The organism is Xenorhabdus lircayensis (assembly GCF_016306625.1).
In the GTDB taxonomy this organism is placed as follows: domain Bacteria; phylum Pseudomonadota; class Gammaproteobacteria; order Enterobacterales; family Enterobacteriaceae; genus Xenorhabdus; species Xenorhabdus lircayensis.
Window position 1 is genome coordinate 115,343 of the sequence record NZ_JACOII010000022.1, and the last position, 57,671, is coordinate 173,013.

A 57,671-nucleotide genomic window follows, 5' to 3' on the forward strand; every position below is an offset into this window, starting at 1 on the left:
AAATCGGCTTGTCTGTTTCCTTAGCCAGAATGGTTTTCACGTAAGACAACATATCCTGTGTCGAAATCGTCCATAGATTTTCATTCATGCTGGCTGGATAGCCCAGATCCTGCGGCTGGATAATCCGGTCAACACCTAATGTCTTGTAAGCATGCCCCGCATGATAGGCCGATTTATTAAATGGCGTCAGTACTACAGTGTAATAACCATTGTCTTTCATCGCACGGAACAGGCTGTTTTGCAGATGATCAACGACAGAGTAAAACACCGCATTTTTGCGTGAGCCGAAATCATCCGTATTCAATCCCGTCAAAACAGAGAATTCAGATAGCCATGTTCCACCACCAAAAGTTTGTACCCTGAGCGGGCTCTGGGCGATGACATCGGCATCACGCTGGAACATATAAAGATCCGGCAACTTAACATTAGCGGGTAATGAGTAAATATGGGGATTGACGGTGGATTCTTGCAATAATACAACCACATCGGGTTTCACGTCTGGCTGCGGTTCAGGCAAAGTCACTTTTTTCGTCTGTTGCAAGAAATAGTCAGCAGATGAACCAAATTTCGGGGGCTGATATTGCGCGCCCGCGCCTGACATCACCATATTGGTCATCGTCCCCCGCCCCTTCGGCAATTCATCCTGCCATTCAATGTGGTAGGCTTTGACCGTCAGATGAATACCCCAAACACTGGCAGCCATCAAAACAATACAGGCAAGTCGCCACTTGATCCCACGTGCAGAGGATGCGGCCCTCCAACTCAGTATCATGTTGAATATCAACCAGATAATCATCGCCACGACCGCGATGCCGGCCAGCCAATAATGGAGCAGGGTTTCCTGATTTGAGGGATCCAACATGACATTCAAATCAGAAAACATCAGTTGATCTTTGTAGTAATGGACTTTTATCTGGTTGAGGAATTTGAGGATGATAAATAAGGTTCCGGTCAACACCGCCGAAAATAGCCAGCGTGTTGAAACTAAAAACACCAGACCAAAGATGACACCAAATACGCCGACAGAAATCAGTGCAGGATAAATATCACCGCCCTTTTCAAACACCAATATCAAGGAAGCAACCAACAGCAATCCAAGATAAATCCTCGAGATTATCTTTTTCTTCATACTTTATTGAATTCCACACATGAGTTCAGTTTGACACCGCAGGATGAAAATAGCATAGGTTGTCAAGTATACAGTAAAATAAAATGCAGCAAATTCGCTCAATGAAGACAGCGTGGATTCAAAGGAGTTCAACTACCATTATCCTAAAATCGGTGGCTAAAACACACCCTCATCCCGCAAAACGTGAAAATCCGCCTTCCTGCGGGTAAATCCTGTGCGATCAAAGTATTCCAGAATTTGGATCGCTAATTTCCGACCGATACCTAATTCATCACGAAAATTGACCGCCGCTATTCCGCCGTTATCCCGATAATATTTGCGGATCAAATCAGCAAATTGCTGAATGCGCTGACGATGGTAATAACGATCAGGCACAATGGCGATAATAAGCCCCAGCTGTGCTGCTGTTCGCAAAAGACGACGTACGATTTCTTCATCTTCCCCCATTTCAGTTGCTAAATCGCGTACCCACCACACTTCGGCGTTGAAATATGGTTCCGCTTTTAACCACAGGCCCGCCTGTTCTGCGGTAAACGCCAATCCATGATCTGGTAAATGCAACCCGCCATGAGTTTGTTTCAGCGTTTTCTGTTCTAGTAAGCGATTGGTCAAAGTATAAACCAACGTTTCATCCAGTGTTGGCAGCGCCATTCGTTTCAGGCGGGCTTTGCCCACCCCTAATTGATCAGGATGTTTTTCATGGTATTCCGCCAAAACCTGCAATAATTTTTGTTCTGCCAACACCGAATTATCCTGTGACAGCACCCAATCATCCGCAATAATGACCTTCATCTCTGTCAGCAGGCTGTTGAGTTGACTTTCTGTCAACTGGCGTGCCCATGCAAATTGGCTGAGTGACAACGCCCCACGTGGTAAATGCAAAGTGAGATTTTCCGCATGACTGGCTGCTCGCGCCAATTGGGATGACCAAGCAAGAAATTCAGGCTGACGTTTTCCCCTGCGCGGGGAAACTAAGTTAATGACCCGCGCCCCCGCCAGCGTTCTCTTGGCACTGATATCACGCAGTATCAGGCGATCATTTTCCACCAGCCACAAAGGGCGATCTAACACCAACTCAGCCAATATTGGTGTATCTACAAGTGAATTCAGTAATGCAATTCGTCCGGTGATATGGCTGGCGGCATGATGGATATGGAGAGATTGCCAATTTTGCAGCGGCGCATCGGTTTCAATTTCCACCAACACTTTTTCAGCCGGAAACACTGGTTTTTGAGACAACGGTTTTTGCGGTAATAGCCAATCACCACGGGAAATGTGTTCTTTGCTGATATCACCAACGATATTCAATGCGATACGCTGCCCTACCTGAGCGCGCTCGGCAGGTTGATTCTGGGCATGCAGACCACGAACTCTAACGGTTTGATCACTGCCCGTCAGCCACAAGGTATCACCAACATTGACGCTCCCCGCCAACGCCGTTCCCGTGACCACCAACCCCACGCCTTTAACGGTAAAAACGCGATCGATAGCCAAACGAAAGCGCTGATTCAATTTTTCGTGCTGCGGGTTTTGAGGAGAATTAAGGGTTTGATGGATAGACAGTAAATGCTCTCTAAGTGAAGCAATGCCATCACCCGTTGTTGTTGCCGTTACAAACACAGATGCTGATTGCCAGCCTTGTGATGACAATAATTGTGCCACCTGATGTCGGACTTCCTCGATCCGTGCTTGTCCGACTCCATCCGCTTTGGTCAACGCAACAGTGATATCAGGCCGCCCGATTAAACGTAAAATCGCCAGATGTTCCCGCGTCTGCGCCATCACACCATCATCGCAGGCCACGGCCAGCAGGATGTGATCAATCCCCCCCATCCCCGCCAACATGTTAGACAGAAATTTCTCATGTCCTGGCACATCGACAAAGCCCACCGAGGAACCATCCGATTGCGGCCAATAGGCATAACCGAGGTCGATGGTCATGCCCCGTTTTTTCTCTTCCGGTAAATGGGTCGTATCAACGCCTGTGATTGCTTGAATTAACGTGGTCTTACCGTGATCAACATGTCCCGCTGTGGCAAAAATCATGGTCATCAAGCCTATTTTTCTTGGATTTACATAATAAGTGCAACATAAAAAATGTGATTTAATTCATTTTCTATTTGTAATTTTAATGCAGCTTGCACTCATATAACAATGCCGGCAATAATGCGTTTCCATCCTCAAGGCAGCGTAAATCCAGCCATAACCGCCCATCATACAGACGTCCAATCACGGGTTTGTTCAAATTGCGCCATTGGTGAGCCAGTTTTTCCAATGTGCTGCCACGCCCATCAATGGCCGTAAAAGTCAGCGCCCAACTGGGCAAACGATCGATAGGTAAGGAGCCGCTGCCAATCTGGGAATAGCAAGGTTCGTCACGAACAATGAATTTTTCGCTGTAATATGCCCGAATTTGAGGAAGTAACTGTTGCGCCATGTCATGGATTTCATCTTGCGGACGCGTCAGCAGACGCAAAGTCGGTAATTTTTGATGGAGCTGGTCAGGATGTTGATAGAGACGTAATGTAGCTTCCAATGCAGCCAGCGTCATTTTGTCTGCCCGCAGTGCGCGTTTCAGGGGGTGGCGCTGGATAGCATCAATCCACTGCTTCTTACCAACAATAATCCCAGCTTGCGGGCCGCCCAGTAATTTATCGCCGGAGAAGGTCACCAAATCAATACCGTGGTTCAGATAATCCCGAGGCATCGGTTCCGCTGGCAAGCCATATTGCGTCATGTCTATCATGGAACCACTGCCAAGATCGATGGCGGTTGGGATTTGGGATGCCATACCTAGCTGCGCCAACTCTTTTCCCGGAACGTCAGCGGTAAAGCCTTCGATGCTGTAATTACTGGTGTGTACCTTCATCAACAAGCCAGTTTCTGGATTGATTGCCTGCTGGTAATCTTTCAGATGCGTTCGGTTAGTCGTCCCCACTTCCACCAAACGACAGCCTGCTTGCACCATAACATCAGGAACACGAAACGCACCGCCAATTTCCACCAACTCACCACGGGAAACGACCACCTCTTTTCCCTGTGCCACCGTTGCCAGCACCAGCAAAACCGCAGCGGCATTATTGTTGACGATGCAGGCATCTTCCGCGCCCGTCAGCGTACACAATAAATCAGCCAGTGCGCGATCACGATGCCCCCGACCTGCACCATCAAGGGAGTATTCCAGCGTAATCGGCGAACGCATCGCCTGTGTCACCGCATCAATCGCCGGTTCCGCCAACAATGCGCGCCCCAAATTGGTGTGTAATACCGTTCCACTCAGGTTAAATACGGGCTTCAAGGCTGAGGTTTGATCTTGTTCCAATCTTTGATGCAATGATGCTGCCCAGTTATCACGCCATTCCGGCAAAATTTGATGTTCCCGAATATGTAACCGTGCCTGTTCCTGCATTTCCCGCAACATTTCCACCACTCGCGCCTGCCCATGCAATTCAATCAGCGAGATAATTTCTGGCTCCCGAAGCACTTTGTCAATGGATGGTAACTGACGGTACAGCGAGTTTATTGCTTGTGTCATCGCTTCTCCCACCACCGTTTATTCGTTGGGAAACAGAAAAGGATTCAGGCTGCTGCGGACAAAACCCTCTTCTTCCATTTTGGCATCCAGAATCAGTGACGCCAGATCATCCGCGACCGCATCCACATTCGGATCTTTTTCCTGATAAAGAATTTTCAGATAGCTGCCACAATCACCGCAACTCTCCGCCTTGATTGCCGCTTGCTCGCTATCCAATGACCAATAATTCAGGTCGCGAGCCTGCTCACAGTTACTGCATTTGACCCGCACAACATGCCACTCGCTTTCACACAGATTACAATGCAAGTAACGCAAACCTTGGCTGGTACCGATTTGCACAACACTGGCAACAGGAATACTGCCGCAAACTGGACAAAACTGGCGGTGTTCGCCATATTCCGCCCGTGCCTTACCGGGGATCAAACTGGCCATCTGCGCCCAATAAACAGACAGTGCGGCCCAGACAAACACCGACTGATCGGCACTGACTTTGCTGAATTCGCTATTGAGCAGCGCTCCCGCCATCTCTTCCAACTCTTGTTCTGAGTTTTTTGCCAGATTTTCAAGGGCAGGTTTCACATGTTCGGGCACGATAGGCAGCAATTCCGCAATCAGGGAGTGCAGGATATTTTGCCAGTGCTGAGTGCGGGGTAAGGTTTTACAATCCAACAGGGCGAGATTTTCTTGTTGGGAATGACAGAGGATCTCATCCAATTCCACATTCAGTGGATTGTCATACAGTGCCTTTTGCTGTGCCTGTACGATTTCAGCCGCAAAATTCAGATAATTTGAAAATGGATTGCTCTCTGTTGCCAACGTTTTCAGGCGTTCGGTACGACGTTGATACAGGTTTTTCAGGTTGGCAAACAGCAATGGGGGAATAAAACCGGCCCCTCGGTCATTCATGCGCTCTTTGCCTAGCTGCTCTTTAGGAACAATGCGAATACTCATTACCTTAACCTTTCTGTTATGTTGATACGTAAATATCCAGCCATCTTACCTCGCCAAACAGCGGAATGGCATTACCGTGAATTCCAATACCTGTTTACTGACACCACATTTACAATTAAGGTTAAGCTGTTAGTGTTTATGAAAGAGGAAGGGTGAATTTAGCAGTACAATTATGGGCACTCTTCTTGGTTAGAATATCGATAATTGAAGAGATTGATGATGAAACTAACAGCTGAAAAATTATTCGCTGCAATAGAAGAATACGCCGATAAGCCTGAGAAGACTCGACGCTTAACCCAGCAGCAAATACAGTGGTTTGCCAAACCAGAAAACGCCTTTTTGATGATAACCCTCGTGTTAACTCTGCCTAAGGAGACCATGGAAGAGATAGGGGACAGCGTTAACAATTGGGTTGAAATTGCCATCGCGGAACTCGCGTTGACCGTAACCAAGTGGCCTGTAGAAACCAAACAACAATTTGAAGAGACTATTGAACAGATTCTGGTTTATGCCAGAGAAAACTTAGAACTCAATAGTGAGGGAGTATTATTATGTTTATCCGTATTGAAGAGAAATCAGTTTCACATCGAAGCTGACATTTCCCATCTGCTGGACACCCCAAAACACGCTGATAACACGAATGTAGCGAACTTTCCCCAAAAACAGCCCAAATTAAGTCAACTGCTTGATCAGTTTGAGCTTCAGTCCGGCATCGAATTCATTGAGTTTTTTGAAAGCGGTTTTTCCGTTGCTCCTCATGAAGCGTTACCCCATTTACTGTCGGAAGTGACTCATTATTCATGGGGTATCGATGCGCTGCTTCTGCTGACCCAATACTTTGAGGAGCCGATTGCACTTGCCAGTGCGCAAGTGTTAGATGAATGCCCTTCCTCAGCATGGGCAAATTTATCCCATCTACAGCTTATAAACCTGTGTGCCCGATTCAACCGCCATCACTCTGTTAAGACCTATATGAAGAGATGGAAAAAACGCGCGATGGCACACAATAAGGCTCGGGCGACAGCAGAAATACATGAATTATACGCCACCCATGTTGATGGCAATGATTGCGCCAGTATGATGATAAAAGCCACACTGGATGGCCGGGAATCCCAGCTGAATATGATGTTGGATTTTAAATCTGGTATCCGGGAGACTTTACTGAATCTTGATCCTGACCAATCAATCACCGAGCTGATTGCGCAATTAGACGCTGATGTTGACTTTACGCCGGTCTCTTCAGACTGGCTGCAACAAATCTTACCGTGGATACTTTCGGTTCAGCTAAATAAAAACACACCACTCGATCTCTATTCACTTTATTGGTTGTCACAACTGCCTTTCGAATGGACACAACCAGAAGCGTTTGAAATTGAGCATTGGAACCAAAAGCTCGGCTATCAGGTAGATCTACAACGACAAGAACTGAATCGCCTCAGCCTCGCGATGAATTATTCACCATTAATAATGAGTTGGCTGGCACCAGAAGAATGCTTATTGAAAGCGAAAAAGCCCAGAGACTTATTGAAGCTCTATTACTATGCAAACCGCGACCTGTTTGCTGAACGCCTGACTTATTCAGCCGCAGTCGAGCGATATAAACTGCCACCACGAGCACGACATCTGACAAATGAGTATTTAGATTGGGCTCATACACTCAGCGACCCCGCGTTAAATCGCAAGAAATTTGCTTTATTTGACACCTTGGCGGAGCTCAGTTTCCAATATTTCTCCGTGGCTATGAACTCCCTCACGGCTGAGATACCACCGCAAGGATTGGTTATCAAAGTGAGCTTACCAGAGGCGAGTCCTGCCGTGTGGCGTCGGATTCGTGTGAGTAACCAACTGACATTGAATGAATTTCATGACGTGATACAAAATGCTATGGGCTGGGAAAATGCCCACCTGTTCAGTTTTGACATTGCGGGAGCAGAAATCCCAGAAGAACATTATGACCAAGTGCGTATCGGTGTATTTCTGCGTGATACCGGGAATGAACTCAACTACCAGTATGACTTTGGTGATGATTGGTTCCATCTAGTGACAGTAGAGAAGGTCCTTGAAAAAGATATGACTCAGCCTGACGTCACCGCAGGTAATGGCGTATGCCCGGCTGAAGATTCTGGCGGCATTTGGAACTGGAATCATTTACTCAAGTTGAGAAAAAAGAAAATGCTGACGGAAGATGAAGCAGAGCAATTGGAGTGGGCGGGGCTATCCCCGAGTGAACCGCTCGAGCCTTTTGATAAACAACAGGCTAATGATAGGCTCAAAGCACTATTTAATCACTAACACCTTACAAAACCGGAGGAAGAACAACAACCTCCGGTTTCCTTAGCCTCCCGGTACAGTTTCAATTCATTGCTGACAATTACGATATCCGCTTTCAAAGCCAGTCAGAGAAGGGTTATTTGTGCTACGGATCAGGCAAAGATATGGCGAGAACATTGCATGTTTTCCAGCATAACCGAGAAATTTTCTTATTAATCAGAGAGGTGAAGTTCGCGTTACTACGATTAGAGGAAATGACTAAAGAAAAAGCAGGGCATATCAAATACCCTGCCCCAAACTCACTCTTTCTCTTTTTGCTGCTCTTGTTTCACGATTTCACGATACCAGCGTGGGTGATGTTTTTTCGCCCAACCGCGTGTAACCCAACCTTCTACCATCGCCCGAGCAGATCCCTTCACCCAAAACGCCGCGTAAGCATGGACGATAATGGTCAGGATCAGGCTAATCGCCGCCAGTGAGTGAACCAGCAAGGCAATTCGGATCAATGGGATAGGGAAATACTCCGCAAAGTAAGGACGCCAGATAATGATGCCACTGACCAACAGCAGGAACAGGCAGGCACTCACTGACCAGTAAATGCCTTTCTGACCGAGATTGTACTGGCCGATATCCCCCGCTTCCTCATTACGCAGCACCTTGTGAACATTCTTCGCCCATTCGATATCATCCCTGTCGATCATGTTATGTTTGAAATATCTGAAAAACATAAAGACAAACAGGAAAAACATCACCGAACCCGCAAACGGATGCAGTATCCGCGACAACTGCGGTGTACCGAAAATATTCATCATCCAGTTAAGGGAAGGGAAAAAAAATCCCAACCCACTGATGGCGGTAAACAGGAAGCAGATGACAACCGCCCAGTGATTGATTCGTTCAAGCGGAGAATGACGAATAATGACATCGTTACGCTTTTTCATTTTTTCGCCCCCTTATGATTTGAATTGTTCGAATCAATATCCTCAAGTGCGCTCTCTTCCTCTTCTTTGGAGACTCGGTTCGGGCCAATGCCCACGTAATGGAAAATAGAAGCTGCAAAGGTCGCGGCAAAACCTATTGCGGCCAATGGCTTCCAGATACCTTTCCAAAACGTAACAGTCGGGCTGATAGTCGGATTATCCGGCAGGCCGTGATAAAGCTGGGGCTTGTTGGCATGGTGCAGCACATACATGACATGCGTTCCGCCCACGCCTTCCGGATCGTACAGGCCAGCATTGTCATAACCACGCCCGTTAAGTTCCTCAACCCGCTCTGCCGCCAGTGCTTTCATATCCTGCTTGCTGCCGAAATGAATCGCACCAGTTGGGCAGGTTTTCACACACGCTGGCTCCTGCCCTACACCGACACGGTCAACACACAGGGTACATTTGTAAGCACGATTATCTTCTTTGTTGATGCGCGGCACATCGAATGGACAGCCTGCAATGCAATAGCCACAGCCAATGCAGTGCTCTGACTGAAAATCGACAATACCGTTGGCATACTGAATAATCGCCCCTTCCGCTGGGCAGGCTTTCAAACAGCCCGGATCGGCACAGTGCATACAGCCATCTTTACGGATCAGCCATTCCAGCTTGCCATTCTCCTCAACTTCGGAAAATCGCATCACTGTCCATGACTTCGCCGTCAGATCGGCCGGATTATCATAAACACCGACGTTGTGCCCGATTTCATCCCGAATATCGTTCCACTCGGAGCACGCGACCTGACACGCTTTACAGCCGATACAGGTCGTCACGTCGATCAGTTTTGCCACTTCTTGCTGGTACTCCCGCACACGAGGTGCGGGAGTCAGAGAGTTGGTGGCAGAGCGACGAATAATGTCTTGAGATTGCAATGACATAATTTTTCTCCCTTACACCTTTTCCACATTGACCAGAAATGCTTTGAATTCCGGTGTCTGCGTATTGGCATCACCGACAAACGGCGTCAGGATATTCGCAAGGAATCCTTTTTTCGCCGCCCCCTCAAAGCCCCAGTGAATCGGAATGCCGATGGTATCCACTTCACGCCCGTGAACATTCAAAGTACGAATACGCTTCGTCACCACCGCTTTGGCCTTGATATAGCCACGATTGGAGCTGACTTTGACGGTATCGCCCTGTTTAATGCCTTTCTTCGCTGCCAACCGTTCGCCGATTTCCACAAACTGCTCTGGCTGGGCAATCGCGTTGAGCAACGCATGTTTTGTCCAGAAATGGAAGTGTTCGGTCAGGCGGTAGGTGGTGCCCACGTAAGGGAATTTATCGGCCTTACCCATCGCTTCAAAATCGCTCTTGAATACACGGGCCGCCGGATTGGAAACCACATTCGGATGCAGCGGATTAGTTCCCAACGGCGTTTCAAACGGCTCGTAATGCTCAGGGAATGGCCCTTCTGCCATTTTGTCGATGGCAAACAGACGCCCCATGCCTTCTGGCTGCATGATAAATGGCCCGACATCGGTTCCCGGTGCCGCATTGCTGTAGTCTGGAATATCCACACCGTCCCATTTATCGCCATTCCACGCGATCAGCTGGCGTTTAGGATCCCACGGATTGCCCTGTGGATCGGCAGACGCCCGGTTATACAAAATGCGGCGGTTCAGTGGCCACGCCCATGCCCAACCCAATGTATTGCCGATACCGGAGGGATCCGCGTTGTCACGGAGCGCCATCTGGTTGCCTTCCGGCGTCCAGCTTCCGGCGAAAATCCAGCAACCACTGGTGGTTGTACCGTCATCACGTAATTGCGCGAAAGATGATAATTGCTGACCTTTTTTCACCAGCACATGACCATTGGCGTCCAACAAATCAGCCAGAGCGCGACCATTATTTTCCTGCGCCACTTCTTCTGGTGTTGGGTTATCAGGGTCGAGGTAGCCCCATGCCATACTCAAAACTTGTTCTGGTGCCGCACCGCCTTCTTCGCGATACAGATCACGCAGACGCTTGAAGATACCCGACAGGATTTCTCCATCCCCAATCGCTTCCCCTGGCGCATCCGCCCCTTTCCAGTGCCATTGCAGCCAACGGGCGGAGTTGACTATCGAACCATTCTCTTCCGCAAAACAGCAGCAGGGCAGACGGAACACTTCAGTCTGAATGGAGGCAGGATCAACGTCGTTGAACTCGCCATGATTTTGCCAGAATGAAGCCGTTTCGGTACTGAGAGGATCGACGATGACCAAGAACTTCAGTTTCGACAAAGCGGCGACGATTTTGTTCTTGTTCGGGAATGAAGCCATCGGGTTAAAGCCCTGACAGATATAACCGTTGACTTCCCCTTTCGACATCATTTCGAAATATTGCAGGACGTCGTAAGGCTTATCCCACTTCGGTAGTAAATCAAAGCCCCAGTCATTCTCTTTGCGGGCATTATCACCATAGAAACTCTTCATCAGGCTGACAAAGAATTTCGGATAATTACCCCAATAGTTGACCTGCCCCGGCACTGTGGCTTTGGGCGTATTGGCCTGCAAATAGGTTTGCAGATCGGTCTGTTTCTCCGATGGCAGGGAGAGATAACCCGGCAAGCTCTGCGATAGCAGCCCCAAATCCGTCAGACCTTGAATATTGGAGTGACCCCGCAGCGCATTAATCCCGCCGCCCGCCATGCCCATATTGCCGAGCAGCAATTGGATCATCGCCATAGTACGGATGTTTTGTGCGCCAGTAGAGTGCTGCGTCCAACCGAGTGCATACAGGAACGAAGTGGTTTTGTCTTTCACGCTGGTTTCGGCCAGATATTCACACACCTTAAGGAAATCTTCCTTCGGCGTACCGCAGATATCGGTCACAACATCCGGCGTATAACGGCTGACGTGGGTTTTCAGCAGATTCCAGATACAACGAGGATGGGTCAGGGTTTTATCACGTTTGGCGAAACCACCTTCATCCAGCTCGTAGTTCCATGTCGTTTTGTCGTACTTGCGATTTTCCGCATCATAGCCGCTGAACAGGCCATCATCGAACGAAAAATCTTCTCGCACAATCAAACTCGCGTTGGTGTAGGCCTCGACATATTCACGGTTAATCTTTTCATTGGTCATCAGGTATAAAATCACACCTGACAGGAAGGTAATATCCGTACCAGAACGGATAGGCGTGTAGAAATCCGCCACGGAGGCCGTACGGGTAAAGCGTGGATCGATAACAATCAGTTTGGCGTTGTTGTGAATTTTGGCTTCCATCGCCCAGCGGAAACCGACAGGATGTGCCTCAGCAGCATTCCCACCCATCACGACAATCAGGTTCGCGTTCTTAATATCCACCCAGTGGTTGGTCATCGCACCGCGACCAAATGTTGGAGCAAGACTTGCTACCGTTGGTCCGTGTCAGACACGCGCCTGGTTGTCTACGGCAAGCATGCCGAGAGCGCGACTAAATTTTTGCGATAAATAACCGGTTTCGTTACTGGCAGCGGAGGCACACAACATGCCCGTTGTCAGCCAGCGGTTAACCGTAACGCCATCTTGGTTGGTTTTAATGAAATTGGCATCGCGGTCTTGTTTCATCAATTTCGCGATACGATCGAAGGCGTCATCCCAGCTTATGCGCTGCCATTGATTGGAGCCTGGGGCGCGATATTCAGGATAGTGCAGGCGATTTTTACTGTGAATAAAATCAACCAGCCCAGCCCCTTTAGGACACAGAGCACCGCGGTTTACAGGATGATCCGGGTCCCCTTCAATATGAAAAATAGTAGATTTGGCATTTTTGGCGCCATCGCCGAGGCTGTACATCAACAATCCACAGCCGACAGAGCAGTATGTGCAGGTATTTCGGGTTTCACGCGCACGCAGCAATTTGTAGTTACGTGTTTGTGCAATCGCGGCGGTTGGGGCAAACCCCAGCGCGGCTGCCGTCGTACCCGCCATACCGCCAGCGCAGATCTTAAAGAACTGCCTTCTGCTGACTTGCATGGGGATCTCCTCACTCACATTGCTCATTAACACACCGTCTAACAGGAATCCCGCAGGTGCGTTCGCTTTTTATCAAGACATCATGTGGTAATAACTTGATGAATGTTTTTTTGATTTTGGGCACTGTCTGTTATAAACATTGTCCATTGTATGGTTGGGGGGTTTCTTACCTTATATATCCACACAAATAGTATTATGAATCAATCTATCGGGGAATTCACTAATGGATGATGCAAGGTCAGAAAATGTGTTAACCATGGAAGGAATCTGCGGCGCCTTTCGCATCAATGTGCAACAAAAAAATGCGAAACAAAGCAACCAATTGAGCAGCCCAAAGCTGGATTGGGTAGCAGAGGAAGTGCCTATCGCATTAGTCTATAACGGCATATCCCATGTCGTGATGATGGCCAGCCCGAAGGATCTTGACCATTTTGCCATCGGTTTTTCATTGTCAGAAGGGATAATCACTTCTCCGCAGGAAATTCGTGGTATTGATTCGATAGTGAGTTGTCACGGTGGCATTGAGCTGCACATTGAACTATCGGGCCGCCGTTTTGCGGAATTGAAAGAGCGCCGACGCAGTATGGCGGGAAGAACAGGCTGCGGCATCTGCGGCACCGAGCAACTGACAGAAATCTTTCGCCCAATTGCGCCCCTGCTTTTCACCCAGACGTTTTCACTTTCTTGCCTTGATGCAGCACTTGCCGAATTACCGCGTGTTCAGGAAATCGGTGCACTCACTGGCTGTACCCATGCGGCGGGTTGGATTGACCCTGAAGGAAAATTGCTTGGCGGTTGTGAAGATGTTGGTCGCCATGTAGCGCTGGATAAATTGCTGGGAATGCGGTCAAAAACGGGCTGGCAACAAGGCGCTATATTAGTTTCCAGCCGTGCCAGTTATGAAATGGTGCAAAAATCGGCCCATTGTGGGGTGGAAATTTTGTTTGCCGTTTCTGCCGCAACCTCGCTCGCCATCGAAGTCGCGCAGAAATGTGACCTGACATTGATCGGATTTAGCAAACCGGGACGGGCGACGGTGTATACCCATCCGCAGCGAATCGTGGATTAATGATCTCAGCTTTGTTGAGCGCAACTTAAAATTCATTGAATATAATGCATATATCCTTATATCAAGCATAAAAAAAATTTCACTTAATAAGTAAATTTTAAATTAATGGACACTCATAAAAATTCATAGATAATCATAATGACAAATTATATTACAACTCTATCAAATTATATTTAAGTTAACTCTTCAATACACACCACTTTATATAACCAAAAATTCAACAAGAGAAAAAATACATATAAAATTAGATTATTTTGCATTCAAAATAAAATAAAGAATTTCATAGAGTAATAAACAATATACTAATTAATAAAAACTACCAAATGGAAAAATGGAAGGAGATAGACAATCACAAATATAGACTACCACGGATAACAACAAAAATAAATCAAAAACCACCTCCATTGACTCGAAAAAACAATAAGTGTACGGTAATTGAACCCTCCACTAAAAACCTTACATAAAACCATAAAATAATTAAACAGAGAGAAAAACAAAACTCTAAATTATATTTTTTGTTTTAATCGATTATAAAAAATATAATGAAATATAGGAGATAATTATTCATGAAGTGGTATACTAAAGAAGCATTAGATATAAACAGCTCCATACCCGATGGAGAGCAAATTAACATTGGTGCTGGATTTGGGCCAACAGGGATACCTCACATAGGAACACTTTGTGAAATCATTCGAACTAATCTAGTTAAAAAAGAACTAACCAGACTAGGCAGAAAAGTAAACTTTTATCTAATTTCAGACGATTTAGACCCCTTCAGAAAGATTCCATCCAATATCCCCAATCCAGAAAGATTAAACAAGTACTTAGGCTTACCTGTAAATCAAGTTCCAGACCCTTTTGGAATCTACCCTTCATTTTCAGAGATGGCTGAAAACCGATTACTGGAGCTAGCTAAAGAGTACGATATAACGTGTACTCTAGTAAGGAATTCCCTCGCCTATAAAAATGGGGACTATAATGACTCCATTAAGCTATTCCTACAAAACTTCTCTAGCATAAACAAAATATGTAAAGACTCCACAGGTCTTTTAAGGCAAAGAACCTATAATATCATAATGCCTATATCTGAAATAACGGAAAAAGTACTTGAGCATATTATTATAACAGACATAAATTCTGAAAATGGCGAAATAACTTATTATATCCCCTCAGATGAAATAGTGAATAAGCCGGGTCATGAATATGGTGTAGAACTGAGAGAACTTTATCAGGGCGAAATACTGGATCAAGAACAAACCATTTCAGTACTTAACGGAAAAGCTAAACTTCAGTGGAAAGCTGACTGGAGTATGCGCTTGCTATATAGAAATATTCACTTTGAAATGCACGGTGAAGATTTGATAGTTTCAGCCTCTGTTGCCCGACAGATTTCCGTCGCATTACAGAAACCGATTCCACACCTTTATAAATATGGACTTTTTCTTGATGCATCAGGAAAAAAAATATCTAAATCAAAAGGTAATGGATTTTCTCTGGATGATGCCAAAAATCTTCTCACAAAAGAAGCAATCCAAATTCACTTATCAAAAGATCCCCAAAAATCCACTAAGTTCTATATAGAACAATCCCCCAGATTGAACGATCAAATCAACATTTCCAATAGAAATAAAAAAAGACTATCTTTTATCAAAATATCCAGAATATTGAAAGCTTCAAAACCTACCAGTATTTCTTCCGCAAAAAAATTCCTTGACTTATATAAGAGGGACGGAGAGGTTATATCGTTAAGTGAACTTAATATTAGCTATAATTATTATTTAAAAACTAATAAACACAATAATAAAGGAATAACAACAAGTAAAGAATCGAGTTACTTCTCATTTATCGCCAGCGCCATAAAGCAAAAAGAAAACTTATCCAAAGAATACATTTTAAAAGTCATATTTGACACTTTCCAAGAAAGTTTCCCTGAAAAAAACAAATCACAAATATGGGTTTTACTTTACAGAGGATTATTTGGTGACGTCTGTGGCCCAAGAATAAAAACATGGATAGAAATAAATGAAACAAAAAATATAATTGAATATTTTGAAAACCCGTACAAAGTAAAAACAGAAGATAAAAATCCAAATGAAGAGATAAAAAAAACAGAACCGTCCACAGTACCCAATAAAACCGAGGATAATAAAATACATATGACAAAGTTATTTGGAAAAATTGATTTTAATCAAATAAAAAACAAATGTGACGCTCTAACTTTTGAGTTAAAAAAACATTGCGATTCTCTGATTGATGCATTATCAGAATATCAATGTAAGATAGTCACTGAGGATGAAATTAACCGTTCAATTGATTTACTTAACAACATTGAAAAAAACAAAGAATATTTTAAACAAAATATTTATGGTGTAACTTCGTTCCTACCGCTTAACCAACCCATATATGCATCTGTATGTTTTGGCTTCATTCCTTCTCTCATGGCAAAAAATGTTTGTATCCGCCCACCGACAGCAATGCATCCTCATTATAAAAAATTTGAGAACGTGATTGATCTATCAAAAATATCTAACTCACTATCTATTTCCTATGAAGATAAAGAGTTATTTTTAAGTAAAAGAGTTAAAATAACTGATGCAGTTATATTTACAGGAACACCAGAAAATGCCATTAAAGTTCGCAAACACTTTAGAAAAAACACGTTATTTATCTTAAACGGTGCTGGGCATAATCCACTTGTTATATCAAAGGACACAGATATAAACATGGCTATTGAAAGTGCCAAGCGGGTTGTTCTCTATAACCAGGGACAAGATTGTGCTGGCCCTAATGCGATATTAGTACACAATGATATATATGATGTATTCAGAGATAATTTAATCTCCAGCTTAAAAAAAATTGAAGATAGAGTAGGCGATTATGCTGACTACTATAATATAGTGGGCCCTAATAGCGATATAGATCATAGTATAAAAATAGCATCAATATTTAAAATAAACCGGGATTATTGTACTTATGGCGGAGAAATAAACCCCATAAACGGTATGATAAAACCCACAATTTTTGAAAAACCACTTTCTCTAGGTGGAAACTACAAAGAATTCTTTGCTCCTGTTTTCTTTTTGCAGAGATATCAACAAGATAAAAATTTAACTGACTATTTCTCCAATCCAAATTATCCTGCCAATGCGATGTACATTTCTTTATTTGGTACAAGCGACTATATCAATAATAAATTAAATAAAAAGTTACACTTACCGGAAAGTATACTACATAATACTGATTTACATTGGGAAGAGCATGGTTATCTTCCATATGGTGGACAAGGGCCTTCTGCATCGTGCCTTTGGTATAATGGTGATAGGATTAACGGGAGTACATTACCACAAAGGGATATATATCAATATCTAGTCGAACCACACAACAGGTAAAGAGATAAAAATGACAGCCAGCTTTAATAAATCATATATGGTGTCCATTATATTGGGAGCATCTCTCGTAGGATTAGCGATGGGATATACATTACCAATGGTCAGTTTAAAGCTGGCGGGACAAAAACAGACCTCAACACTACTGGGGATAATGTCAGCATTACCTGCAGTAGGAATGCTTATTTCTTCTATTGTGATCCCCACACTTACACGTTTATATAATTTAAATAAGTTATTAAGCTTTAGCTTACTGTTACTTACAGTCTCTACTTTATTTTCTGCTTATTTAAATAATATATATTATCTTGTTCTTCCTCGATTCCTGATGGGATTTGCCTGTGGCGTCATAGTCGTTGTTGGTGAATCCTGGGTCAGCGGCAATACCAGCGACAAACACAAAGGAACACTAATGGGGCTGTACACTTCAGCATTCACTGGGTGTCAATTGCTAGGGCCACTATTAATTTCTATATTTGGCATAATCTCACTGATTCCAGCAATATTACTGGCCGTATTTTCCCTCCTTTGCGTTGTTCTTATACTGATAAATCCTTCTGCATCAATATCACCACAACAAAGAGAAGAAGAAAAAAGCAGGTTTCCTGTCTTCCCATTAATAATGTCTGCTCCCTGCCTGATTATTGGTGTTCTTTGCTTTTCTTCTTTTGATGCAGTGGCACTCTCCATGTTTCCGCTGTATGGGCTGTCAGTGGGGATACCGGAGACAATCACTATCACTATAATAACGTTGATCTTTTTGGGTGATGCGATTTTTCAGGTTCCTATCGGGTGGTTTGCAGACAGGACGAGCCTGAAACGGATGCATATCATTTGTGGTGTGATTTTCACTCTTTCCTTATTAGCATTACCATTTACAGTAAATTCCATTTTTTTATGGGTTGATGTCATCATTATGGGGGCATTTGGCGGCGGGATTTATACCTTATCTTTAGTGAGAGCAGGAAAAAAATATTCTGGTCAGATGCTCATTGCCATCAATTCTCTATTTGGTGTCGTTTGGGGAGTTGGCAGTCTTACTGGCCCCTTAGTGACAGGTGTAGCAATGGATATTTTTAACGAAAAAGGATTTATTATCACTCTTGTTTCCGTTGGGTTATTATTTATATTTTCACACTGGTTTCCTGAAAAGCCTATATCCGATGGTTAGTTCTGTTTGGCAGTTGGATCTATCGAAACAATCAACAGCCAGCGGCTTGCTATCAGCAATGGGAGTGAGTGCGGGAATAGCCGGTCTATCCCCGCATTAATGGCTCACTGCTTGTCACTCTGGGAAAACAACGCTTCGGCACCTACAGCGAATTATTGGGAGCCAAACGTCAAGATGATGAACAGCTCTATACTGCTGCCATTAAATTTCCGGCCGCTAAAATATTTGGTATGACGCCATCCTTCACTTTCCGCCACCGACGCAATCACAGCAATGTGAATTGGTTGTACAGTTATGACAAAAACGAGATACAGATACAGCTAGAGAAATATTTTTAGCCAAGGCTATGAAACATCCACAAATTAGGCTCAATGTAATAAGCCATCTGTTTTTCAGCATCCACCACCAGCGGTACTAATCCGCCGGGAATGATATATTCCCCACTTTGCGGAAACTTCATGCCTGTCCACTCCTCCCACTGTTCCAGAGTGCCGTAAATATCCATGGAGCGAAGGGCAGGTTTGATGATTTTTGCCCCCAAACGACAATGAGTGCGGATCCACGGGTCAAACGGCTCACCTTTTTCATTTTTCCAGCCACAATACTCGACAAAATCTTGCAGGGGATATCGAATTTTCAAACTGGGCCTTACTGGAACCACAATACCTTGCAACCCAGCTTCACGAGCGGTCTGTTTCAGGCTATTGATCAATAAAGCAGGAATGTTTTGGCCTCGGAATTCGGGATCAACCGTCACGCCCAATGCTGACACTATGTTGGCCCGCTGCTTTCCCTTCGCTTCCCCGCCGGCATGTAATACGGCGTCCCAGCCCTCATCAGGCAATTGCTCCAGTGAATGATGTTCCCAAGGAAAAGGAATTGAATTCAGCAAACCAATAAGACGTTCTGCTTTCCCCTGTTGCAGAATTGCAAATTTTTGAAAACGGCTGAAACCAGGTTCATATAATTTATGCCAATGTTGTTCTGCTACAGCATCGTTATTTATAAATATAGGCCAATTAGGTTCGATGAGATTACAGATTGCCTCTTCTAAATCTGTTCTCTCTTCAGCAGATTGAATAATAATTTTTACTTCCATAATGAGTCACCTATTAAACCTTTTTCAGCCAGATAGATATACGAACACTCATAGAATATATACGATTAAATTTCTAATGATTTAGATATTCGAACATAACAATATAATCTTTATTATTTTTCACACCATAGTTAATTATTTTCTACAAGGAAGATGTAAATTTTTCTTAACAGAAAAAATGAGTAAATTAAATTTAGTAATAGAAATTTATATAATTAAATTTACCAAATAACATATGAAACTTTTTTATTGCTAATAATATTATGAATAACACAATAATATCAGGTAATTAAATCTACCTACATCACACTTTTAGCAAAAAAACAGATTTCTTCACCTACCCTAAAAACAGCAAAAATCACCAAAATTTAATAAGTTAAGCCTAAAATTCAGGCGAAAATCCCTATCAAAACAAGAACAAATAGTAATAATTATCATTTACATTGTTATTTGAACGGTGTACGTTTTCCCCGCGCAATAAATACAGGCCGTTTTTATGACTGGGTAACGAGGGATCCCCCCATTCCAAACGAGGATAATAATGAAAAAGATAAACGTATTAGTTGCCGCTTTAGGGGCATTGGGATTTATGGCACAGGCTCAGGCAGCAGTAGGATTTGGCCAGAGCCAGGAAGAAACAACACCACGCATTAAGGTTGGCGCAACCCAGCCAGGTTCAGGCCCACACGGTGGTAAAGGTGGTGAGCCGGGCATCGGTGTCAGTTCCGTTTATGGCGGTCAAATCACTGGGTTTGCTGGCTTGACTAGTATGGCTCCTGCGGACAGTAATGGTATCCATAATATCTCAATGGCAGGTGCGCCAGGATCTCACGGCGGCATGGGGGTATTCCATTTCAGCAAGGTCGCCAATGCGGACGTTTACTTTGGTGAATGGTCACAGACCGGTCAAGCATCGGATAACACCCGCACCGTTTATTATGCAGGCAAGGATATAACCACCAATATACCAACCGACGGTACAGCGACTTATACGGTGACAGGCATTAACCAATACAGCGATGACAATGCCCTGTCCGGTACATTTACCGCAGACTTCGGCGAGAAAACTCTGATCGGTTCAATGGCAAATACCGCGATGACAATCGATATTGATGCCAGTATCGGCGCTGATGCTGAATTTGATGGCGCTGCCATAACTGATGATTTAGTTGGGAAAACCAGTGGTCACTTCTTTGGTGACAGTGCTTCCAGCCTGGCCGGATATGCCACATTTGAAGGTGACAGATCCAAGGATACCGCTTTCGGTGGTGATAAACAGTAATCATTAATTTTTCAGAGAACAGTGCCATTTTTGGCGCTGTTCTCTGTTTTTATTTCTAATAACGTGGGCTTTGTGATCTGGTTTCCCGATGTCTGACAATAGAACAATACCAATATTATCAGCGGCACTGATGGCTCTATGCCTTTCCCTGCCCGTTTATGCCGATGAAGATACTTCCCGCAAAATCTGGCAGGAAGCACAACATAACCAACAGGAAAAAGAAACCAGTCTGATTACGCCATATCCTGTTTTCATTGAAGATAACGCTTCATTGATTGTGATTAATGGACAGAAATTTCAGGTCGAAAACAATCTTAACGATATCGGTCAGGCACTATTTCTTGCCACCAACCACAGACAGTGGCCGGACGTCAGGCGTTTTCTCGCGGCTTACCAAAAATTGCCGGGGCATGATGTTATGCTGGTGAATTTTGCCCAAGGCGGGCTAACGCGTCTTGACGGAGATTTAGATCTCGCCGCCTATCATTATCAACAAATCCTGAATCAACAACCCGACTTCCCCCGTATCAAACTGGAACTGGCTCGTGTCTATTTTGACGATCATAAAAATCGAGAAGCCGAACAACTGTTTTCAGGATTGAGTGAAGGGCAACAGTTACCAGAAGCTGTCTTAAAGAACATTAACAGCTATCTGGAAGCGATAGACCTGAGAAATGGCTGGCGTGGCTCTTTCTCGGCTGGTTACGCTTATAACGATAACGTCAATATGTCTCCTGATCAGGGGTCAATCTGCCAGTACCTCTCAAGCGATAAATGTATCAAACGACAAATACCCAAAGCCATCAAAGCGTGGGGCATGTCTTATGACGCAACATTAAGCCGACGTTACCAAGTTGCTGGCCATCACGGCATTTTTGGCCGTGGCCTGATTTATGGCGAAAACTACCGCGATTACCACGATGGGAACGAAAATACTTTTCTGCTAGTCGGTGGTTACAATTATAAAAGCAAGAGTCATGATTTCTCCTTTGGTCCCTTGTTTGAATATAAACAACGTGCGGATGACACCGGTTACCGTGCCACAGGTGCCAAAACAGAGTGGAGATGGGCATTTACCACTCAAACAGCCCTTAATGTTGAACTTGAGCACAAGCAACTGCGTCATCAGCAACGTTACCGCCGGAAAGATGGCGAATTCTCTTCAACTTACCTCACCCTATCCCATGCCATTAACAAAGACTTCGTCCTGTTTGGCGGTGGTGATTGGGTTTATCGAAACAATGACCAACACCCCATGGATCGCTATCAGCAATGGGGTGTTCGGGCTGGTGTCGCCGGACAACTCTATCCCGGCATTAATGGCTCACTGTTTGCCACGCTGAAAACACGGCGCTTTGGTGCTTACAGCCCGATGTTGAATGCCAGACGTCAGGATAATGAGCAGATTTATACGGCTGTCATTAAAGTACCTGCCGCTGAAATATGGGGTATGACACCTTCTTTCACTTTCCGCCATAGACGCAATCACAGCAATGTGGATTGGCTATACAGCTATAACAAAAATGAAGTGCTGATAAGGCTGGAGAAGTATTTTTAATCAAAATCTTATGTTTTTTATTTGTGTGATGATAATCGACAAATCGAGGCAAAGGACAACATGATATACCGAGTTAAAACACAACTAACCCCCATCACAATTGCATTGTCACTGGCATTTTCACTGGCGGCCCCTCCTCTGTTTGCCGAATCCAAACCTACCGTGACCGCCTCAAGCAGCAAGACCGACTTAGGTAAAATTCGTGTCACGGATACCAGTGATGATAAAGACAAAGCCGGTTATGATGCGGTCTATGACAAAGATATTTCCAATATTTATATCGGCAAAAAGGAGATAGAACGCTACAAAGGCTCATCTCCCGCCGATTTAGTTAAAGGTGCCGTTGGCGTATACAGCGGTGACGCCCGCAATGGTGGCGCCTTGGATATCAATATCCGGGGTGTTCAGGGCCAGGGGCGCATTCCTGTCACCATTGATGGTACAGAACAGGCTATTACCGTAGGGCGTGGTTATCATGGTGCCAATAACCGCAACTACATAGACCCAAACTTAATCAGTAACATTGAAATTGAAAAAGGTCCTTCTCTGAGCCGTGGAATCAAAAGTTCCGTCGGCGGTGCTGTAGCTATCAAAACCTTAGGCATTGATGATGTGGTGCCGAAGGGGGAAACCTTCGGCATCAATACAAAACTGGAAACTAGCAGTAATTCAGTGAGAGAACGCACTCCTTCCCTATCATTAGGACAGGATTACCGTGATATCCCAAATTTTACCCAAAATGGTATCGAGACTGATCCTGCTTTACAAATCACCCCCCATTCATCAAGAGACAATAAACTATTTGGCTTCAAAGATAATGCCTTCCGTATCGCAGTAGGAACACGGCAAGAATATTTTGACCTAATGCTGGCTTATGCATACCGCCGTCAGGGTAACTATTTTGCCGGTAAAGGTGGTGCCCATCGTTATGATGAATACATTACAGAATCGGACAGGGAGCTAATGAAAGGTGCCCGAACAGCACTGGATCCTTATCTGCCATTTGCCGCCCGTATCTATCGTCCCGGCAACGAAGTCCCCAATACCTCCAGTGAAATGCGTTCCGTATTAATCAAAAACACGTGGCGTTTTACCGACGAACAGACACTGCTGTTGGGTCTTCGCAATACCCGCATGGAATTTGGTGATATTATGCCTTCACGCTTGGGCTGGATTAAGCCCGAAGAGAATAAGGTTCCCCAATGGCCACTGGCTAATGTCCACCAGCAAGCGGCCAACCTGCGCTACAAATGGCAGCCTACAGATAACCCTTATGTTGATTTCGACATGAACCTGTGGACAACCCGCACCACCAGCAATACTAACACCGCAGGGGGATACCCACGCACCCCCGTCGATAGGGACTGGTATTGGGAAAATGGTACCAAAGACAGGAACCCCAATATTGATGGTACATTGATCAATTCCTCAATTACCCATACCCAAAACAACCGCTGGGGTGTCGATCTCTCCAATAAATTTACCCTACACCCCAGTCTGGATCTGACTTTGATGGGAAATTTCCAACGGGAACGCCTTGACTCCAATGATGACTACAATTCCACAAGTATGTACTTTTTCCAGTCCCCCTCACGGAAAGGACAGCGTCAGGAAATCAATCTCGCCTTTAACTTTGACTGGCGGCCAACTTCATGGCTGGAGCTAAAAGCCGGTGCCAAACGTGTCTCCTATTGGTCTCAAGATGATTTGCTTAATGAACGACGTGCTGCAAAGGATTGGCGTTATCAAAAACAACGGGAAACCCTCGGACATAAAATGAGTTATTTTCGGACAGTGACCGAGAAAGAAGCTGATATAGTACAAAAAAGGGAAGAATTTATAAGATCAAATAAAACCGCGCAAATGAGTACAGCAGAGAGGATAGCGTTCCTTAAGAAGCTCAGAACTGAATATCCAACTATCAAGACAACAAGTATCACTTCACGTGATGGCCTGAAGCGTAATATGGTTAGTGAAGAATTCGAATGGCTTTACGATTCCAACAATGGCAAGCTCAATAAAAGCAAGAACCCCTATTTCAATGGTCAGTTGGATATGAATAAAAGGGTTCTCGATCCAATAAGCGGCAAGGAAGTCTATAAATATGAATACGGCTCAAGCATTGACGCAAATGGTATATCAGGCCCTAATGTTGACGATCCTTGGGAACCCGCCGCTAAACGTAAAGATCATGCCTGGGCACCTGCTTTTTCAGCCACGGCTTATGTCACAGACGATTTCCGTCTCTATGCCCGCTATGTCGAAGCGGTAAGAATGCCCAGTATTTTTGCCGACACAATCGGTTTTTCAGGTACCCAAGATAACCGAATCGGTCAACAATTTAAGCCTGAGCGTGCCAAAACCACTGAAGTCGGCTTTGTTTATGATTTCAGCCAATTAGTTAATGCTGAACGCCATGCCGATATCAAACTCGCTTACTACGACACAGTCATTGAAAATGTATTCGACAGGGACAACACTTATCATTTCTCTCAATTGGACAAACAAAAACTGGCTGGACTGGAACTACAGGCACGTTATGACAACGGCAGTTTCTTTACCGATATGGGGCTAACCTACAACATGAAAAACAAGGTGTGTGACAATAATTCTGTCTCAAGAATGGATTCCCAAAATCGCTATGGTATCCCTGAATGTATTGATGGCGGTTTTCCGGGCGGTTATCTGCGTACCTCTATCCAGCCCCAATACTCTGCTAACCTGACCGTCGGCGGACGCCTGTTTGATGAAAAACTGGAACTGGGCAGCCGAATGATCTATCACAGCAAGGCAGAAAATAAAGATGAAAAATGGCTGATGGGAGCACTACCTGATGTTTATAAAGGCCAGTCCAACAATCCGATGCGCTGGAATCCGGTGTTTACGGTTGATGCCTATGTTAGCTACCAAATCACCCCAGACTTATCAGTGGAGCTGACCGGCACGAATTTAACCAATCGCTACTATCTCGACCCTCTGACACGTTCGATGATGCCAGCGCCGGGCAGAACCTTTAAGCTCAGTCTTACCAGCCAGTTTTAGGGGATGATATGACCAACACAGCCATATTGGATAATCCAGTCGCCCATTCTCCGCTTACGTCCCCAAAGGGCTTGCTGGTAGGTATTCTGATTGCCATTTTATTGCATATCAGTCTGATATGGCTGTTTAACCGACATGCTTCATATGATGATGACACTGCCCATCATATCAACAACAACGCTCCTGCTACGGGGCTATCCATTACGATGGTCGCTGCCTCATCATGGGAGAGTGAACCGGAGCCGGTCTCTCCACCACCACCGCTTTTGACGGCACCTGAATCACCGACAACACCCGAAATCGTGCTGGATAAAACGGTTCACCCTGAAAACAGAGTGGAAAAGCCGCTGGAATCCAACAACCCCAAAAAACGTAAAAAGCAGCAGAAAGAAAAACCGCAGGAGATGGCAGAAAAGAAACCCGCCCCATCATCGCAGGTACAGAAAGACAGTCATACAGAACAGGAAACCAACGGTAGCAATCAGATTAATTCACAAGGCAGTATGAGCCGAGCAGCAACTTCACAGCCTTTGGTGGGACAAGGAAATAGTGAAGTGGATAATTACCGAGCAAGATTGCGGCAGGAAATCGAACGCCATAAAGACTATCCCCGCAAGGCAAAAAGAATGAAACAACAGGGTACAGTCACTGTCAACTTTACCTTGCTGAGTGACGGTACATTGACCACTGCCAAAGTGGTTAATTCCTCCGGTAACAGCACATTGGATAATGCCGCGCTCAATGCCATCAACCGCACCAGTTCGGTTGGCCCCATACCTGCAGATATCCCATCCGATGTAACGCTTCAGCTTGATTTTAAGTTAGATTGACCGATGACCTCGCCCACAATTGGGCGAGATGTGTCGAAGATTATCAATATTGGCTAAATAACAATGGATTCCAGCAGGGCTTTTCTTTCTTCATCACTGATCTTGGGAATGGCATAGAAAGGCACAACTTTAGTAGGATAGATGCCCACCAACCCCAACGTTCCCAGTGTCATATCACGCATGAAGTTATCTAACTCCATGTCATTTTGAACCAGAACCTGTTCTGCAGTACCTAAAGTGATAAATACGGTTGCTGATTTTCCCGTCAGATGAGGGGTAAAAACCTTTTCATCTTCATAATAAGCAAAGCCATTGGAGAATACCCGGTCAATCCATCCTTTAAGAATAGCGGGCTGACCAAACCACCAGATAGGATAAATAAAAATAAGATGATCGGCTTCTTTAACCATAGCCTGACTTTTCGCAACATCGGGTAATACCTCCCCTCTGTGCAAGGCCTCAAAATCTGGGCTGGCAAGTACGGGGTTAAATTTCTCATCATAGAGAGAAATAAAACTATATTCGTCACCTTTATTAACTATCTCATCAATAATCCTTTCCTTAATGGCATAATTAAAACTTTTAGGATTAGGGTGAGCATAAATAATCATATGTTTCATTTTCTGATATTTCCTTTGAGAAATAAAAACTATATTGCTTGGCAACATCATAAAGATGAATCTGCCCAATAAAAAGTTGACCCATCTAAATAGACTCATCAATAGCATTGATTAAATATAGAATGAAATAACAAATATAATTTACGCTCCCCCTCTCTCTCCACCATCAATAGTCAACCCCTGAGCTGTGATCATAGCAGCCTCAGGAGAAATGAAAAACATGACCGTATTAGCAACATCTTCCGGATTGACTAAACGTCCCAATGGGATCCTTTTTTCTATCCGCCTGAGTAAAGCTAATGTTGAACATCCGATTAATTTTACCTGTGGTTCTAAACCCTTAACAAGCATTGGTGTATTGACCCAGGCAGGCAATACGGCATTGACGGTAATTTGTCTCTCTGCCAGATCCATAGCCAGTGATTTGGTTAACCCAAGCAAAGCATGTTTTGAGGTACAATAAGCCGTATTCTGTTTTGTTCCCATTCTGCCAAGAATAGATGAAATGATGACTATTCTACCACCAGAAAGAATATCCGGCACAACATGCGATAATAAGCGCTGGGTTGCATACAAATTGGTTGCCAATACCACATCCCAAATATCGTTCTGGTCAATATCGTTCTCATTCGCTCTACCATGACTAACGATAATTCCCTGTAATTTACACTCTTTCACCACAGGTATTAATGCATTAATCATAGTTTTTTCATCAACCATATCAAGCTGAAGTGGCCGAATATGTTCCGGTGATTGCTCTGCCAATATATTTAACCCTTCTTGGATAATGTCAATGGCAATAACATCGTATCCTGCCGCAACAAGTTTTTGGCACACAGTAAATCCAATACCACTGGCTGCGCCTGTGACAATATATGTTAACATTATCTTTTCCTTAATTAGCTTAATGCGATACCACCATTGACGTTAATTATTTCACCCGTCATATAGTTATTTTCTATTAGAAAACATATTGCACTGGTAATTTCGCTGACATGACCCACTCGCTTAAGTAATACTTTATTATTGATGATATCCTTATTTACCTTTAATAAAGACTCCGTCATCTCAGTCTGAATAATGCCAGGTGCCACAGCATTAACCCGGATCTTTTTAGGTGCCACTTCAACTGCAAGTGCCCGAGTCAATGACTCTATCCCGCCTTTGGTTGCTGCATAAATTGACTGGCCTTTATTGGGTCTTGTGGCTGAAATCGACGAGATGTTGATAATATGACCACTGCGCTGCGGTATCATCACTTTCAACACTTCACGGCTACACAGGATATAGCTCAATAAATTGTTGTTGATCAGCAGCTCAATATCTTTGGTCTCCATCGTGGCCAGTAATCCATCTCTAGTGATCCCCACGTTATTGACCAGAAGATCAATACGGCCAAATGCCTCGTTGACAGTATTAATAAATGTGCTGACACCTTCTGCCTTGGCAAGATCAACCTTGACAGGCAGTATGTCAGGGTAATCATGCGCTACCTGGGCAATAAAATCGGCGGTTTGAGGCGTTTCATTTCGATAACAAAAAGCGACCCGATATCCCTTCTCCAGCAGGTTTAATACAATCGCCCGACCGATTCCTTTGCTCCCCCCTGTCACAATGGCGCATTTTTTTAAGTCGTCTGAGGTTAACTCTATATTCTTACTCATAAACTTGAATTCTCTTTGATATCAGACAGGGTGAAGTTGTGCTTCTTGGCGATCGCCATAATGTCGAGAACTTGATCAGTCGAGATATTCCCGTATGAGAAATTTCTCTTGTATTGTTCCAGTGCCAACAAAATGGTTTCTGCCATGCAGGCATAAACCTGCCCTTCTTTCAAATAGGCTCTGACTCGAGGATCTAAACTGTCATTATGTGGTGTCTGAACAATACCTCCCCGTAGTATTTTGATATCCGGCCGACTCAGCAAATCTTCATCAGAAAGGTTATGCGGCACCGAAATATCACAGACGATAGCCCCTTGTTTAATTTTTTCGACCGATATAAATGCCTCTGAAGCATTCGCGGCACACACAATGACATCACAGTTTTCAATATCAGCAATATCTTGGGAGGTATGGATAAAAGTTTGGTCAGGATTTTGGTCAGAATAGTGCTGGGTTAAATAGTGATCTATCGCTTCACCCACATTTGTTTTACCGACCAGATAGTCATCCGGCATCGTGGCAAGACAATCCAACACTCTTTTCGCCAGCCCACCCACAACAAGCCGACTGTTCACTCTGAATTGTTCATAGATATTTTGATAAATATGGTATTTCACCGCATTCAGTTTTTTCAGCGAACCGTGGTTACTGCTTCCTATAAGCACTATATCCTGAAATTGTGGCCCCAGAATCTCAGCATAAACACGCCCAATATTTCCGGCTCCGCCCACAACCGCAATCCGCATCTTGGTCATATTCTGACCCATGATGCTTCTTTGCAACGCTTCAATACCAATACCCACGGTAAAAGCATTGCCCGTTGTCACGCTGATCGGGTTATTCTTTAAAGATTTGCCATTATTGGTGATGATTGAGGTAAACATCCCCAACCCAACAGCGTGATTACCATCAGCTACCGCCTGAGTGACACGAATATCAATTTCATGCCGCAGGTGCCCCAATTCATTGTTGGCCAATGCCTCTTTGATCATTTTTGAGGTCACGGTGAGCGGATAAAGCGTGAACTCTACCGATTTGCCGTTGCTCGAACGAATTCGTGCTGCCCTGAACGGTTTCGTCGCCAGATTGAAAGTCGTGCTTTCAACAAACAGTTCCAGTTCCTCATCGCTGAAGATACTGAATGAAGGATCAACTTCCCTGAGCCCACCAGCAGAAATCAGATGGTTGATAAACGCCGCCTTATAATCCACTAAGCCATCATCCTGTAGATGCTTTTCCTTACGGCGATAATCAGCAGGGATGGATTGATCCATTTTTCCAAGCATAGGAGCCACAATAAAGCCCGCGTTGGCATGGCGAATCGCGAGACAAATGTTGGAAAGCGCCTCCACAAACCGGGTAATTTGTGGAAGTTCCAAAAATACGGAGGGTTCCACGCGAATCACATTAGCTGCACTGCCTGAAGGTGCGACACGAATACGACTGCCACACAGCAAATGGCCACTGAGCACATAGCCTAAACTGCCTTGTACGGCAATATTTTGCAGAATGTAGGAGTCTGAATTAATGACATCGTGGAACTCCATGCCCCAAATCAACCCCTTGCCGCGAATATCCCGAATAACATCAGGATACAGTTCTTTCAAAGCATTTAGATGGGTTTTGAACTCTTCTCCCAGTTGGGTCACTTGCTTAAGTAGTTTGCGCTGTTCGGCATACAGCAGATTGATATAATCCAATGCCACCCGACAGGAGAAATCATCTTCACCAAATGTTGAGCTTTGGATGACATCAAACCCTGGGGTAAAACTTTCCTGACGGATTGCCACAACCCCAATTTTGACGTAACCGCCCCCCAATGCCTTAGAAAGCACAAAATAGTCAGCCTGAATCCCCGCATCACCGGATGCCACTAGAAATCCGCATCGTCCCGAACCGGCCTGCACTTCATCAGCAATAACCGGGCAACCAACGATCTGTTTTAACTGGTTAATGTCCCTGACCTGCTCCGCACTGAGCGGATACACTCCACCTTCACCCTGAACCGGCTCCACCATCAATGCAGTCACGATTCTGAAAGTTTTTTTCGTCAGGATGAACTGACCATTTTCTTCCTTCGGTGACCACAACCAGCTATTGAGAATGTCATTAGCTTTTTCGCCCATCTCAACAAACTCCGCCAAATTTTCAGCGGAGAGGAAGAGCGTATTTATTTCTAATCTTTTAAGATAGTGACGGTACATCACACTATGCGTACAGTTCGCTGTTACCATCATCTTTCCGTGGAAAGAATGTTCAAGGGCAAGAAATGTGGGCTTGGTATCCAATCGATCTTGATTGAATGCAGCCAGAGCCACTTTAATCTCTTCAACAGACGCATCTTTTCCCAGCTGCAATTGTTCACACTGCTCATCGGTCAGTACAATTTCTTTCCCACCCTCGATTCTGGCAGTAGCGGCCGCAATCTCCTGCTCCAGTTCTAAAAGCTGCGAATTACGTGTGAATTCTGCACTTTTCAGTGCAATTTCCATCGATTCCGCGCCAGTGCTGGCAAAACAGAACACAAAATCGCCATGAGCTCCAGTTTCTTCCTTCAATAATTCATTCAGTCTTTCAGACAATACGGCCGCAGGCTTTCTAATGGAAAACTGGTTATGAATCGGTGTTTCTTCATCAAGGTAACGTTTGATTTTTTCTCTGATAACAGGTGAATTATGACCCAGTAATGTCGCTCCATATCCTCCCAGAAGATCCAGAACCGGAATTTCTTCCCCATTCTCATCCTTATAATAAAGAAAATTACCCGCAGCCCGATGATAAGTTCTGTTTAAACCAAGCGAGATCAATGCACGGGTAAGCTGAGGCTTACAAAATGTAGCGTAACTTTCCATTGTGAACCCTTATTGTTAATGAAAACTTTCAATCAATACCTGGGAGGCCATACGTTCTGTTATATCCTTGATAAAATGGATAGTTTCAGCGGAGTAATTCCCTTCACGATACATGCGGCACAGGGAGGCAATATCGACACTCGAATAATGTTTCTGTCTCTGTGCTTCATCACTTGTCAGAATGAAAGTGACACCAAACTCAACAAACGTTTTAGCAAGGTCAGGTTGTGGTTCACGGGCGAGAATGCCCATACCTGAAGCCACCACTAACGCATAGTCAATGGTACCGCTACTGAGCAATAATTCAGCTTCATTGAAGGCCGATAACAACCCAATATTTCCACGCAGAAAAGAAGTGCAATCCCCTTGCAGACCAAGTTCCTGAGAAAGTACACCCAGCAGGTTATTACTGAGCGATAGCGTAATGATGAAAGGATTTATCTGTTCTGATGCCCAGATAGTCTGATACATATCATTTTCATCCTTTACTCCGTTTTGTCCTGCTTCTGTCAGCAGCTCTGAAGGCATTGGATGAAGATAGCCATACTGAGTGGCATACAAGCCAAATTTTATGGCAGGATCATCAATGTTCAGCTCTGATAACAGTAATGATCTTCTGGTTGAGATAAGACCTTTTTCAGTTCCGATAGAATAAAAGCGTCTGAGTTTTCTGTTCTTAATCAGTTCACTGCCATCATTACCATGATTCAAGCTATTAAATTCGGGATGATCGCTGATCAAGTCATAAGCAATGAGTTTGATTTCCTTACTTTCCATCATATCCCCCTATTACCAAACACGAATTAATACCACCAAAGCCAAATGAGTTTGTTATCGCGTTTTGTACGGGAACAGAGCGTCCTTGTCGTGGTACATAATCCAGATCACAAAGTGGATCAGGTGTTTCAAGATTAATGGTGGGAAGAATGAACTGATTTTTCACTGTTAGAACAGTTGCCACAGCCTCAATGGCTCCCGCCGCCGCTATCCAATGACCCAGCATGGATTTGGTTGATGAAACCAAAGGAGGCTGAGAACCAAAGACACGCTTGATGACGGCAGTTTCCAGTTCATCATTCAGAAGAGTGGATGTACCGTGAGCATTAACATAATCGATCTGTTCAGGATGTAATCCACTATCTCTGATCGCCTGCCTGATAGCATTTTCTGCGCCAATGCCATCGGGATGTGGAGCGGTCAGTTTATAGGCATCGAGGGAAGCACCATAGCCTTTAATCTCAGCATAAATTCTGGCTCCCCTGCGCAACGCACTTTCTTCACTTTCAAGCACCAAGAAAGCGCCTCCTTCACCAGCAACCAATCCACTACGGTTTTTATCAAAGGGGCGGCAAAGCCTATCACCCCATTTTTCCGTTACGGCAGTTGCCCCCAATAGCTTCAATCCGATCAGGGTACGCAGGCTGATAACGGAATCCGCACCACCTGCCAGCATGATAGAAGTCTCTTGCCTTTTGATGGATTGACAAGCCAGCCCAATCGCATGGGTTCCCCCCGCACAAGCCGCATTCACATTCATCACAGGCCCCGATAAAGAAAATCGGCGGGCAATTTCTGTAACCATTCCATCATTGCCACACCTTAGACCAGAATAGGGACCCAGATTATGGCGTAACCCGAACAGGGTCTGTATCATCTGCTCACTATCGCCACCCGCATCGCTTTTGCGATACTGGTGGCGATCATCTTCAGATATTTCAGATACTCCGCTGCATCCATAAATACCGATGAGGTTATCTGCTAGCTGTAAGGGTTTTAATCCTGCATCTTCCAGCGCTTTAGCCGCCGCAATAATCCCCATCACTCCACGTTTATCAGTAATACCCGTTTCCGGTAGATAGGCTGAGTTCTCAGCAACCAGCACATCAAAATCAATCTGAGCAGCATACTTCACAGGCAGTGCTCCATTATCCTCAAATTCCAGTGGCTTAATGGCTGACTCCCCTGCACAAAGTTTCTTCCAGAAAGTGTCAAGATGGGTACCGAAAGCACTAACAATACCCATACCAGTGACAAAAACACGACGATCAGAAGTCATCACAATCCCTCTCTCTTGGTCATCCCCATCCGAAGCAAAATAGCAATGCACTGATTTTCCAGTCCATGTGCCAATATCAATACCAAACGGTGAGGTTGCTGACAGGTAAGGTTTAGATTGACGTTATCTACACCTACACCTTTTTTATGCATCTCAATAGCCAAATTAACCGCAATGAAAGGCGCCGCAGCCCCGGTATATCCCATTGCTTTATCGAGATTAAACTGCAATACCTTGGGGAAAGTGTCATAGACCAGAGTGGTGAATTTATCTTCAGTTTTCCCAACATGGATGATTTGATCTGGGGGTGAATCCCATGCGCTCACTTCTGACAGGAAATGGGCATATTGGTTACTATTTTGGAATGTCATGCGATAAACATGAGCTATCTCACTATCTGCCTTCTGGCTATCACCATGCAGGGTAATAAATGAAGCAGCTTCCGCTGGTAGCCATGGCATGTCTTTCATTAAGCGCTCGTATGCCAGGTAATACCACGGTGAAATTTTCTGGCCGTTACCACCACAAAGTGCGAATTCACTGCGTTTTTCCTTGAGGCTGTAATACCCCTCCAGCAGGGCTTGGCCTCCCGAATCAACATGAGGAGAAAAGAAGACATTATCGCCGCGAATATTAAGATGCTGTGACAATTGGCTGGCAGTAGAGGTATTTAATAGCACCAATCCCGTCAGTGGAGGTGTTTCCACCAGCGCTCTGGAAACATAGCTTTCATCATCCGCCGTATCAAAGGCGATGAGATAAACGTTATTATCAACATCACTCGTCCCTAACCCAATAAACAACCCGCGCTGTTCAGGGGAAAAGGCCTCCCCGATACTATTTTCCCAGGTTTTAATGCCGGTATAGAGTACCCACTGACTCTGTGCATGTGCTGCCCGCCGGATCATCTTATCCATGGTGGGCATAACAAAAGACCCCTCTTCAATGAACCTTTCCCCGATAATATTAGGTAAATGCAGTGTGTTACCTGACAGGCGGGCCTTTTCTATCGTGCCATGAATAATGTTATCCATATTCAGGCTATCGGGAAGCAAACTGACTCCATTGGTAATATAAATCCCCATGATTTACCCCTCAGACCGCTTCAAGATCAAGCTGCTATTTTCCCCACCAAAACCAAAGGAATTACTTATAATATGATGGACGTGCATTGCTTTTGCTGAACTGTTGACATTAACAACGCCATCCATTTTTCCCGACTCAGAAAAATTCAGACTAGGAAGAATAAGTTCATTTTTCAATGTCTCAATGGAAAGTATGGCTTCCAATAAACCGCTGACAGCAAGCGAATGCCCCGTCGCCGATTTAGTGGATATCACTGGAGGATTGTGGGGAAAAAGCGCATTAATCGCTCTGCTTTCCGCAAGATCATTATTAACAGTGGAAGTACCATGGGAATTTATATGATCAATATCATTCGGTGATAAGCCTGCATCACGCAATGCCTCAGACATGCAGCTAAGATAATATTGACCGGACAAATCCGTTGAGGTCATTTTATATCCTTCAGACTGCCGGGATATACCTGCAATTTCAGCCAAGATGTTGGCTTTTCTGGCAACAGCGTGAGAATAACGCTCTACGACCAAAAACGCAGAAGCATCTGCAAGGACGCAACCCGATCTGTCTTTATCAAATGCTCGTGAAGATTGACGCAAATCGGCAAATGTACCACCATAAAGTGCTCTCACTTTCTTGAACAATATCTGCATAATCGGATGGGTGGCCTCTTCAGAAGCACCAACCAATGCGATATCAAGCCTGCCGCTCTTGAGATTCTGGCATGCGGAATAAAGCGCTATCATTCCTGCTGTACAGGCATCACTGTAGACTCTTGGTAATGCAGGAATATGTAAATGGTTTGCCAGCTCCTCAATAAGTTCATATGGGGGCACTAAAGCCCCGAAACGTTCAATATCAATATATTTTGATGGGTGAGACATTTCTTCTTTGACGTAACGAGATAAAGCCTTACTGTCAAGAAACATCTTATTATTGGCAAAGAATAATTCACATTTAGCTTGATTCAGCTCTTTGTTGGTTAATCCTGCCATGTGCAAACTATTTGATGCTGCACTGTAGGCCATCAAAAAAACACGATTATTGGATAATTGTCCTGCACAGTTGAATTGACTACGTAACCTATCTATATCTTTCGACGACAATTTGGCACTAGGAACATTTTTTATTCCATATTCCTTTAATAACTCATCCTCACAGATAAGTGATTTTCCTTCTGCCAACGAATTAAATAAATCACTAGGGCAATCATGATTACGAACAATCAAACCATAACCGGTCACAGCAATTTTATCTGTCGGTATACCAGCCATAGTTATTTCTACCTTAATAATAATTTTCTATTAAAGTTGTACATTACTTTATTTACATAAAGTTACATCTTATTTACTTTTATATATCCAGGATGTGCATTGTTATTTAGCCAGAATATCTGAACAATACCATTCTATTTCACCAATAATAACTTCATCAGCGCTTTTTCCATTAGATTCACAAACTGTCTGGCATAATGAAGCCCAATTATGTACATTAGTTTCACCAAACACATCTCCCAATGTATTAATAGAACCTAACTGGTCTTCAGTATAATTATAACAGCTATGAATCAGTAACCCCTTACCTTCTTGCGTGAGGGCGTCCCCGTTCAATAACCTCGATAATACGTTTTCAGAGAGAATTTCATGGGCATGAGCAAAAACACTTTTTGTCGGCATCGTTATTTTTAACTTTTTACTTAGATTAAATGACAGATCAATGACATCTAAAGAATCAGCATTCAACTCATTAATTAATGAAGACTTTGCCTTAATATCACTTTCTTCGATAAAAAGAATAGAGGAAAGTTCCTCACATACAGCAGAGATATATTTATTCATATAGTACCCATTCGCAATAAAATATTTAACAACCAACTCCCAAGGAGAATAATAAACTCTCACAACTTATTTCTTTGTGTCAATGAATAAAAACCCATCGTAATAATAAAAATAATTACACTTGCAATTATTTTTTTAATACTTCAAAAAAGGATAAGTAAAGCTGTTTAAACAATCCCTTCCAAACAAAAAAATCTGATTAAATTGTTTATTTTTAATAAGAAATAAGCATGGAAACATTACCTAAATAAACAGTAATCAATAAAAAACATTAAATAAAATTCACTAGTAAATTATGGAAAATATAAATAAGAAAAAAAACTCACCACACAAAATTAAAATTATTTAAATTCAATGAAATACAGCTTCATCACAAAAAAATCAGAAAATAATAGTTGAACACAACAAGACAAAGATCATAAAAAAATATCAATTTATTTTTTACAAATAAGAATCAACATCAAATAATAATTAATATCAAATAAGAATTAACATTAAAGTAGAGAAAGTTATATTATTCCAACATTAATAGGGTTCGCTAGTGATTTAATCTTTAATTATAGTCTTTGTCACATACGCTATATTGAAATGGACGAATTTCATCCAGTAAGCCACTATCAAGTAGGAATGGTCTTGCAGCTTCCTTCAGATCACACTTACCGGAATAGCGCCAAACGATATCCGCATGTGGCAACCATCGGAGTATTGTTGATGCATGGAGTTGGTATCCGGTTATCTCATTGACTTGTATCGCGAGAAGCTCACTACGCCAGCGTGAACGTTGACAACCAAATTAAATTCTTCAAGAGGATGCAAAATAAAGCGTCAGACCATGAGTTATCAGCCACTGTTTGGTAGCTGATCATCTCTGTTGGGAGTCATTCTCGAATAACTGTTGATACCAGAGGATAAGAAATTACTTCCCAATGCAAAAACTCGAAAAAATCCGGCCGAGTAAATCATCAGAGGAAAATTCACCCGTGATTTCGCTCAATGCCTGCTGTGCCAAACGCAGTTCCTCTGCCAGTAATTCCCCTGAACGGGCGAAGACCAACTGTTGATGACCTTCCTGCAAATGTTCTGCCGCCGTATTCAATGCCTGTAAGTGACGACGACGGGCAAGAAAACCACCTTCGGTATTGCTGTTGAAACCCATCGCCTCTTTTAGGTGATCGCGCAGCAAATCAATACCTTTCCCTTCACGGGCAGAGAGGCGGATTAATACGTGACCACTGACTTCTGATACGCCGGTTTCTTCCCCGGTCATATCCGTTTTATTGCGAATAACGGTAATAGGCAGGGATGCAGGCAATTTAGTCATAAATTCAGGCCAGATTTGCGCAGGCTCAACGGCATCGGTTGTCGTACTGTCCACCATAAACAGCACCCGATCCGCCTGTTCGATTTCCTGCCATGCGCGCTCGATACCGATACGCTCCACTTCATCACTCGCTTCACGCAATCCGGCCGTATCAATCACATGCAGCGGCATACCATCGATATGAATATGTTCACGCAAAACATCGCGCGTTGTACCCGCGATATCGGTGACAATCGCCGCTTCACGACCCGCCAGCGCATTGAGCAGACTGGATTTACCCGCATTCGGACGCCCTGCAATCACCACTTTCATGCCTTCACGCAATAAGCTGCCCTGACGTGCCTGTAAGCGGACGTGACCCAGTTCAGCGATCACTTCATCCAACTTGGTTTCTATCTTGCCATCGGAAAGAAAGTCAATTTCTTCGTCGGGAAAATCAATCGCTGCTTCAACGTAGATGCGCAAGTTAGTGAGCGCTTCCACCATTTGATGGACTTGGTTGGAAAATGTGCCTTGCAGGGAATTCATCGCGGAACGCGCTGCCTGTTCAGAACTGGCGTCGATCAGATCCGCAATGGCCTCAGCCTGTGCCAAATCGAGTTTATCATTCAGGAAAGCACGTTCAGAAAATTCGCCCGGATTGGCAATGCGCACACCAGAAATCGTCAGAATACGCTTTAACAGCAAATCGAGAATAACTGGCCCGCCATGCCCTTGAAGCTCCAGCACATCTTCCCCCGTAAAAGAGTTAGGGCCAGGGAAGTAAAGTGCGATGCCTTGATCAAGTACAGAACCATCTGCATCACAGAAGGGCAGGTAATCGGCATAACGGGGCTTCGGGAGTTTCCCCAATACCACCTCAGCCACTTCCGCCGCCTTGCGGCCAGAAATACGCAGGATGCCTACACCGCCTCGTCCCGGAGGAGTGGCCTGAGCGACTATTGTATCGGTGGTATTCATGAAATTCTCTCTTTTGATCTATACCCGGTATTTTTCAAGCTGCTGCAACTTGAAATCTGTTGGGTATATAAACCGAAATAACAAAGGCGGCCAATGACCGCCTTCCACTTATTTTTAACAGACTTAGATTTTAAAAAGATCTACTTTTTTTCGCGGGTATGCAAACCACGTTTTTCCAGACTGCGAAAAATAACCTGCTGCTGGATGATGGTAACCAAGTTACTGACGATATAGTACAGCACCAGACCAGATGGAAACCACAGGAAGAAGACGGTGAACATGACTGGCATGTAGGTCATGATCTTCTGCTGCATTGGGTCAGTTACAGTAGTTGGTGACAATTTCTGGATAACAAACATGGTCACACCCATCAGCAATGGCAGGATGTAGTAAGGGTCTTGTGCAGACAAGTCCTTAATCCAGCCAATAAATGGCGCATGGCGCAGCTCAACAGAACCCATCAGCATGTAGTATAGAGCAAGGAAGATTGGCATCTGAATCACCAGAGGCAAACAACCACCCAGCGGGTTCACTTTCTCTGTTTTGTACAACGCCATCATTTCCTGGCTCATGCGCTGACGGTCATCACCGAAACGCTCACGCATCGCCGTGATTTTAGGCTGCAACAGACGCATTTTCGCCATTGAAGTGTATTGCGCCTTGGTCAGCGGATACATGATACCACGCACGATAAAGGTGATCGCAATGATGGAGAAGCCCCAGTTACCGATGTATTCATGCAGGAATTTCAGCAGCTTGAACAGCGGTTGGGAGATAAACCACAACCAGCCGTAATCTACGGTCAAATCCAGATGTGGTGCAACCGCCGCCATTTTGTCCTGAATTTCAGGGCCAACCCACAAAGTCGAAGAGATATTCTGCTTGCTGTTTGGTGCGATATTAACGGTTTCTCCCTTATACCCGATAATCGCCATCTTCTGACTTTTAGAGTCAATGGTATAGAATGTGCTAGTTTTATCCGCTCCCGGAACCCAGGCAGTAGCAAAATATTGCTGAAGCATCGCTATCCAGCCACCTTGGGTGGTCACAGAAAGCACTTTGTCGTCAGTAATATCATCGAATTTGTATTTTTCGTATTTTGTATCTGCTGATGAATATGCAGCACCACGGTAGGTATGCAAGGCAAAGTTGCTGCTGCCGGTATCACGATGTTTCGGCAATTCAACACTCTGCTTCAACTGACCAAAGAACGCCATTTGCAACGGCTTGTTGGTCACGTTATCGATGCTGTAATCAACAGAAACAGCATAAGCACCGCGTTTTAAAATGAAAGTTTTGACATAAACAACGCCATCTGGCGCAGTGTAAGTCATCGGAATTCGCAATTCATCCTGACCATCAGCCAAAACGAAGCTATTCTGAGTGGTGTGATAAAGTGGACGTTCCGCTTGGTTATCCGGGCCATTAATGCCAGTTAATCCACTTTGAGCGTGATAAGTGAACTCAGGGGTTGTTTCCAGCAGTTTGAACGGCGTTTGGGAACCGAGGGTATCAGGATAGGCCAGCAGATCAGCCTCCTCGACATCACCGCCACGAATATTGATGTGCAGCGAAAGCACATCCGTTTTCACGGTGATCAGTTTACCTTGCCCACTGCTTGCTTCGTTACTCAGCGTATTTGTTTGCTGCGTGATCTGTGCCGTTGGTTGTGGGTTCTTATCATTCTCCCACGCTTGCCAGACCAAGAACGAAACAAACAGCAAAGCGATGAGAAGAAGATTGCGTTGCGAATCCATCGTTAATGTTCTCTGTTATCGTCGTTTTTAGGTGGGACGGGATCGTCACCACCTTTGTGTAAGGGGTGGCATTTTAATACGCGTTTCACTGTTAACCAACTGCCTTTTATCATTCCAAACCTGCGCAATGCCTCAATGCCATAATGAGAACAGGTAGGATTGAAACGACAACGAGGCCCCAGCAGTGGACTAATCACTAGCTGGTAGCCTCTGATCAAAGCAATCAGGAGCCGCGAGCCAAGCGACAATGACGACGCCATAACTTGCCCAAAGCTTCCGTTAGCTCACGGTTATCAAGCTCAGAGACCCCTTTCCTCACCAAAATCACAAAATCCATTGAAGGCAATTTATGCTGATTTAAACGAAAACTTTCACGAGCCAGTCGCTTGATACGATTACGCTCATGGGCGCGTTTAACATTTTTTTTGGCGACGGTTAGACCGATGCGGGGATGCCCCAGCTCATTCAAGCGCCCAAGGATAGTTATCTCTGCGGAGCTTGCCCGTTGCGGCTGCTGGAAAACATAAGTGAAATGCTCGGGAGTTAACAAACGTAACTCCCTCGGAAAAGCGAGCTTAACCACGAGTATGGTTAGCTTTATTACTTAGAAACGGTCAGACGAGCACGGCCTTTCGCACGACGGCGAGCCAGAACCTGACGACCATTTTTAGTGGCCATACGAGAGCGGAAACCGTGAGTACGGTTACGCTTCAGTACAGATGGTTGAAAAGTGCGTTTCATAGCGATTTCTACCTAGCTTAAAATTTGTTACTGATTCAGCAAATGCGTTGGCGACCAGTGAGAAATAAGTAGACACCGATGCCTCAATCGCAACATCAATATATAGAAAGAGGCGGGATTGTAATAAAATGTACTACCCTTAGTCAATCCAAGATGACGCGAGCCTGATCGTTTTCTTGTCTGATTTTTTACCTCAATCAGATATTCACCAGACATGACCAGACTTTTTGCTACCCGAGGTGCTTACCCCAAATCCTCACCAGACATGGCCGGAAAAAATCGTTGGCATCACACGCAGGGTGCAAGATTATACGGACTGTGCAATAAAGCGCAAGGATCATACACAGATCGTTGCCACTGAATTAGTGATCATGGTGTTGTTTTCACGTTGAATTTTAAACGATAACTAAATGAAGTTTGCTATATGCCATGATTACACTACAGTATCTCTTACAGGCCTTTATATTCTGCAAGTGCCAAAGCGTGGTGATCTCCCTGTGGATAAAAAGCGTCAAAGCTGTGTAAAAGAATGAGGATCTATGTCGTCTTTTGCGTTATGATCATTGGTCACGATCCCGATCTCTCTATATGCGGATTATGCGGATCGTTGGGGGAGCGATGATATTAAAAATCGCCACAAGGTACATGCTATCTTCCTCACCACCGGGGAGTTATGCCTTGTGCCCAACATAACGTATCTATTATTCCGGTTTCTTTTATTGGTCTCGTTTTAGGGGAGTTCGCCGTGTCACTTTCGCTTTGGCAGCAATGTCTTGCCCGATTGCAGGATGAGTTACCTGCCACAGAATTCAGTATGTGGATACGACCCCTTCAGGCAGAACTGAGTGATAACACTTTGGCTCTCTATGCCCCCAACCGTTTTGTGTTGGATTGGGTAAGAGAAAAATATATTAATAATATCAATTTGTTATTAAATGATTTCTGTGGTCCTGAAGTACCGTTGCTACGCTTTGAAGTAGGAAATAAGCCTGTTTCACCAAACCAGTCTGCATCTAAGAGAATCATTACCGATAAGCCAGTGGCTGCTGCACCGTCCAGTTTCTCTGTACGCCCAAGCTGGGACAACGCAAAGGCCCAGCCAGAGTTATCCTATCGTTCCAATGTCAATCCCAAGCATACATTCGATAACTTTGTTGAAGGTAAATCCAACCAGCTCGCCAGAGCTGCCGCCAGACAAGTTGCTGATAATCCAGGGGGCGCATACAATCCCCTATTCCTCTATGGTGGAACAGGATTGGGTAAAACCCACCTTTTGCATGCTGTTGGCAATAGCATCATGGCACGCAAAGCCAATGCAAAAGTGGTGTACATGCACTCTGAACGTTTCGTACAGGACATGGTAAAAGCATTGCAAAACAATGCAATAGAAGAGTTTAAACGTTATTATCGCTCAGTAGATGCCCTACTGATCGATGATATTCAGTTTTTTGCAAATAAAGAGCGATCCCAAGAAGAATTCTTTCACACGTTCAATGCCCTGTTGGAAGGTAATCAACAGATTATTCTGACATCAGATCGCTATCCAAAAGAGATCAATGGCGTCGAGGATCGGTTAAAATCCCGTTTTGGTTGGGGATTAACCGTTGCTATCGAACCACCGGAACTGGAAACTCGCGTTGCCATTCTGATGAAGAAAGCTGACGAGAACCAAATCCAGTTACCGGGCGAAGTGGCTTTCTTTATTGCCAAACGCCTGCGTTCCAATGTTCGTGAGCTCGAAGGCGCTTTGAATCGAGTCATCGCCAATGCCAATTTTACAGGTCGGGCGATTACTATTGATTTTGTACGCGAAGCATTACGTGACTTATTGGCTCTACAGGAAAAGCTGGTAACCATTGATAATATTCAGAAAACCGTGGCTGAATATTACAAAATCAAGGTTGCGGATCTGCTTTCCAAGCGTCGTTCACGCTCCGTTGCCCGTCCGAGACAAATGGCAATGGCGCTGGCAAAAGAGCTGACAAATCACAGCTTGCCTGAAATCGGGGATGCCTTTGGTGGGCGTGACCATACAACCGTACTTCACGCTTGTCGAAAAATCGAACAGCTTCGTGAAGAGAGTCATGACATCAAAGAAGATTTTTCTAACTTAATCAGAACACTATCTTCCTAGCGCTATGAAATTTATCATTGAACGTGAGCAATTATTAAAACCTTTGCAGCAGGTTAGCAGCCCCTTGGGTGGCCGTCCTACTCTGCCCATTTTAGGCAACTTATTATTGCAGGTAACAGAAGGTTCCCTGCTACTGACAGGCACCGATTTAGAAACGGAAATGAAGGCTCGGGTTACGCTTACCCAGCCACATGAAGACGGTGCAACTACTGTTCCCGCGCGTAAATTCTTTGATATCTGGCGCGGGTTGCCTGACGGAGCAGAAATCAGCGTGGAACTGGATGGCGATCGCATTCTCGTCCGTTCTGGGCGCAGCCGTTTTTCACTCTCCACCCTGCCCGCTTCAGATTTCCCCAATCTTGATGATTGGCAGAGCGAAGTCGAATTTTCTCTGCCACAAGCCACACTGAAACGTCTGATTGAATCTACTCAATTTTCCATGGCGCATCAGGATGTCCGCTATTACTTGAATGGCATGTTGTTTGAAACCGAAGGGGAAGAACTGCGTACCATTGCAACAGACGGCCATCGTTTAGCAGTCTGCTCCATGAATATCGGACAAAATCTGCCATCCCATTCAGTGATCGTACCTCGTAAAGGGGTCATTGAATTGATGCGCCTGCTGGATGGCGGTGAAAATCCTCTACAATTGCAGATTGGCAGCAATAACATTCGTGCCCACGTCGGGGACTTTATCTTCACATCAAAGTTAGTTGATGGTCGTTTTCCTGATTACCGCCGCGTACTGCCAAAAAATCCCGATAAAACACTGGAAGCCAATTGTGACGTGCTTAAACAGGCATTTTCACGGGCGGCAATTTTATCCAACGAAAAATTCCGTGGTGTTCGCATCTATTTAAGCGAAAACCAACTCAGAATTACGGCAAATAACCCAGAGCAGGAAGAAGCGGAAGAGATCGTCGATGTCATTTACCAAGGCACCGAAATGGAAATTGGCTTCAATGTCAGCTACGTATTGGATGTTCTAAACGCCTTGAAATGCGAGCAGGTGAGTCTCCTGCTGACGGATGCAACATCCAGTGTGAAAATTGAGAATTCAGCCAGTCAGGCCGCGACTTATGTCGTGATGCCAATGCGCCTGTAACAACATTAACTCAACCATATGATTCTCTCGCGTTTGCTGATCCGCGATTTTCGTAATATCGCGGATGCTGACTTGCCGCTGGCAACTGGTTTTAATTTTCTGGTTGGGCCAAACGGTAGCGGCAAAACAAGTATACTGGAAGCCATTTATACATTGGGTCATGGCCGTGCTTTTCGCAGCATTCAGGCAGGCAGGGTGATCCGCCATGATTGCGAGGAATTCATTCTTCATGGGCGACTTGATCAGCAATTCCATGAACGTTCCTTGTCGATCGGGCTGAGCAAAAACCGTCAAGGCGATAGCAGAGTCAGGATCGATGGCAGTGACGGGCATAAAATTGCTGAGTTGGCGAAAATGCTGCCCATGCAACTTATCACACCAGAAGGCTTCACCTTGCTAAACGGTGGCCCGAAATACCGTCGGGCCTTTATTGATTGGGGCTGTTTTCACAATGAGCCGCGTTTTTTTACCGCTTGGGCCAATCTGAAAAGGCTGCTCAAACAACGGAATGCGGCATTGCGACAGGTCACCCGTTATAACCAGATCCAACATTGGGATCGCGAACTTGCCCCGCTGGCGACTGAAATCAGTCAATGGCGAGCTGAATACATTGCAGGAATTTCTGAAGATATCGAAAAAACCTGCAAACAATTTTTACCTGAATTCACCCTCAGTATCAGCTTCCAACAAGGCTGGGACAAAGAGAGTGAATATGCAGAACTGCTCGCGCGGCAGTTTGAGCGCGACAAAACGCTAACCTACACGGCTTCCGGCCCCCATAAAGCCGATCTGCGGATCAGGGCGGACGGCACATCGGTAGAAGATATGCTTTCCCGTGGTCAGTTGAAATTACTGATGTGCGCGTTGAGGTTAGCACAGGGTGAATATTTCACCCGACAGAGCGGGCAAAAGTGCCTGTATCTGCTTGATGATTTTGCCTCAGAACTGGATGCCGGCCGTCGTCAGCTATTAGCCGAGCGTCTAAAATCTACGCAAGCCCAAGTGTTTGTCAGTGCAATCACACCTGGGCAAGTTACAGACATGATTGATGTAAATAGCAGGATGTTTCGCGTAGAACATGGCAAAATAGAGGTTCAACCACAGGATTAAGATGAGCGAGAAACGTTGATGTCGAATACATATGACTCCTCAAGTATCAAGGTATTAAAAGGGCTGGATGCCGTCCGTAAACGTCCAGGCATGTATATCGGTGATACTGATGATGGTACCGGCCTGCACCACATGGTCTTCGAGGTTGTTGACAACGCTATCGACGAAGGCCTCGCAGGTCATTGTGACAAGATAGTTGTCACCATCCATGCAGATAACTCGGTTTCTGTGCAAGATGATGGCCGCGGTATTCCTACCGGCATACACGAAGAAGAAGGTGTTTCAGCAGCGGAAGTTATCATGACCGTGCTGCATGCGGGGGGTAAATTCGATGATAACTCCTATAAAGTTTCCGGCGGTCTGCATGGCGTAGGGGTTTCTGTTGTTAACGCCTTATCGGAGAAACTGGAACTGACTATCCGCCGTGACGGGAAAGTCCACGAACAGACTTACCATCATGGGGTTCCACAGTCTCCGCTGAAAGTCGTCGGTGATACCGAGCAGACAGGAACCACTGTCCGTTTCTGGCCAAGCATGGATACGTTCAAGCTCAACACTGAATTCGAATACGATATTCTGGCGAAGCGCCTGCGTGAATTATCATTCCTGAACTCCGGTGTTTCCATTCGTTTAGTTGATAAACGCACTAATGCAGAAGATCTCTTCCACTATAAAGGGGGAATCAAGGCATTTGTTGAGTTCCTGAGCCGCAATAAAAACCCAATTCACCCCAATGTCTTCTATTTCTCCACCGAAAAAGACGGTATTGGCGTTGAAATTTCCATGCAATGGAATGATGGTTTTCAGGAAAACATTTATTGCTTTACCAACAACATTCCTCAGCGCGATGGAGGAGCCCATTTAGTTGGTTTCCGTACCGCGATGACTCGTACCCTCAATAGCTATATGGATAAAGAGGGTTACAACAAAAAAACCAAAGTCAGCGCCACAGGTGATGATGCCCGTGAAGGTTTGATTGCGGTTATTTCCGTTAAAGTGCCTGATCCTAAATTCTCTTCCCAGACTAAAGACAAGTTGGTTTCTTCCGAAGTGAAGACCGCAGTCGAAACTCTGATGAATGAGAAGCTGGTGGAATATCTGCTGGAAAACCCGAACGATGCCAAAACGGTTGTTGGCAAAATCATTGATGCGGCCCGTGCCCGTGAAGCAGCGCGTAAAGCCCGTGAAATGACCCGCCGTAAAGGGGCGCTGGATCTGGCAGGATTGCCGGGCAAACTGGCTGACTGTCAGGAGCGTGACCCAGCCCTGTCCGAACTCTACTTGGTGGAGGGTGATTCTGCGGGTGGTTCAGCAAAACAGGGGCGCAACCGTAAAAATCAGGCGATCCTGCCACTGAAAGGTAAGATCCTGAACGTTGAGAAAGCGCGCTTTGACAAAATGCTGTCTTCACAGGAAGTCGCAACCCTGATCACCGCGCTGGGCTGCGGTATTGGCCGCGATGAATACAATCCAGACAAGCTGCGCTACCACAGCATTATCATCATGACCGACGCCGACGTTGATGGTTCTCACATCCGTACCCTGTTGCTGACATTCTTCTATCGCCAGATGCCGGAAATCATCGAGCGTGGCTATGTCTACATCGCCCAGCCACCCCTGTATAAAGTGAAGAAAGGCAAGCAAGAGCAATACATCAAAGATGACGATGCAATGGAAGAGTACCAAATGTCCATCGCACTGGATGGTGCAGCGCTGTATACCAACCAACATGCTCCAGCACTGAAAGGTGAAGCATTGGAAAATCTGGTGACTGAGTTCAATTCTACCCAGAAACTCATCCGTCGCATGGAACGCCTGTACCCGCTGGCTCTGCTGAACAACCTGATTTACCATCCGAAACTGACCGAAGATGCCCTGAACGATCAGGCAAAAGTGGAAGAGTGGGCAAACATGCTGGCTATTCGTCTGAATGACAGAGAGCAGCATGGCAGTACTTACAGTTATCAAATCCATGAGAACCGTGAGCGCCAGATTTTCGAGCCAATTCTGTGTATTCGTACACATGGTGTTGATACCAACTACAATCTGGATTTCGATTTTATCCACGGTGGCGAATATCGCCGTATCACCAAACTAGGTGACTTGATTAGGGATCTGATTGAAGAAGATGCATACATTGAACGTGGTGAACGTCGTCAGTCGATAAACAGCTTTGAGCAGTCTCTGGAGTGGCTGACCAAAGAGTCACGCCGTGGTCTTTCCGTCCAACGTTATAAAGGTCTGGGCGAAATGAACCCTGATCAGTTGTGGGAAACGACCATGAATCCAGAAACACGTCGCATGATGCGTGTGACGGTTAAGGATGCGATTGCGACTGATCAATTGTTTACTACCCTGATGGGTGATGCAGTTGAACCTCGTCGTGCATTTATTGAAGAGAATGCGCTGAAAGCGGCAAATATTGATATCTAACACTCTGTGTTTTCCCTGATAACGCGTAAGTTATCAGGGATATCCAAAGAGCATATAACCATGATATGTGCTCTTTATTTTTCATAACAAAGAATGAATTACATTTATATATAAAAAATAATTATACCGTTCGTCTTTCAAGCTGCAGCTTTGTTAACTGTGCCCACTCACCCCAGAAAATTGGAAATAAAAAATTAATTTTTACTTAATAAATATTTAATTAAATAAACCTTAACTATTAACCCCCAAGATCGTGACAAAATAAACGTGTTTTATTTATTCTATATAAAATTTATTCTTATGATAGGCTATCGTCATAAATAACCATTTGATAAAAACCTACCGTAGCTCAATATCTTATTTATACCTATTTAATTGAAGTATAAATAATTTCGTGGAGATTTCTATTATGTTAAAAAGAACAAACTCCTTGAATGCTTATATACGCAGAACCTCATCAAGAACTTTATCTCGTTCAAGATCTTTTCACTCTTTGCCTCCAAATGATATATTGAATATAAATATTAATCATTGCAACCCTAAATTGATTAACGGATATGTACCATCAATAGTTAAAAAAGTGAATTTGCAAGAAATGGTAATGGCCGTTAATAAGCTTTACTATTCGATCGGAAAAGATGGCTGGCTTGATCAAATATTAAATCTCATTGAAGATTCTGATGATATAACCTATCACATCAATGAAATAGAAAATAAAAGAGGAAAAACAGCAGACGACTTCTGGGATTTAAAATGCAGTATAACACTTAATCTATTAATTCATGTTCAAGATGAAATTAATGATAGAGTTCAAAATGGAGATGATAAAAACTTTGTTTATTTTATTTGTTATATTCAAAATGTACCTATAGGAATGATGATAATTAGATGTTATGAAGAAGTCATGTTATACCGCTATGATCCTGATTTACGTTATTATCCTGAAGTCACTTACCTTATCATGCACCCAGGGCTAAAAAATTGTGCTTATTTATTAATGGAGGAAGCCGTTAATATGTCCTATAAAATAGGCTGCCATGGAAAATTAAAATTATCAATTGCAACATCAGCACTCTCAGAAGTTTATAGACGGATGGGTTTTATCCACTATACACAGGAAGATATGGCATTAGACCCAAATGGAAACAGAGCTTGGATTTTCTCTTCGGGTCATGACGGTTACCGATTTACAGGAACTTGCTAAAATTCACGATAATACAAAGTATTCAATGAAAAATGACAAAAATTCAAACCGCCAATTTATCTATACCAATTGGCGGTCTATTTCCACGAACTCAATAACTATTAAAATTTTTCTACAGCAAAATACGCAACATACGACGCAGTGGCTCTGCCGCGCCCCACAGCAGCTGATCACCAACGGTAAATGCAGATAGATATTCCGGCCCCATATTCAGCTTACGCAGACGGCCCACTGGCGTATTCAATGTCCCTGTAACCGCAGCTGGCGTTAACTCCCGCATCGTCAAATCACGATCATTCGGAATTACGCGCACCCAATCATTATGGGAAGCCAGCAGCGTTTCAATTTCATGGATCGGGATATCTTTTTTCAATTTCAGGGTAAATGCCTGACTATGGCAGCGCAATGCCCCAATACGGACACACAGGCCATCGATCGGAATCACATTATTGCCCGTATTCAAAATCTTGTTGGTTTCTGCCTGGCCTTTCCACTCTTCTCGGCTTTGCCCATTTTCCAGTTGCTTATCAATCCACGGAATCAGGCTCCCCGCCAAAGGAACGCCAAATTGATCCGTCGGCAATGTACCGCTACGGGTGAAATCGGTTACGCGTTTCTCAATATCCAGAATAGCGGAAGCAGGATTCTGTAACTTGTCTGCAACCTGATTATGCAGCATCCCCATTTGCACCAGCAGCTCACGCATATGGCGAGCACCACCGCCAGAAGCTGCCTGATAGGTCGATACCGATGCCCACTCGATCAAATCATTGGCAAACAAGCCACCCAATGACATCAGCATCAGGCTAACAGTACAGTTACCGCCAACAAACGTTTTGATGCCTTTATTCAGGCCATTATGAATATGCTGATGGTTAACGGGATCGAGAATAATGACAGCATCATCATTCATGCGCAGCGCAGAAGCCGCATCGATCCAATATCCCTGCCAGCCTGTTGCTCTCAGTTTGGGATAAATTTCGTTGGTGTAATCCCCACCCTGACAGCTAATGATAATATCCAGCGCACTCAGTGCCTCGATATCAAAAGCATCCTGTAAAACACCTGATTTCCCTGCAAATTCCGGGGCAGCTAGCCCGTGTTGGGAGGTTGTGAAGAAAACCGGAGCTATCTCGTCAAAATCCCGCTCTTCCACCATCCGCTGCATCAATACTGAGCCGACCATACCACGCCAGCCGATAAAACCTACTTTTTTCATCATGTTTACCCTGCCTTGAAAGATGTTCATCAGACACCACTAATAGCATTAAAACTGACAAAATATGGCGAAAGGTGCAAGTATATTTATGAACTATAGCAGCAGCATTTCTGCATGGATGCGTTTGCCATTTTTAAACCATATTGAAGCATTTCCTACCATACTTTCATCAAAATGATTGACTGCCTTCCCCCGTACTTTAGGTCTCAAGAAAGGTATGGGAGTAATAGGATCATTGGTTTCTACCTTTGAATAGGCTTCTTTCTCGGCCATAAAAGCAGTTTTGGCCATCCTTTTTCTAGAAAGATCTCCAAAATGAAGTTGATAAATATGCCCTATATTAAACACCTCTTCATGACGATGAACATCTCGGTCATGTCTGTAACTCAAATTTGATTCATCAAAATCAACAGTACGTCCATAAATAGGCCCTATATAACCAATGATAATCTTATTTGGGCACAATTTAGAAAACGCTGAAGCAAAAGATTCATCAAAGTTGTAAGGAGAATCTGGGTAATCCTTCTCACAGGTTGCAGCATCACATACAATCAGGCGAATATAACGAAATCTATCTATTATTCCTCTTTCTTTGAACAATTGATTATGTAATTCATTAGGTGTCATTTTTCCTACTTGTCGATTTGCATTTGGAACCAATAAATATCCGATGAAATTATTTTTATTATATTCTCCATGAGCACACACCGATAAACGGGGACAACTACGGTAAGTATCTTCGAAAGTATAAAACCCTCTAAAAACTTGAATATTTTTCATGATAATTGTTCCTTATATGCCATTGCTACCTTCACCATTTTCACACTCATAGTATGAATACGATGGCAATTTAGTGGATTATTCACGCAATTAATTATCCATTCATTATTAGAACGAAAAACCAAAAACAAACAAGCGAAAAAAGTGACTGAATTAAGAATTGGATTATGATTTAATTATATGAACATCAATGAGATGGGAATAAAGAATAAAAAAAACCTACAGCAAAACTGTAGGCTCTTGATCAGTGTTCCTTTTTTTTGCCCTGAACGGCCTTAAAACGCGGATTAGATTTACAAATGACATACAACCGACCACGACGGCGAACTACCTTGCAATCAGAGTGACGTTGTTTTGCTGTTTTCAATGAACTCAATACCTGCATGAATAATCCTCTTTATTTTTCGCCCAAAAAACGACCAAAGCTTTTATGGAAACGTGCCGAACTTCCTTCTTGCGACAACCCCTTTTGCTTGCCGGTATAAAAGTGTGTGATTTCAATGACACTTCAATCAAGACATATAGGGATATTCGCCCACCTCATAACGTTATATTATAACATAACAATAACTCAACTTTTCGTTGCTGACAACTGTCTTTTGATGCCATGACCGAACTGTAGAGTGAAGGAGCTCAATATAGACAGTAAGAAAGAGCCCTATCCGCTTCTGTTCAAAATAATAATATCTATAGTTAATATTATTATTAATTATTAATTATTTATCAGATATCAGCTAATTAATTGACTTATCTCTATGCCTTATTCATGTTGCGACATTAGATTTTTCCACTACTAACTTTCACTTTATGAGAAAATTAATTTATATTTTTCGGCCATTTTGGCACTCACCATTTCATTTCGGCATAAACCTAACAATCAGGTATATTTATCGCTCAATACCCATGAGGAATATCAATAAATCGGGGTTATCTAATTATTGCGATAAGTTTCAAAAAACCCCTCTTTTCTCCTGTTAACTTATTCTGAAACCTGATTTAATTAAGTGTTATTTAATAATCATCATCGTCTTGAGATAGCATTCTGATGGCGCTTTTCCTACAAAATTGTTTGGCTTTTCCGGTTGTTATTTTCAGCGGGCTGTTATTCATCGTTTTGTTTTATTGGATATGCGCCGCTTTTGGTTTACTTGATATTGATATCTTGAATATGGATGTGGATGGTTCCGATGCGACCTCCCTGGCTGGTTGACAAAACTCGGCCTCACAGGCATTCCCGGCACCGTCATTATTACACTGATTACTCTGATTGGCTGGCCTCTGAGTTATTTCAGCGTGCACTTGATGCTCCGTTTCATTGAAACCGATGTGATCCGTTATTTACTTGGAACTGTCACTTTCTTTGTCGTGAGTTTCATTGCCTTATTGCTGACAGCAATGTTATTGCGCCCATTGCAACCGAAACTGTCCAAACTCAATCGCTCCAACAGTGTCGATAACCTAATTGGCAACGTCGCCGAAGTTCGTTCTCCCATCGTGACTGAGCAGCGTGGTGAAGCCCTGATGGACAATCACGGAGCCAGTCTGATCTTACAGGTACGGGCACCAGAAAGTGACGGTATTACTCGTGGCGACCCTGTCGTGCTGATCAGCTATGACGCCGCGACCCACAGTTACACCGTGGTCAGTGAAGACGAATTTAAGTTGTATACCCAATAGATTTCAAGTTGCAGCGCAGCCAACAAAGCAGCAACTTGAAAGATAACAGAGATAGCGACTAACTTGCCGCCATTTAACATTAAATCACTATCGTAAAAACCTTGCTATCTGACATGCTCACTCAACATTTCGGTCATGGATGAATAGCAGCTTAAGTTCTGGGTTCCTGACGCCCTACCCGTTAGCCCCCAAACAAGTTCGCCCCAAAATAAAATGGAGAAATACATGTCAGATATTGCCATGGCAGATTTCATGCCTTTCCTGATCATCGTTGCGACGGTAAATGACGAACAAGGCCCGAATATTTCTGGATTGCTGAAAGAGATCGCCAATACTGGCGAGAAGGTACTGGATGAATACGAAAAAGTAGAAAGTATCCGTCGTCAGTCTATTCGGGCCATGAATGAAGCCACCTCGCATCAGAAAGAATTACTGTCAGCGATGACACCGGAAAGCTGGACAGAGACTCAGCAATTTATTGAAGCCTTAAACAGTTTGAGCATCCAGCGTGGTCATTTGATCACGCTGCGGGATCACCGTTATATCGATCTGTCCCGCCTTGATGAAATGGAAACGCAACTGGCTGATAGTCAGCAACGCATTTCTCTGGCGACTGCCGAGTTCCTTGCCAGCGAAAAAGCATTACAGCCATTTACCCGGCAATTACAAGAACTGGAAAAACAAGTTCAGGTCGCAGCCAATCGAGCCCAGCTTACCGAGCCGCTGGCGGGTATGGAGAAAATATCCACCGATCTGGATATGCTGTCAAACTTGATGGCTTCGCTGAAATTCGAAGATACCACCCAGCAGACCCATATCATTGAGTCAATTTCCGAAATTTACGCCCTGCTGAACCAAGCACGCGCCAGACTGCAACAACGCCGCAAGGAACAGGGAGCTGTTGAATCCGTTGCTCAGTTCGGAGCGCAATTTAAATTATTCAGTCAAGGGGTCACCAATGCCCTGACGCTGTCTACCGATCCAGAACGTTGTGACGAACAACTCTCCCGCCTGCTGGTACAACTGGAAGAATTGGAAACCCAATTCAGTGATCACGATGAGTTCTTGAATGACATTCTGGACAAACGTGAAGAGTTGCTGGAAACCTTTGAAACCCACAAACAGTCACTGCTGGATGAACGTCAGCGCAAAGCCCAGAATTTACAAGTTGCGGCAGAGCGCTTGCTGGATAGCATTAGTCGCCGAACAGCAAAATTCTCTTCCCTTGATGAACTGAATGCTTTCTGTGCTTCCGATACCCTATCGCTGAAAACCCGCGAAATCGTTGAACGCTTGCGGGAACTGAAAGACAGCGTAAAAGCGGATGATATCGATGCTAAATTCAAGGCGGCACGAGATCAAGCCATTCGCAGCCTACGGGATAAAACCGAAATCTACGAAGATGGCGGCAACATTATCAAACTTGGCCCGCGCCATCGTTTCAGCGTCAATACCCAAGAGCTGGATCTCACCATCCTGCCTTGGGGTGATCACCTCTATCTACACCTGACAGGAACGGATTATCAGGAGCCGATTGATAGCCCAGAACTTGCATCTCTGAAATCCTGAAACCCTATTGGTCGATTGCCCTTGAATCAGAGTCACCACAAGTTTATCGCGCGGAGTATCTTGCTTATTCACTGATTTACGCAGCGAGCAAAGAGCATGATGGCCTGACACTGGACGGGCTGAAATCTCTGTTAAGCAAGCCGGACACGCTGGAAAAAACCGTGCGTGAGTTTGCCGCGCCTCGCTATAAAGAAGGATACGAAAAAGGTTTCCATGACCATGACGCCGTAGCAATCCTGCGCAAATTAATCCCCGTGGGGGAAAGTGCCGACCTTTTGCGATTCAATCCTCATGCCAGAGGGATTGCAGTGCTTTTCTGGGAACAGGTTCAACGCGAAGAACAGCCAGCATTGTGGCCAGAACGTGCCCGTACCTGCACCAATATTTATCAGCTTTTCCGCAATGATGCAGGCTTATTGGATCTACAGGCTGAAATCGAAGCAGAAATCAGCCTGTTCCTTGAACGCCACCCCATCAAATGTGAACCTTACCAGCAGACACAAGCTGCGGAATACCTGAGTTTGGCTCTAAGTCAGACGGGTGTGGAATTCCATTTCAGTAAATATGCCCGTACGCTGTTGGAAGGATTGCAATCCGAACTGGAAAAAGCCCATATGTGGGGGGATTTCAACCAGTCACAACAAAACCTCGGCCAACGTTTAGCCCGGCGCTGGATGCTGGTGGAGAACTGGCTGAATGGCCTCTGTTCCCTACAAGAATTTGCTCCGCTGAAAGGCTATATTTCAGAAGCTGTAGTACTGGTTTTATTGGAAAAAGCACTTAATGCTCGTTTCAGTGAAGTGGATCTGCACTTTATGGAAGAAGCATTTACGCAGAGTTATATCGAAAACAGCCTAACATCGAATCCGGTACTGGCTCCGCTGGCATTGCGCGATATGCACGATCTGTATCAGTTTATCGACAAAGCGATGGGTAAGCCCTTCTCCAGCAATGGCTTGAGTTATCCCTACAGCGAAGCTGAGATCACTGAAATCGTCGCGATCCTTGAGCACCTGCTGATGATGCGGAATATCGTGTTCAAGGTGAACCAACAATACATTGCCAGCGCTGCGCAATCTGATAAATACCGCACAGAGCCATCGTTCAAATTACAGGGCAGCTACCGCAATATGAACAAACTCAGCGAAAAAGTCTCTGCGGTAATGAATGCCGAAGAAATACGACGCATTATTGATGATCACTATTTAGGTGAAGCCCAATTGTTGACAAGCGGAGCCGAAGAAAACCTGCTTAAACTGGCAGAAATTCGTGGCACTATGACATCAGAAGAGGCGCAACGCTGGCAACAAATCAAACGTGACTTTATGCGAAATAAAGCATTGGGTGGAGATAATGCCGATGTAGGCGATCGTGTTGTTGCCCAACTTGCGGATTTGGTTGAAAGCGTTCAGGCTCTGGGCAGTCATTCGAAGAATTAAGGGAAGGAACCAAAAGAAATGGAAATAATAATTACAGTTATGGTGATTTTCCTCCTGCTTGTCTGTGGGATAAGCGGAGGAATCACCCTCTATAGCCATCTGGTTCTGCTGAGCAATAACGTTGATAACGCATTTGCTAATATTGATGTACTGCTAAAACAGAAGGGTGGATGAAATCCCAGAATTGGTGAGTATTGCCGAACAATCCATACCACACTAAAAAGCACTGCGGCTGGAACTGGTAGAGCTACGCGAACGCTACTTTACCAGCCATCAGACTAACCAAAAGATCCAGATTAACTATGAAATCACCAACGCTTTGCAGAAGATACTGGTAGTGGCAGAAAACTATCCAAAATTACAGGTGCCAAACAACCTGCATAAACTGCAAAAAAGCTCACCTTACTGGAAAATAAAATCAATGGGGTAAAAAATAAGGCAGATAACCCACCAGTAAGATATATCCGATAATAGACATATTCCTTGTTATTATAGGAAAAAATATCTTGGTATATCATTTCAAATTTTCAACAGGGTGGCAGTGATGACAGTAAGGTTTAAACAACGCTTTCATATTCTAATAGGGTTGGCATCAATACTCATCATCATCCAATTGCTTAATGCCTTAACCGGTGGCGCATTAAGCAATTTCGGCATTATTCCCCGATATGCTCAAGGGTTGATTGGTATTCCGCTATCCTCTTTCCTGCATGGCAACTGGGAACATCTGTTCAGTAACCTTCCCGCACTATTGGTATTGAGTGCCTTACTGATGACTCACTCCATTCGTTATTATGTGCTTGCCAGCCTGTTTATTATCTTTATGGAAGGGATTCTGGTCTGGTTATTCGGTCGCTCCGCCATTCATGTTGGTGCCAGCGGCTGGATTTTTGGCCTGTGGGGGTTACTGTTAGCTAATGCTTACTTCCTGAGAAGAGCCAAGGATTTTTTCTTTGCCATTCTGGTATTTGTCTATTACGGCGGGATCGCCTTTGGCTTGTTACCGTGGCAAGAGGATGTTTCAACGGAAGGGCATATTTTTGGTGTCATAGCAGGGCTGGTTTTCTCTTGGCTTACCAAGAAGTGGATCATCACGAATCGTGAGTTTTAGGTGATTGGGGATAGTTGATTATCCCCATTTTAGATATTCACCAATAACCATAGACAGGATGTTTAGAGATAACAGGACGATGATGTCATCGCCCTCGACCTAAAATTATCATTATATTTAATTACCTCAATAGGCTATGGCTAAGTAAGATAGATCCTTAATTGAAAATATTTTTATTTGAAATCAATTCATTATAAATATATTGCAATAAATTCAATGATCTCTAAAATTAGGTCAATTGACTTAATTTTAGAGATCATTGAATGCCTTAAGGATCATAAAATGAAGAACATATCTGTATTACTCGTTGGTGGCTATGGTGTTGTTGGTCAGCAAGTAGCACAAATTCTCAATCAGTATAGGCCAGATTTACAATTAGTTATTGCTGGTAGAGATATTAATAAAGCAAAAAAAGCCTCTAAAAATTTAAAGAATTCCAGGGGCCTATCCTTTGATGTGGAAAATCCATATTTACCGGATGAACTAAAAATTGACATTGTGTTAGCACTTGTTAATGATCCACAAGATAAATTATTACATTTTGCACATCAGAATAATATTGCGTATGTGGATATAACTCGTTGGACTGAACGTTTGCAGGTTGCATTAAGTAAGGCAACAATCATGCAAAATCAAAAAAGAAGTACTATGGTTTTTGCATCGTCGTGGATGGCTAGCATAGTAGCGACACTCATCAATGATATCAGTAAGTCATTTTCAAGCATTGATAGTATTGATATGAGTGTCTTATATG

The 57,671-nt window shown here is 44.2% G+C and carries 44 protein-coding genes and 2 pseudogenes (2 of these 46 running past the window's edge); 20 read left to right on the plus strand and 26 right to left on the minus strand.

What is annotated here, in order from left to right:
* The 4 genes from H8A87_RS04895 to fdhE form a co-directional block, all read right to left on the minus strand.
* Positions 1–1,129, minus strand: partial view of an LTA synthase family protein gene (locus H8A87_RS04895; RefSeq protein ID WP_198688874.1) — the 5' portion only. The gene continues 521 nt to the left of window position 1, outside the view; the window shows 1,129 of its 1,650 coding nt (coding positions 1–1,129); its start codon is at positions 1,127–1,129; its stop codon lies off the left edge, out of view.
* A gap of 156 nt (positions 1,130–1,285) precedes the next feature.
* Complete coding sequence (gene selB / locus H8A87_RS04900; RefSeq protein ID WP_198688950.1) at positions 1,286–3,175, minus strand: selenocysteine-specific translation elongation factor; 1,890 nt, start codon at positions 3,173–3,175, stop codon at positions 1,286–1,288.
* Between the two features lie 82 nt (positions 3,176–3,257).
* A complete protein-coding gene (gene selA, locus H8A87_RS04905) occupies positions 3,258–4,664 on the minus strand; it encodes an L-seryl-tRNA(Sec) selenium transferase (protein WP_198688875.1) in 1,407 nt (468 codons plus the stop codon).
* Positions 4,665–4,682: 18 nt separating this feature from the next.
* Positions 4,683–5,615 (minus strand): formate dehydrogenase accessory protein FdhE, encoded by a 933-nt coding sequence (gene fdhE, locus H8A87_RS04910; protein ID WP_198688876.1) that lies wholly within the window; start codon positions 5,613–5,615, stop codon positions 4,683–4,685.
* A 216-nt stretch (positions 5,616–5,831) separates the two neighbouring features.
* Here fdhE and H8A87_RS04915 point away from each other — a divergent pair, with 216 nt between their 5' ends.
* Entirely contained in the window at positions 5,832–7,907 is a 2,076-nt protein-coding gene (locus H8A87_RS04915; RefSeq protein ID WP_232370079.1) for a plasmid pRiA4b ORF-3 family protein, read from the plus strand.
* 278 nt (positions 7,908–8,185) lie between these two features.
* Here H8A87_RS04915 and fdoI read toward each other — a convergent pair whose 3' ends face one another.
* From fdoI to fdnG, 3 genes are read right to left on the minus strand one after another with little or no spacing between them, the layout of a single operon-like run.
* The gene (gene fdoI / locus H8A87_RS04920; protein WP_198688877.1) at positions 8,186–8,827 is read right to left on the minus strand and encodes a formate dehydrogenase cytochrome b556 subunit; all 642 of its coding nucleotides are present in this window, start codon (positions 8,825–8,827) and stop codon (positions 8,186–8,188) included.
* Complete coding sequence (gene fdxH / locus H8A87_RS04925; protein ID WP_198688878.1) at positions 8,824–9,750, minus strand: formate dehydrogenase subunit beta; 927 nt, start codon at positions 9,748–9,750, stop codon at positions 8,824–8,826. Before fdxH ends, fdoI begins: the two co-directional genes overlap by 4 nt.
* Positions 9,751–9,762: 12 nt before the next feature.
* Positions 9,763–12,810 (minus strand): formate dehydrogenase-N subunit alpha, encoded by a 3,048-nt coding sequence (gene fdnG / locus H8A87_RS04930; RefSeq protein WP_198688879.1) that lies wholly within the window; start codon positions 12,808–12,810, stop codon positions 9,763–9,765.
* A 223-nt stretch (positions 12,811–13,033) separates the two neighbouring features.
* On the opposite strand from fdnG, the gene fdhD reads away from it, so the two are divergent.
* The 4 genes from fdhD (at position 13,034) to H8A87_RS19770 (ending at position 18,774) form a co-directional block, all read left to right on the plus strand.
* Entirely contained in the window at positions 13,034–13,879 is an 846-nt protein-coding gene (fdhD, locus tag H8A87_RS04935) for a formate dehydrogenase accessory sulfurtransferase FdhD (RefSeq protein ID WP_198688880.1), read from the plus strand.
* Positions 13,880–14,445: 566 nt separating this feature from the next.
* Complete coding sequence (locus tag H8A87_RS04940) at positions 14,446–17,268, plus strand: aldehyde dehydrogenase family protein (protein ID WP_198688881.1); 2,823 nt, start codon at positions 14,446–14,448, stop codon at positions 17,266–17,268.
* 10 nt (positions 17,269–17,278) lie between these two features.
* Positions 17,279–18,436 carry an MFS transporter gene (locus H8A87_RS04945; protein ID WP_198688882.1) on the plus strand — a complete coding sequence of 386 codons (1,158 nt, stop codon included), beginning with the start codon at positions 17,279–17,281 and terminating at the stop codon, positions 18,434–18,436.
* A gap of 107 nt (positions 18,437–18,543) precedes the next feature.
* Positions 18,544–18,774, plus strand: coding sequence for a surface lipoprotein assembly modifier (locus tag H8A87_RS19770; protein WP_332460333.1), 231 nt, complete (start codon positions 18,544–18,546; stop codon positions 18,772–18,774).
* On the opposite strand, the gene H8A87_RS04955 is transcribed toward H8A87_RS19770, so the two are convergent.
* Complete coding sequence (locus H8A87_RS04955; protein ID WP_198688883.1) at positions 18,771–19,535, minus strand: GNAT family N-acetyltransferase; 765 nt, start codon at positions 19,533–19,535, stop codon at positions 18,771–18,773. The genes H8A87_RS19770 and H8A87_RS04955 overlap by 4 nt on opposite strands.
* Before the next feature lie 541 nt (positions 19,536–20,076).
* Between H8A87_RS04955 and H8A87_RS04960 the strand changes: the two genes are divergently transcribed.
* From H8A87_RS04960 to H8A87_RS04975, 4 genes are all read left to right on the plus strand, one after another.
* Positions 20,077–20,817, plus strand: a complete 741-nt coding sequence (locus H8A87_RS04960; RefSeq protein ID WP_198688884.1) for a Slam-dependent surface lipoprotein — start codon at positions 20,077–20,079, stop codon at positions 20,815–20,817.
* A gap of 88 nt (positions 20,818–20,905) precedes the next feature.
* Complete coding sequence (locus tag H8A87_RS04965; RefSeq protein WP_198688885.1) at positions 20,906–22,375, plus strand: porin family protein; 1,470 nt, start codon at positions 20,906–20,908, stop codon at positions 22,373–22,375.
* 60 nt (positions 22,376–22,435) lie between these two features.
* On the plus strand, positions 22,436–25,417 hold the full coding sequence (locus H8A87_RS04970; protein WP_198688886.1) for a TonB-dependent receptor domain-containing protein: 2,982 nt from the start codon (positions 22,436–22,438) through the stop codon (positions 25,415–25,417).
* A gap of 8 nt (positions 25,418–25,425) precedes the next feature.
* Positions 25,426–26,247 carry an energy transducer TonB gene (locus tag H8A87_RS04975; RefSeq protein ID WP_198688887.1) on the plus strand — a complete coding sequence of 274 codons (822 nt, stop codon included), beginning with the start codon at positions 25,426–25,428 and terminating at the stop codon, positions 26,245–26,247.
* 53 nt (positions 26,248–26,300) lie between these two features.
* Here the strand turns inward: H8A87_RS04975 and H8A87_RS04980 are convergent, their stop codons facing one another.
* From H8A87_RS04980 to rpmH, 15 genes and pseudogenes are all read right to left on the minus strand, one after another.
* Positions 26,301–26,918 (minus strand): NAD(P)H-dependent oxidoreductase, encoded by a 618-nt coding sequence (locus H8A87_RS04980; protein ID WP_232370081.1) that lies wholly within the window; start codon positions 26,916–26,918, stop codon positions 26,301–26,303.
* A gap of 90 nt (positions 26,919–27,008) precedes the next feature.
* Positions 27,009–27,752: an SDR family NAD(P)-dependent oxidoreductase gene (locus tag H8A87_RS04985; protein ID WP_198688888.1), complete on the minus strand. Its 744-nt coding sequence runs from the start codon at positions 27,750–27,752 to the stop codon at positions 27,009–27,011.
* A 14-nt stretch (positions 27,753–27,766) separates the two neighbouring features.
* A complete protein-coding gene (locus tag H8A87_RS04990; RefSeq protein WP_198688889.1) occupies positions 27,767–28,531 on the minus strand; it encodes an SDR family NAD(P)-dependent oxidoreductase in 765 nt (254 codons plus the stop codon).
* Positions 28,528–31,383, minus strand: coding sequence for an aminotransferase class III-fold pyridoxal phosphate-dependent enzyme (locus H8A87_RS04995; protein WP_198688890.1), 2,856 nt, complete (start codon positions 31,381–31,383; stop codon positions 28,528–28,530). The genes H8A87_RS04990 and H8A87_RS04995 overlap by 4 nt, the downstream gene beginning before the upstream one ends.
* Before the next feature lie 15 nt (positions 31,384–31,398).
* Positions 31,399–32,163 carry a hypothetical protein gene (locus tag H8A87_RS05000; protein WP_198688891.1) on the minus strand — a complete coding sequence of 255 codons (765 nt, stop codon included), beginning with the start codon at positions 32,161–32,163 and terminating at the stop codon, positions 31,399–31,401.
* On the minus strand, positions 32,150–33,439 hold the full coding sequence (locus H8A87_RS05005; protein ID WP_232370082.1) for a beta-ketoacyl-[acyl-carrier-protein] synthase family protein: 1,290 nt from the start codon (positions 33,437–33,439) through the stop codon (positions 32,150–32,152). Before H8A87_RS05005 ends, H8A87_RS05000 begins: the two co-directional genes overlap by 14 nt.
* Positions 33,439–34,524, minus strand: coding sequence for a beta-ketoacyl synthase N-terminal-like domain-containing protein (locus H8A87_RS05010; RefSeq protein ID WP_198688893.1), 1,086 nt, complete (start codon positions 34,522–34,524; stop codon positions 33,439–33,441). The genes H8A87_RS05005 and H8A87_RS05010 overlap by 1 nt, the downstream gene beginning before the upstream one ends.
* 3 nt (positions 34,525–34,527) lie before the next feature.
* Positions 34,528–35,793 carry a beta-ketoacyl-[acyl-carrier-protein] synthase family protein gene (locus tag H8A87_RS05015; RefSeq protein WP_198688894.1) on the minus strand — a complete coding sequence of 422 codons (1,266 nt, stop codon included), beginning with the start codon at positions 35,791–35,793 and terminating at the stop codon, positions 34,528–34,530.
* A gap of 102 nt (positions 35,794–35,895) precedes the next feature.
* Positions 35,896–36,357: an acyl carrier protein gene (locus H8A87_RS05020; protein ID WP_198688895.1), complete on the minus strand. Its 462-nt coding sequence runs from the start codon at positions 36,355–36,357 to the stop codon at positions 35,896–35,898.
* A gap of 667 nt (positions 36,358–37,024) precedes the next feature.
* Positions 37,025–37,150 (minus strand): annotated as a pseudogene (locus H8A87_RS19775) (IS630 family transposase); the annotation flags it as partial.
* A gap of 123 nt (positions 37,151–37,273) precedes the next feature.
* Entirely contained in the window at positions 37,274–38,638 is a 1,365-nt protein-coding gene (gene mnmE / locus H8A87_RS05030; protein WP_198688897.1) for a tRNA uridine-5-carboxymethylaminomethyl(34) synthesis GTPase MnmE, read from the minus strand.
* Between the two features lie 140 nt (positions 38,639–38,778).
* The gene (yidC, locus tag H8A87_RS05035; RefSeq protein WP_198688898.1) at positions 38,779–40,395 is read right to left on the minus strand and encodes a membrane protein insertase YidC; all 1,617 of its coding nucleotides are present in this window, start codon (positions 40,393–40,395) and stop codon (positions 38,779–38,781) included.
* A gap of 2 nt (positions 40,396–40,397) precedes the next feature.
* The gene (gene yidD / locus H8A87_RS05040; protein WP_198688899.1) at positions 40,398–40,655 is read right to left on the minus strand and encodes a membrane protein insertion efficiency factor YidD; all 258 of its coding nucleotides are present in this window, start codon (positions 40,653–40,655) and stop codon (positions 40,398–40,400) included.
* Entirely contained in the window at positions 40,619–40,978 is a 360-nt protein-coding gene (gene rnpA, locus H8A87_RS05045) for a ribonuclease P protein component (protein ID WP_198688900.1), read from the minus strand. Before rnpA ends, yidD begins: the two co-directional genes overlap by 37 nt.
* Positions 40,979–40,995: 17 nt before the next feature.
* Positions 40,996–41,136, minus strand: a complete 141-nt coding sequence (gene rpmH / locus H8A87_RS05050) for a 50S ribosomal protein L34 (RefSeq protein ID WP_015836465.1) — start codon at positions 41,134–41,136, stop codon at positions 40,996–40,998.
* A gap of 745 nt (positions 41,137–41,881) precedes the next feature.
* Here rpmH and dnaA point away from each other — a divergent pair.
* The 5 genes from dnaA (at position 41,882) to H8A87_RS05075 (ending at position 49,122) form a co-directional block, all read left to right on the plus strand.
* Positions 41,882–43,270, plus strand: a complete 1,389-nt coding sequence (gene dnaA, locus H8A87_RS05055; protein WP_198688901.1) for a chromosomal replication initiator protein DnaA — start codon at positions 41,882–41,884, stop codon at positions 43,268–43,270.
* A 4-nt stretch (positions 43,271–43,274) separates the two neighbouring features.
* Positions 43,275–44,375: a DNA polymerase III subunit beta gene (gene dnaN / locus H8A87_RS05060; RefSeq protein ID WP_198688902.1), complete on the plus strand. Its 1,101-nt coding sequence runs from the start codon at positions 43,275–43,277 to the stop codon at positions 44,373–44,375.
* Positions 44,376–44,393: 18 nt separating this feature from the next.
* The gene (gene recF, locus H8A87_RS05065; RefSeq protein WP_198688903.1) at positions 44,394–45,485 is read left to right on the plus strand and encodes a DNA replication/repair protein RecF; all 1,092 of its coding nucleotides are present in this window, start codon (positions 44,394–44,396) and stop codon (positions 45,483–45,485) included.
* A gap of 18 nt (positions 45,486–45,503) precedes the next feature.
* Entirely contained in the window at positions 45,504–47,918 is a 2,415-nt protein-coding gene (gene gyrB, locus H8A87_RS05070; protein WP_198688904.1) for a DNA topoisomerase (ATP-hydrolyzing) subunit B, read from the plus strand.
* 409 nt (positions 47,919–48,327) lie between these two features.
* Positions 48,328–49,122, plus strand: coding sequence for a hypothetical protein (locus H8A87_RS05075; RefSeq protein WP_198688905.1), 795 nt, complete (start codon positions 48,328–48,330; stop codon positions 49,120–49,122).
* Positions 49,123–49,234: 112 nt separating this feature from the next.
* Here H8A87_RS05075 and asd read toward each other — a convergent pair whose 3' ends face one another.
* The 3 genes from asd to ykgO form a co-directional block, all read right to left on the minus strand.
* On the minus strand, positions 49,235–50,341 hold the full coding sequence (gene asd / locus H8A87_RS05080) for an aspartate-semialdehyde dehydrogenase (protein ID WP_198688953.1): 1,107 nt from the start codon (positions 50,339–50,341) through the stop codon (positions 49,235–49,237).
* 93 nt (positions 50,342–50,434) lie between these two features.
* On the minus strand, positions 50,435–51,121 hold the full coding sequence (locus H8A87_RS05085) for a hypothetical protein (protein ID WP_198688906.1): 687 nt from the start codon (positions 51,119–51,121) through the stop codon (positions 50,435–50,437).
* 244 nt (positions 51,122–51,365) lie between these two features.
* Positions 51,366–51,506: a type B 50S ribosomal protein L36 gene (gene ykgO / locus H8A87_RS05090; protein WP_198688907.1), complete on the minus strand. Its 141-nt coding sequence runs from the start codon at positions 51,504–51,506 to the stop codon at positions 51,366–51,368.
* An 821-nt stretch (positions 51,507–52,327) separates the two neighbouring features.
* Between ykgO and H8A87_RS05095 the strand changes: the two genes are divergently transcribed.
* The 6 genes and pseudogenes from H8A87_RS05095 to H8A87_RS05120 all read left to right on the plus strand — a co-directional run.
* Positions 52,328–52,798, plus strand: coding sequence for an NfeD family protein (locus H8A87_RS05095; protein WP_232370084.1), 471 nt, complete (start codon positions 52,328–52,330; stop codon positions 52,796–52,798).
* Positions 52,799–53,080: 282 nt separating this feature from the next.
* Positions 53,081–55,806, plus strand: a pseudogene (locus tag H8A87_RS20615) (DUF7902 domain-containing protein); the annotation flags it as partial.
* A gap of 18 nt (positions 55,807–55,824) precedes the next feature.
* Positions 55,825–55,980: a hypothetical protein gene (locus H8A87_RS05105; protein ID WP_198688908.1), complete on the plus strand. Its 156-nt coding sequence runs from the start codon at positions 55,825–55,827 to the stop codon at positions 55,978–55,980.
* A gap of 64 nt (positions 55,981–56,044) precedes the next feature.
* Positions 56,045–56,236, plus strand: a complete 192-nt coding sequence (locus H8A87_RS20400) for a LemA family protein (protein ID WP_408646862.1) — start codon at positions 56,045–56,047, stop codon at positions 56,234–56,236.
* 114 nt (positions 56,237–56,350) lie between these two features.
* Complete coding sequence (locus H8A87_RS05115) at positions 56,351–56,917, plus strand: rhomboid family intramembrane serine protease (protein ID WP_198688909.1); 567 nt, start codon at positions 56,351–56,353, stop codon at positions 56,915–56,917.
* A 282-nt stretch (positions 56,918–57,199) separates the two neighbouring features.
* Positions 57,200–57,671: the 5' portion of a saccharopine dehydrogenase family protein gene (locus H8A87_RS05120; RefSeq protein ID WP_198688910.1), read on the plus strand. Its footprint extends 617 nt past the window's final position; the window shows 472 of its 1,089 coding nt (coding positions 1–472); its start codon is at positions 57,200–57,202; the stop codon falls past the right edge of the window.

Coding starts and splice junctions, on each gene's coding strand:
- selB (WP_198688950.1), bottom strand. CDS start 3,175: ATGATTTTTGCCACAGCGGGACATGTTGATCACGGTAAGACCACGTTA.
- selA (WP_198688875.1), bottom strand. CDS start 4,664: ATGACACAAGCAATAAACTCGCTGTACCGTCAGTTACCATCCATTGAC.
- fdhE (WP_198688876.1), bottom strand. CDS start 5,615: ATGAGTATTCGCATTGTTCCTAAAGAGCAGCTAGGCAAAGAGCGCATG.
- H8A87_RS04915 (WP_232370079.1), top strand. CDS start 5,832: ATGATGAAACTAACAGCTGAAAAATTATTCGCTGCAATAGAAGAATAC.
- fdoI (WP_198688877.1), bottom strand. CDS start 8,827: ATGAAAAAGCGTAACGATGTCATTATTCGTCATTCTCCGCTTGAACGA.
- fdxH (WP_198688878.1), bottom strand. CDS start 9,750: ATGTCATTGCAATCTCAAGACATTATTCGTCGCTCTGCCACCAACTCT.
- fdhD (WP_198688880.1), top strand. CDS start 13,034: ATGGATGATGCAAGGTCAGAAAATGTGTTAACCATGGAAGGAATCTGC.
- H8A87_RS04940 (WP_198688881.1), top strand. CDS start 14,446: ATGAAGTGGTATACTAAAGAAGCATTAGATATAAACAGCTCCATACCC.
- H8A87_RS04945 (WP_198688882.1), top strand. CDS start 17,279: ATGACAGCCAGCTTTAATAAATCATATATGGTGTCCATTATATTGGGA.
- H8A87_RS04955 (WP_198688883.1), bottom strand. CDS start 19,535: ATGGAAGTAAAAATTATTATTCAATCTGCTGAAGAGAGAACAGATTTA.
- H8A87_RS04960 (WP_198688884.1), top strand. CDS start 20,077: ATGAAAAAGATAAACGTATTAGTTGCCGCTTTAGGGGCATTGGGATTT.
- H8A87_RS04965 (WP_198688885.1), top strand. CDS start 20,906: ATGTCTGACAATAGAACAATACCAATATTATCAGCGGCACTGATGGCT.
- H8A87_RS04970 (WP_198688886.1), top strand. CDS start 22,436: ATGATATACCGAGTTAAAACACAACTAACCCCCATCACAATTGCATTG.
- H8A87_RS04975 (WP_198688887.1), top strand. CDS start 25,426: ATGACCAACACAGCCATATTGGATAATCCAGTCGCCCATTCTCCGCTT.
- H8A87_RS04980 (WP_232370081.1), bottom strand. CDS start 26,918: ATGATGTTGCCAAGCAATATAGTTTTTATTTCTCAAAGGAAATATCAG.
- H8A87_RS04985 (WP_198688888.1), bottom strand. CDS start 27,752: ATGTTAACATATATTGTCACAGGCGCAGCCAGTGGTATTGGATTTACT.
- H8A87_RS04990 (WP_198688889.1), bottom strand. CDS start 28,531: ATGAGTAAGAATATAGAGTTAACCTCAGACGACTTAAAAAAATGCGCC.
- H8A87_RS04995 (WP_198688890.1), bottom strand. CDS start 31,383: ATGGAAAGTTACGCTACATTTTGTAAGCCTCAGCTTACCCGTGCATTG.
- H8A87_RS05000 (WP_198688891.1), bottom strand. CDS start 32,163: ATGATGGAAAGTAAGGAAATCAAACTCATTGCTTATGACTTGATCAGC.
- H8A87_RS05005 (WP_232370082.1), bottom strand. CDS start 33,439: ATGACTTCTGATCGTCGTGTTTTTGTCACTGGTATGGGTATTGTTAGT.
- H8A87_RS05010 (WP_198688893.1), bottom strand. CDS start 34,524: ATGGGGATTTATATTACCAATGGAGTCAGTTTGCTTCCCGATAGCCTG.
- H8A87_RS05015 (WP_198688894.1), bottom strand. CDS start 35,793: ATGGCTGGTATACCGACAGATAAAATTGCTGTGACCGGTTATGGTTTG.
- H8A87_RS05020 (WP_198688895.1), bottom strand. CDS start 36,357: ATGAATAAATATATCTCTGCTGTATGTGAGGAACTTTCCTCTATTCTT.
- mnmE (WP_198688897.1), bottom strand. CDS start 38,638: ATGAATACCACCGATACAATAGTCGCTCAGGCCACTCCTCCGGGACGA.
- yidC (WP_198688898.1), bottom strand. CDS start 40,395: ATGGATTCGCAACGCAATCTTCTTCTCATCGCTTTGCTGTTTGTTTCG.
- yidD (WP_198688899.1), bottom strand. CDS start 40,655: ATGGCGTCGTCATTGTCGCTTGGCTCGCGGCTCCTGATTGCTTTGATC.
- rpmH (WP_015836465.1), bottom strand. CDS start 41,136: ATGAAACGCACTTTTCAACCATCTGTACTGAAGCGTAACCGTACTCAC.
- dnaN (WP_198688902.1), top strand. CDS start 43,275: ATGAAATTTATCATTGAACGTGAGCAATTATTAAAACCTTTGCAGCAG.
- recF (WP_198688903.1), top strand. CDS start 44,394: ATGATTCTCTCGCGTTTGCTGATCCGCGATTTTCGTAATATCGCGGAT.
- gyrB (WP_198688904.1), top strand. CDS start 45,504: ATGTCGAATACATATGACTCCTCAAGTATCAAGGTATTAAAAGGGCTG.
- H8A87_RS05075 (WP_198688905.1), top strand. CDS start 48,328: ATGTTAAAAAGAACAAACTCCTTGAATGCTTATATACGCAGAACCTCA.
- asd (WP_198688953.1), bottom strand. CDS start 50,341: ATGAAAAAAGTAGGTTTTATCGGCTGGCGTGGTATGGTCGGCTCAGTA.
- H8A87_RS05085 (WP_198688906.1), bottom strand. CDS start 51,121: ATGAAAAATATTCAAGTTTTTAGAGGGTTTTATACTTTCGAAGATACT.
- ykgO (WP_198688907.1), bottom strand. CDS start 51,506: ATGCAGGTATTGAGTTCATTGAAAACAGCAAAACAACGTCACTCTGAT.
- H8A87_RS05105 (WP_198688908.1), top strand. CDS start 55,825: ATGGAAATAATAATTACAGTTATGGTGATTTTCCTCCTGCTTGTCTGT.
- H8A87_RS05115 (WP_198688909.1), top strand. CDS start 56,351: ATGACAGTAAGGTTTAAACAACGCTTTCATATTCTAATAGGGTTGGCA.